A 57,671-nucleotide genomic window follows, 5' to 3' on the forward strand; every position below is an offset into this window, starting at 1 on the left:
CAGGCGATGAAAGAGCGGTTGTCGTGTGCCCGTCACCAGCGGGGAGGTCTGCAGCGCATAGACATTGATCGCGCCGGCCGACTGGCCCATCAAGGTGACGTTTCGCGGATTGCCCCCGAAGGCCTCGATGTTGCCGCGAACGAATTCGAGTGCCTTGACGATGTCGAGCAGCGCGAAGTTGCCCGAGTCGCCCACGCCGCCGGAGCCCGACTTGAGTTGCGGCAGATCGAGGAAGCCGAAGATGCCGAGCCGGTAGTTCACCGTCACGACGACGGCGTTCGCGGACTTGGCGAGCGCGGCCCCGTCGTAGACAGGGTCCGCGGTGTAGCCCGACACGTCGCTGCCGCCGTGGACGAAGACGATCACCGGCAGCCCGTCGCCGTTGCCTTCGTCGCGGCCCTGATCGTTCTCCCTGTTGCCGCCCTTGCGGTTGTCCTTCGACGGACGCCAGATGTTGAGGTAGAGGCAGTCCTCGCTGCCCACCGCCTGATTCAGCGTGGTGCCGATCGTCGCGTCGTAGCGGTTGTTGGCGCCGGGGCCGTAGATGCGGCCGTACTGCACGCACGCATTGGCGAACTGCTGGGTGGCCCTGGGCTGGCGCCAGCGATCCGGGTCGACCGGCGCCTTCCAGCGCAGGTCGCCGACCGGCGGCTTCGCGAAGGGCACGCCCTTCCACGCGAGCGTCCCCGAGCGATCCGAGTCGTCGATGCCGACGACTTTCCCGAAGCGTGTTTCGCGCTCGACGTCCGCGTTCCCGTGCGCCCAGCACGGCATCTGAGAAAGAAGCGCAACACACCCCGCCACCAAGCCGGCCTTGAGCATCATGGTCTTGTCCCCTCCAGAGAAGGGCGCAACGGTAAGGGCTCGAGGTCGGCAGCGACTACCCGGGCAAACCCGATTGGCGCCGAACGGCGCCCGACTCAGCCCTCAGCCCTCGGCCCTCAGCCGCGCTTCGTCGCGATCAGCGGCTTCACGTCGGGCGCCTGCACGCGCGGCCGGTTCGCCTCGACCGCGGAGAGCGCCGTGACCTCCTTCATGCTCGCGAGACTGCGCTTCGTGAGGTCCTGGTAGGTCTTCGTACCTTCGAGCTTCCAGGCGACTTCCTGGTCGGTCAGCTCGCGGATCACCTTCGCGGGGATGCCTGCGGCGAGCGATCGCGGCGGGATCTTCTTGCCGGCCGGCACGAAGGCGCAGGCCGCGAGGATGGCCGCTTCGCCGACCTCGGCTTCGTCCATGACGACCGCGTTCATGCCCACCAGCGCATTGCGCCGCACGATGCAGCTGTGCAGCACCGCGCCGTGGCCGATGTGGCCGTTTTCTTCCACCACGGTGTCCTGCTGCGGAAAGCCGTGGATCACGCAGGTGTCCTGCAGGTTGGAGCCGCGCTTGAGCTCGATGCGGCCGAAGTCGCCGCGCAGCACGGCGCATGGACCGACGTAGCAATCGGGCCCCACGATGACGTCGCCGATCAGCACGGCGGTGGGGTGCACGTAGGCGCTCGGGTCGATGACCGGCACCACGCCTTCGATGGAATAGCAGGGCAAGGTTTGTCTCCAGTGTCTGGGCTGTTACGGGCTGTTTCGAGCCAAGGGTTAACCCTGTGCAAGTTTGACTTGCGTCAGGATTGGTGACGATCTTATGATTCACCGACCGGTCGGTCAACAATACTCTTGACGCAGATCAAGACCCCACCGGCGCCCGAATCCCGTTCCCACGACTGGAGACACAGCTTGCCCGATGCACTCGTCCTCGCCTCGCAGGACGGCCCGGTTCTGACGCTCACGCTCAACCGGCCCGCCGCGCTCAACAGTTTCAATGGCGCCATGCATGAGCAGCTTCGCGCCGCGCTCGATGCGGCGGCATCGGATGCCGCGGTGCGCTGCGTGATCCTCACCGGTGCCGGCCGCGGCTTCTGCGCCGGGCAGGACCTGGCCGATCCGATGGTCGCGCCGTCGCCGGCCGGCGAGCCGCCCAAGGACCTGAGCCGCGCGATCGAGCTGCACTACACGCCGCTGGTCAAGCGCCTCAAGTCGATGCCGGTGCCGGTCATCGCCGCGGTCAACGGCGTCGCGGCCGGCGCGGGCGCGAACCTCGCGCTCAACTGCGACCTGGTGCTGGCGGCGCAATCGGCGAGCTTCATCCAGGCCTTCGCGAAGATCGGCCTCGTGCCCGACACCGGCGGCACCTGGCTGCTGCCGCGCATCGTGGGCCGCGCACGCGCGCTGGGCCTGGCGATGCTGGGCGACAAGCTCTCCGCCGCCGAAGCCGAACGCATCGGCCTTATCTGGAAATGCGTCGACGACGCCGCGCTCGCCGACGAGGCCCGCAAGCTCGCCGGGCGCCTCGCCGCCATGCCCGTGAAGGCGCTGGCCGCCACCCGTGCCGCCATCGACGCCGCGCAGCACTTCACGCTCGACCAGGCGCTCGACCACGAAGCCGCGCTGCAGGCCGAGCTGGGCCGCGCCCACGACTACCTCGAAGGCGTGGCCGCGTTCGGCGCGAAGCGCGCCCCCCAGTTCACCGACCGCTGATCCACACGATGACCACAGAACGAACCCCGCAGCAGATCGCCGATCTGGCCCGCGAACACATGTTCGCCAACGACCGCGCGGCCAGAGGCCTCGGCATGGAAGTCACCGAAGTTTCGCCCGGCAAGGCGACCGTGACCATGACCGTGCGCGAGAACATGCTCAACGGCCACGACATCTGCCACGGCGGCCTGATCACCACGCTGGCCGACACCGCCTTCGCCTACGCCTGCAATTCGTACAACGAACTCACCGTGGCCTCGGGCTTCTCGGTGGACCTGATGGCCCCCGGCCGCGAAGGCGACGTGCTCACCGCGCGCAGCTTCGAAGTGTCGAAGGCCGGCCGCACCGGCGTGTACGACTGCGACATCACCAACCAGCGCAACGAGCGCATCGCGGTCTTCCGCGGTCGTTCGTACACCATCAAGGGCAAGCCGGTCTTCACCGCGTGAGCCACCCAGAGGAGACATCCATGCCCGTGAAGCAACCCCGCCCCGGCGAGCTCGAAGCCATCGAAACCGCGAGCCGCGACGAGATCCAGTCGCTCCAGCTCCAGCGCCTGCGCTGGACGCTCCAGCACGCATACGACAACGTGCCGCACTACAAGAAAGCCTTCGACGAGAAGGGTGTGCACCCGAGCGACCTGAAGCAGCTCAGCGACCTGTCGAAGTTCCCCTTCACCACCAAGAAGGACCTGCGCGACAACTATCCCTTCGGCCTCTTCGCGGTGCCGCGCGAGCAGGTCTCGCGCATCCATGCATCGTCGGGCACCACCGGCAAGCCCACCGTCGTGGGCTACACGAAGAACGACATCGACACATGGGCCACGCTGGTCGCGCGCTCCATCCGCGCCGCCGGCGGCCGCGCGGGCGACATCCTGCATGTGGCCTACGGCTACGGCCTTTTCACCGGCGGCCTGGGCGCGCACTACGGCGCGGAAAAACTCGGCTGCACGGTCATCCCGATGTCGGGCGGGCAAACCGAGAAGCAGGTCCAGCTCATCCGCGACTTCAAGCCGGACATCATCATGGTGACGCCGAGCTACATGCAGGTGATCGTCGAGGAGTTCGTTCGCCAGGGACTGGACCCGCGCGAAAGCTCGCTCAAGGTCGGCATCTTCGGCGCCGAACCGTGGACCGAGGCGATGCGCCACGAGATCGAGAACAAGGCCGGCATCGACGCGGTCGACATCTACGGCCTTTCCGAAGTGATGGGTCCGGGCGTCGCCAGCGAATGCATCGAGACCAAGGACGGCCCGGTGATCTGGGAAGACCACTTCTACCCCGAGATCATCGACCCCGAGACCGGCGAAGTGCTGCCCGAGGGCTCTGAAGGCGAACTGGTCTTCACCTCGCTCTCCAAGGAAGCGCTGCCGATCATCCGCTACCGCACGCGCGACCTCACGCGCCTGCTCGCGCCCACCGCGCGCTCGTTCCGCCGCATGGGCAAGATCGTCGGCCGCTCGGACGACATGCTGATCATCCGCGGCGTGAACGTGTTCCCGACGCAGATCGAGGAAATCGTTCTGCAGCACGCCAAGCTGTCCGGCCAGTACCAGATCAACGTGAAGCGCGACGGCCTGCTCGACGAAGTGGAAGTGTGCTGCGAGCTGCAACCGCTCGCCGCGTCGAGCGTCGATGCCGCCGAGCTGCGCGAGATCTCGGGGTGGCTGCAGCACCGCATCAAGACGCTGGTCGGCATCAGCACGCGCGTGCAGGTGCTCAAGCCGGATTCGATCGAACGCACGCTGACCGGCAAGGCCAAGCGCGTGAACGATCAACGCCCCAAGTGACAGCGAACGACTGAACGAACAACCGAAAGGGAAAGGACAGAGCATGTACACGCAAGCCATGGACACGATGGGCAAGGACGAAGGCGGCAAGAAGGCCGTGCGCTCGGCCGAAGAAATGCAGCTCGAAGAGCGCTTCGACGCGCACATCGACGCGGGCGATTTCATCGAGGCCAAGGACTGGATGCCCGACCACTACCGCAAGACGCTGGTGCGGCAGATCAGCCAGCACGCGCACTCGGAAATCGTCGGCATGCTGCCCGAAGGCAACTGGGTCACGCGCGCGCCGACGCTCAAGCGCAAGGCGATCCTGCTCGCCAAGATCCAGGACGAGGCCGGCCACGGGCTCTATCTCTACTCGGCCGCGGAAACGCTCGGCACCTCGCGCGACCAGATGCTCGACGCGCTGCACACCGGCCGCGCCAAGTACAGCTCGATCTTCAACTACCCGACGCTCACCTGGGCCGACATGGGCACCATCGGCTGGCTGGTCGACGGCGCCGCGATCATGAACCAGGTGCCGATCTGCCGCTGCTCCTATGCGCCGTATGCCCGCGCCATGATCCGCATCTGCCGCGAGGAGAGCTTCCACCAGCGCCAGGGCTTCGAGGCGCTGCTCACCATGATGCAGCACGGCACCGATGCGCAGAAGGCGATGGTGCAGGACGCGGTCAACCGCTGGTGGTGGCCGTCGATCATGATGTTCGGCCCGCCGGACGACCAGTCGCCCAACTCCGCGCAGTCGATGCGCTGGGGCATCAAGCGCATCTCGAACGACGACCTGCGCGCCAAGTTCATCGACGCCACCATCGAGCAGGCCAAGGTGCTCGGCGTCACGCTGCCGGACCCCGATCTCAAGTGGAACGAGGAACGCCAGCACTACGACCACGGCACGATCGACTGGAGCGAGTTCTGGCGCGTGGTCGGCGGCGACGGCCCATGCAACCGCGAACGCCTCGGCGCGCGCGTCAAGGCATGGGAAGACGGTGCCTGGGTGCGCGATGCCGCACTCGCCCACGCCGCCAAGCGCGCCACGCCCGAACCCCTCGCTGCCTGATCAAGGCCTTTCAAGGAACCCCACCATGAGCAACCCGAATCCGTCGAACGCCGCCGCCCCCGCCAACGAATGGCCGCTGTGGGAAGTCTTCGTCCGCAGCCGCTCCGGCCTCGACCACAAGCACTGCGGCAGCCTGCACGCCGCCGATCCCAAGATGGCGATCCAGATGGCCCGCGACGTCTACACCCGCCGCCAGGAAGGCACCAGCGTGTGGGTCGTGCGCTCCGACCAGATCGTCGCGAGCGACCCGGGCGATAAGGACATGTACTTCGACCCGATGGAAGACAAGGTCTACCGCCACCCGACCTTCTACCAGCTCCCCGGCTCGGTAGACCACATGTGAGGTGGCCCAGATGCAAGCATCCATCGCCGTCGACCTCCAGCCCGCCGTGCAGTACCTGCTGCGCATCGGCGACACCTGCCTGATCCACGCGCAGCGCATTTCCGAGTGGTCGGGCCACGCACCCATCCTGGAAGAGGACATCGCCATGTCGAACATGGCACTCGACCTGATCGGCCAGTCCCGCGCCGTGCTCACGCTCGCGGGCCAGCTCGAAGGCCGCGGGCATGACGAAGACCAGCTCGCGTTCCTGCGCCAGGAGAAGGACTTCCGCAACTTCACGATGGTCGAGCTGCCGCGCGGCGACTTCGCCTTCACGGTGATGCGCAACGCGATGATGGCGACGCTGATGAAGCTGCTCTGGGAGCGGCTCGCCGATTCGAGCAATGCCGAGCTGTCGGCCATCGCCGGCAAGGCGATCAAGGAAGCGCGCTACCACCAGCAGCACGCCGCCGACTGGGTGGTGCGCTTGGGCGACAGCACCGACGAAGCGCGCCAGCGCATCGAGAAGGCGCTGCGCGATCTGTGGCTCTACGTGCCCGAGCTCTTCGACACCGACGCGATCGACGAGGCCGCGAGCGCCGAAGGCATCGGCCCGCGCTGGTCCGACCTGCAAGCGAAGTGGCTCGAAGAGATGGATGCCATCCTGGCCGAAGCCACGCTCAAGCGCCCAGACGACGCGGCCTTCCGCAGCACCGGCAAGCGCGGCGTGCACAGCGAGCACATGGGCTACATCCTCACCGAGATGCAGTACCTGCAGCGCGCCTACCCCGGGGGCGTGTGGTGAACGCCGGGGCGGCCATGACAACCCGCAGCGAACAGGCCTGGGACGTGCTCTCTACAGTGCTCGACCCCGAAGTGCCGGCACTGTCGGTGCGCGACCTCGGCATCGTGCGCGACGTGGTCGAGCATGACGACCGGCTCGAAGTGGTGCTCACGCCGACCTACTCGGGCTGCCCCGCGACCGAGGTCATCGAGCATGACGTGCTGGCCGCGATCGAGAAAGCCGGCCTCGGCCCCGCCTACGTGACGCTGCAACGCGCACCCGCGTGGACCACCGACTGGATCAGCGCCGAAGGCCGCCGCAAGCTCTTCGAATACGGCATCGCGCCGCCCGGCCCCGCTGCCGATGGCGCCGTGCCGATCCGCATCTTCGGCCGCAAGGCCGACGCCGTGATTTGCCCGCGTTGCGGCAGCAAGAACACGGAGCGTCTCTCCGCGTTCGGATCCACCGCCTGCAAGTCCATGTATCGCTGCATCTCGTGCCGCGAACCTTTCGAACATTTCAAGCCGATCTGAAGCGGCGGAGCACCCCACATGAGCGTCATGTTCCATCCCTTGACCGTGCGCCAGATCGCACCCGACACCGACGAGGCGGTCATCGTCTCCTTCGATGTGCCCACCGACCTGCGCGAAGTCTTCGGCTTCACGCAGGGCCAGTACCTCACCCTGCGCAAGGAGATCGACGGCCAGGACCTGCGCCGCTCCTACTCGATCTGCGCCGGCGTCGATGACGGCGAACTGCGCGTTGGCGTGCGCAAGGTCAAGGGCGGCACCTTCTCCAACTGGATCAACGAGAAGCTCCAGCCCGGCGACACCATCAACGTGATGGCGCCGCAGGGCCGCTTCTTCGTGCCGATCGAGCCCGAGGCGAGGCGCCACCATGTCGGCATCGTCGGCGGCAGCGGCATCACGCCGATCCTGTCGATCATGAAGACGGTGCTTGCGCGCGAGCCGCACTCGCGCTTCACGCTGATCTACGGCAACCGCAAGCTGCAGTCCACGATGTTCAAGGAAGAGCTCGAGGACCTGAAGAACCGCTACATGACGCGCCTCGTGCTTCACCATGTGTTCAGCGGCGAGCCGACCGATGCGCCGCTCAACATGGGCCGCATGAGCCGCGAGAAGCTCGGCGAGTTCCTCGCGAGCGTGGTGCCGGCCGGCAGCATCGACCACGTCTACATCTGCGGCCCGTTCCAGATGAACGACGAGGCGGAGGCCGCCTTGCTCGCGGCCGGCGTGCCGGAAGACCGCATCCACATCGAACGCTTCGGCGTCGCGACGCCCGAGGGCGCGCCGGTGGGCGCGGTGATCCACGAGGCCAAGCCCGGCGATGCCGAAGTCTCGAAGATCGTCATCATCCGCGACGGCCTGCAGCGCGAGATCGAATTCCGCAAGGACCAGCCGAGCATCCTCGACTGCGCGTCGGCCTCGGGGCTCGAAGTGCCGTTCTCGTGCACGTCGGGTGTGTGCGGCACCTGCCGCGCCAAGGTCGTCGAAGGCGAGGTGCGAATGGAGCGAAACTTCGCGCTCGACAAGAACGAGGTCGCGGCCGGCTTCGTTCTGACCTGCCAGGCCCATCCATTGACCGAGAAGGTGGTCCTCTCATTCGACGAACGCTAAGCAAAGGATTTCCATGGCCCGTGGACGCTCACCCGGTTACGACGATCAGCGCGAGATGATCCTGGAGAACGCCGCGCAGCTGTTCGCCAACCGGGGCTATTCCGCCACCTCGATGAACCAGGTGGCGGAAGCGTGCGGGTTTTCGAAGGCCTCGCTCTATCACTACTACCGCGACAAATACAGCCTGCTCGTGAGCATTGCGGAGAACCATGTGTCGCGGCTCGAAGACCTTGTCGCGGACGTCGAGGCCCAGGAGCTCGCGCCCGAGGCGCGCCTGCGCGAGCTCATCCGCCGATTCGTGCAGGAATATGCGGGCGCACGGCACGCGCATCGCGTGCTCACCGAGGACGTGAAGTTCATGGAGGAGGGCGATCGCGAGCGCGTGCTCGGCACGCAGCGCAAGGTGGTGTCAGGCTTCGCGCGCGCGGTGCTCGAACTTCGGCCCGACCTGCGCGATGCCGCGCTCGCCAAGCCGCTGACCATGCTGCTGTTCGGCATGATCAACTGGATGTTCATCTGGATGCGCCCCGACGGCGAACTCGACTACGACGCCATGGCCCCGGTGGTGGCCGATCTCTTCCTCGGGGGGCTTCCCGGCGTGAAGATTCCCCAGCGCATCGCGTTGATATGAAACACCCCCAGCCTCGCCCAATGCGTGTGGCTCTGCACCCCCTCAAGGGGACGCACCCAGCGGCCCGGCCAAGCCGGTTCCGCGGGTGCCTGTGAACATTTTCTTAACCACCAAAACGGAGACATGCTCATGAAACACCTCAAACCCCTCGCGGTGATCGCGGCGCTGCTGGCGTCGGCACTCGCGCATGCGGACATCAACGTCGGCGTGACGGTCTCGGCGACCGGCCCGGCCGCTTCGCTGGGCATTCCCGAGAAGAACACCATCGCGCTGATGCCCAAGACCATCGGGGGCCAGAAGATCAACTACATCGTGCTCGACGACGCCAGCGACACCACGGCGGCGGTCAACAACACGCGCAAGCTGATCTCCGAGAACAAGGTGGACGTGATCCTCGGCTCGACCACCACGCCGAACTCGCTCGCGATGATCGACGTCGCCGCTGAAAGCCAGACGCCGGTGATCTCGATGGCCGCATCGGCGCGCATCGTCGAGCCGGTCGATGCCAAGAAGCGCTGGGTCTTCAAGACGCCGCAGAACGACATCATGATGTCGCTCGCCATTGCCGAGCACATGGCGTCCAACGGCGTGAAGACCGTGGGCTTCATCGGCTTCTCCGACGCGTATGGCGAAGGCTGGTTCCAGGAGTTCTCCAAGGCGGCCGACCTCAAGAAGCTGAAGATCGTCAGCAACGAGCGCTATGCGCGCACCGACACCTCGGTCACCGGCCAGACGCTCAAGCTCATGTCCGCCAAGCCGGACGCGATCCTCGTCGCGGGTTCGGGCACGCCGGCCGCGCTGCCGCAGAAGAGCCTCAAGGAGCGTGGCTATGCCGGCAAGGTCTACCAGACGCACGGCGTCGCCAACGCGGACTTCCTGCGCGTGGGCGGCAAGGATGTCGAAGGCACCTTCCTGCCGGCCGGCCCGGTGCTGGTCGCCGACCAGCTTCCCGCCAGCAACCCGGTGAAGAAGTCCGCGCTGGCCTATGTGTCGGCGTACGAAGCCGCGAACGGCAAGGGCTCGGTCTCGACCTTCGGCGCGCACGCGTGGGACACCGGCCTGCTGATGGCCGCTGCGGTTCCGGTCGCGCTGAAGAAAGCGCAGCCCGGCACGCCCGAGTTCCGCGCTGCACTGCGTGATGCGCTCGAGCAAGTCAAGGAGCTGCCCGGCGCGCATGGCGTGTTCAACATGACTCCCAACGACCATCTGGGTCTGGACCAACGCGCACGCGTGATGGTCAAGATCGAGAACGGCGCCTGGAAATACATCCCCCCATCACCTTGAACCACCCCTAGGCTTCGCGCACTTCGTGTCGCTACGCCAACCCCCTGCGAGGGGGCGATGCCGGCGGCCCGGCGAAGCCGGTTCCGCGGTATCCCTGGCATGGCGGTGCGAGGCATAGGTTGACGGACTGATTGGAGAGGACATGGATTTCGATATTGCCCTTTTGCTGGGGCAGGACGGCATCGTCAATGGCGCCGTCTACGGACTGATGGCGCTGGCGCTGGTGCTGGTGTTTTCCGTCACGCGGGTGATCTTCATCCCGCAGGGCGAGCTGGTGGCTTTCGGCGCGTTGTCGATGGCCGCACTCAACGCCGGCCGCACGCCGGCCACGCTGTGGCTGCTGCTGGCCCTCGCCGTCGCCACGCTGGCCGTCGAAGGCTGGCGCTGGAAGCGCGGCGCGACGGTGGACTGGAAAGCCACGGCCGTCTGGACCATCGCCTTCCCGGTGCTGGCCTGCGTGCTGGTGCTCGGCGTGCGATCCGCGTCGCTCGCGATGCAGGCGGTGACCGCGCTGGTGCTCATCACCCCGCTCGGGCCGCTCTTGTACCGCCTCGCCTATCGGCCGCTGGCGGATGCGACGGTGCTCATCCTTCTCATCGTCTCTGTGGCGCTGCACGGCGTGCTGGTGGGGCTCGGCCTGCTGTTCTTCGGCGCCGAAGGCTCGCGCACGCCGCCTTTCTCCGAGGCGCGGATCGACATCGGCGGGCTGGCGATCACCGGCCAGTCGATGGTGGTGGTCGGCGTGGCGGCTGTTCTCGTCGTCCTCATGTTCCTCTTCTTCGAACGCTCCATCGTCGGCAAGGCGCTGCGCGCCACCGCGATGAACCGCGTCGGTGCACGGCTCATGGGTATCCCGACGGACCTGTCGGGCGACCTGAGCTTTGCGCTCGCGGCGCTGATCGGCGCGGTCTCGGGTCTGCTCATCGCGCCGCTGACCACGGTGTATTACGACACCGGCTTTCTCATCGGGCTCAAGGGCTTCGTCGCGGCGATCGTCGGCGGGCTCGCGAGCTATCCCATCGCGGTGCTCGGCGCGCTGCTGGTGGGGCAGCTCGAAGCCTTCTCCTCGTTCTGGGCCAGCGCATTCAAGGAAGTGCTCGTGTTCACTTTGATCATCCCCGTGCTGTGGTGGCGATCGCTGCGTAGCCGTCACGTGGAGGACGAGGAATGACCCGCCGCCACCTCACCCTCATCTGCATCGCCGCGCTGGCGTTGTGCTGGGCCTGGCTGCCCGAGTTCACCGTCACGATGTTCAGCTACATCGGCCTCTATTCGATGGTCGCCGCGGGCCTCGTGATGCTCACCGGCATCGGCGGCATGACCTCGTTCGGGCAGGCTGCGTTCGTCGCCATCGGGGCCTATGCCACCGCGTGGGTCTGTACCTCGCCTGCGGCTGCCGCTGCGCTGGGCGGCTTCGTGCCGGCGGGCGTGCTGCCGTGGGTCGGGCTGGTGCTCGGCCTCGTGCTGACCTTCGCGGTCGCCTGGGCGCTCGGCGCGATCACGCTCAAGCTGTCGGGCCACTACCTGCCGCTGTGCACCATCGCGTGGGGGCTGAGCCTGTACTTCCTGTTCGGCAACCTCGAATTCCTCGGCGGGCAGACCGGTATCACCGGCCTTCCCGCGCTGACGATCGCGGGCATTTCGCTCGCCTCGCCGCGCGCGCTCGGGCCGCTGATCTGGGCATTGCTGCTGCTCTCGCTCTGGGCACTGCACAACCTGCTCGACTCGCGCGAAGGCCGCGCCATCCGCTCGCTCAAGTCCGGCCGCGTGATGGCCGAGTCGATGGGCGTCGACACCGCGCGCTACCGCGTCAAGGTGTTCGTGCTCGCGGCGCTGCTGGCGGCACTGTCCGGCTGGCTCTACGCGCACATGCAGCGCTTCGTGAACCCGACGCCGTTCAACCTCAATATCGGCATCGAATACCTCTTCATGGCGGTGGTCGGTGGCGCGGGCCACCTGTGGGGCGCGGTGCTCGGCGCGACGCTCATCACGCTAGTCAAGGAGCAGTTGCAGGACATCCTGCCCAAGCTGCTCGGCGCCAGCGGCAACTTCGAGGTGATCGTCTTCGGCCTGCTGATGCTCTTCGTGCTCCAGCGCTTCGCCGATGGCCTGTGGCCGACGCTGGCGCGCTGGTCGGGGCGCTTCCTCAAGACCGAACCGGTTCGCGTACCGAAGACGACCGCATCGCTCGCGAGCCGCACGCTGCCGCCGGCCGGCACGCTGCTGCTCGAATCGGACAAGGTCACCAAGCGCTTCGGCGGGCTGGTGGCCAACAACGCGGTCGCGATGACGCTCAAGGCCGGCGAGGTGCATGCGCTCATCGGCCCGAACGGCGCGGGCAAGAGCACCTTCTTCAACATGATCTCGGGCGTCGACGACCCGACCGAAGGCGAAGTGCGGCTCATCGGCGAGACGATGAACGGCAAGCCTTCGCGCGACTACGCCGCGCGTGGCCTCGGCCGCACCTTCCAGCATGTGCGCCTGCTCGGCACCCGCACCGTGCTGGAGAACGTCGCCGTCGGCGCGCACCGGCGCGGCCGGCACGGCTGGATCGCCTCGATGCTGCGGCTCGACCGCGCCGAAGAGGCGGCGCTGCTCGCCGAGGCGCGGCGCCAGATCGAGCGCTGCGGACTCGGCGCCTATGCCGACGTGCCCGCCGCGTCGCTTGCTCTGGGGCAGCAGCGCGTGGTCGAGATCGCCCGCGCGCTCGCAGGCCAGCCGGCCGCGCTGCTGCTCGACGAGCCTGCCGCCGGTCTTCGCCACCTGGAGAAACAGGCACTCGCGACGCTGCTGTCGCAACTGCGCGCCGAAGGCCTGGGCATCCTCATCGTCGAGCACGACATGGAGTTCGTCATGAACCTCGCCGACCGCATCACGGTGCTCGAATTCGGCACCGTCATCGCCGAAGGCACGCCTGCCGAAGTGCAGGTCAATCCCCGTGTGCTCGACGCCTACCTGGGCGGCAGCGACGAACCGATCCCGATGGCCGCATAGGATGAAGCTCTCCCCCAGCCTCGCCCACTTCGTGTGGCTCTGCACCCCCTCTCCGGGGGCGCACCCGGCGGCCCGGCAAAGCCGGTTCCGCGGGCGCCCGCGAACGATCACGGTGGAACTGACATGAACCCACTTTTTGAACTCCAGGACTTCAGCGTCGCCTACGGCGCGGTCGAGGCGGTGCACAGCGTCGCCCTGCGCGTGGACGAGGGCGAGATCGTCACCGTCATCGGTCCCAACGGCGCGGGCAAGACCACGCTGCTGTGTGCGGCGATGGGGCTCCTTCCTTCCAGCGGCAGCGTGACGCTCGCGGGCGAGCGCATCGCGCGGCCCAGTGTCGAGGCGATGGTCGCGCGCGGCGTCGCTCTGGTGCCCGAGCGGCGCGAGCTGTTCGGCGAAATGCCGGTCGAGGACAACCTGCTGCTCGGCGGCTTCTACCGCTGGCGCACCGGCCGGCGCGACCAGCGCGAGCGCATGGAGGAAGTCTTCGCGATCTTCCCGCGCCTCAAGGAACGCCGCGCGCAGCTCGCGAGCACGCTGTCGGGCGGCGAGCGGCAGATGCTCGCGATCGGCCGTGCGCTGATGGCGCGGCCGAAGCTGCTGATGCTCGACGAACCCTCGCTCGGCCTTGCGCCGCTGATCGTGCGTGAAGTGCTGCACGTCGTCTCGTCGCTGCGCTCGCACGGCGTTTCGGTGCTGCTCGTCGAGCAGAACGCGCGCGCCGCGCTGCAAGTCGCCGATCGCGGCTACGTCCTGGAAACCGGCGCGGTCGCGCTCACCGGCCCCGCGCAGGCGCTCCTGCACGACCGGCGAATCATCGATACCTACCTCGGCCTCGGCAACAAGAACGCTGTTGCGGCCTGACCCCTTCGGAGAACTTCATGACCCAGATCCTTCAAAGCTTCATCGCCGGCCGCTGGCTCGGCCAGCAGGGCGCGCAGGTGCTCCAGAGTGCCGTCAACGGCCGTCCGGTGGCGAGCACGCATGCCGAGTCGATCGACTTCGGCGAGGCGCTGCACCACGCGCGCACCGTGGGCCTCACGAACCTGCTTGCGATGGACTTCCAGCAGCGCGCGCAACGCCTGCGTGCCCTCGCCAAGTACCTGGCCGAGCACAAGGAAGAGCTCTACGCGATCTCGGCCCACACCGGGGCGACGCGCGCCGACAGCTGGATCGACATCGAAGGCGGCGCCGGCACGCTCGCGGCCTATGCGGGCATCGGCGGCAACGAACTGCCCTCGGGCAACCTGGTGCATGAAGGCCCCCCGATCCCGCTCGGCAAGAAGGGCGGCTTCGCCGGCACGCACATCCTGGTGCCGCGCCGGGGCGTCGCGGTGCACATCAACGCCTTCAACTTCCCGATCTGGGGCCTGCTTGAGAAGTGGGCGCCGAGCTTCCTCGCGGGCATGCCGTGCATCGGCAAGCCGGCGACCTCGACCAGCTACCTCACCGAAGCGCTGGTGCGGTTGATGCACCGCTCGGGCCTCTTGCCCGAAGGCAGCCTGCAACTGGTGATCGGCAGCACCGGCGACCTGCTCGACCGGCTCGATGGCGCCGACGTGGTGACCTTCACCGGCTCGGCGGACACCGCCGCCAAGCTGCGCGTGCATCCGAACATCGTGCGCCAGTCGATCCCGTTCAACGCCGAGGCCGATTCGCTCAACTGCGCGATCCTCGCGCCCGACGTGTCGCCGGATGACGAGGAGTTCGATCTCTTCGTCAAGGAAGTGGCGCGCGAGATGACGGTCAAGTCCGGCCAGAAGTGCACCGCGATCCGCCGCGCGATCGTGCCGCGCCAGCATCTGGATGCGGTGGCCGAGAAGCTGCGCGCCCGCCTCGCGAAGACGGTGGTCGGAGACCCCGCGCTCGAGAACGTGCGCATGGGCGCGCTGGCATCGCACGCGCAGCAGGCCGATGTGGCCGAGCGCGTGCGCACGCTGATGCAGGGCGCAGAACTGGTCTACGGCGAGCGCGACGGTTTCGCGCCGCAAGGCGAGGGCGTGGCCGAAGGCGCGTTCTTCTCGCCCACGCTGCTGCTCTCGCGCGACCCGCTGCGGCATGACGCGGTGCACGACGTCGAGGCCTTCGGCCCCGTCAGCACGCTGATGCCCTACGACGGCATCGACGAAGCGCTGGTACTGGCGGCGCGCGGCCGCGGCAGCCTCGTCGGCACGCTGGTCACCAAGGACCCGGCGACTGCCGCGAAGGCGATTCCGATCGCTGCGGCGCACCACGGCCGCATGCTGGTGCTCGACCGCGAGGCGGCGGTCGAATCCACCGGCCACGGCTCGCCGCTGCCTTTCCTGAAGCACGGCGGCCCCGGCCGCGCCGGCGGCGGCGAAGAGCTGGGCGGCCTGCGCGCGGTCAAGCACTACCTGCAGCGCACGGCGGTGCAGGGTTCGCCGACGATGATCGCGGCGGTCACCGGCGAATACATGCGCGGCGCCAAGCTCAACGAGTCGGACGTGCATCCCTTCCGCAAGCACTTCGAGGATCTGGCGATCGGCGATTCGCTGCTCACGCACCGCCGCACGGTCGGCGAAGCCGACATCGTCGCCTTCGGCGGCATCTCGGGCGACTACTTCTACATGCACTTCGACGAGATCGCGGCCAAGGAAAGTTCGTTCGGCAAGCGCATCGCGCACGGCTACTTCGTGCTCTCGGCGGCGGCGGGCCTCTTCGTCTCGCCGGCGCCCGGACCGGTGCTGGCCAACTACGGGCTCGACACGCTGCGCTTCGTCAAGCCGGTGGGCATCGGCGACACCATCCGCGCACGCCTGACCTGCAAGCGCAAGATCGACCGCAACAGGAAGGACGCCAACGGCGTCGGCCAGGGCGTGGTCGCCTGGGACGTGGAAGTGACGAACCAGGATGGCGAGCTGGTCGCCAGCTACGACATCCTGACGCTGGTCGCCAAGCGCAGCTGAAGCCGGGCTTTTCGGCGCATGTTCGCCCGGCTTGCCAAGCGGGCGATCGTGAGCACAATTCCGCCGCATGGATGGACTTGTGCGCGCACGGAGTGGAATCCTGCCGATCCTCCTCGGCATCGCGGCCTGCGTAGCGTGCCTGTCGGGTCCGCGAGCATGGGCCGCGGCCGCTGACGAGCCGGTCGCAGCCGCTCCGGCCGCGCCCGCCGCCACGGCCGAACCCATCCCGGCTGCCGACATCACGGCGCGCGCCGATGCGGACGAGCAGCGCATCCAGCTCGCGGTGCAGCGCGCCAGGCAGGACGAGGAACTCCAGCGGGTCGATGCGAGCCTGGCCCGTCATTCGGCTTCGATCAGCCGGCTCGCGCAGCAATCCGCCGACCGCAAGCTTGCCGAGCTGCCGGTGCGCCGGCTCGAAAGCCTGCACCGCCACTGGCAGCTCTACACGCGCGAGATCGCCGACCTGCGCACCCGCGCCGCGCGCGTCGCGCGGGAGCTGTCCGAGGATGCGGCGGACCTGGCCCGGATGCGGCTCGAGTGGCGCGCGACTGCGAGCGAGGCGCAGTCGGCCGCGCCGGCATTGCGCGAACGCATCGACGAACTCATCGCGAAAGTCGAGGCCGCCGAGAAGATCGTCGCCGACCCGCTCGCCAAGGCGCTTCACCAGGGGCGCATGGCGGGCGAGCTTGGGCGGCAGGTGCGCGAGGAGGAGTCGACGGTCCTGGGCCTGATCGAAGAGAAGGACCGGCGTCTGCTCGCGATGGATTCGCCACCCCTGTGGCAGGCCGCGGGCAGCGCGCGCATCGAGCTCGAACCCTTTCGCATCGGGCTGCGCCAGAGCCTGGCGATCGAATCGGCGCTGGCACGCGACCATGATGCGGCGAACATCAACCTGCTGCGGGTGCTCGTCGCCGTGGCGGTGGCGCTGCTGCCGATCCTGCTGTGGCTGCGCCGAAGGGCGAACCACCTGATGGCCGACGGCCTGGTGTCGCCGGAGTCGGTCAAGCCGCTCGGTCGCCCATGGGCCGCGTGGCTGGTGCTGGTGGCCCTCTTCGCGGTGCTGTTCGACTTCAAGGGGCCGGCCGTGCGCCAGCAGATGTTCATGCTGCTGGCCTGGCCGCCGATGCTGCGGCTGCTTCCTTCGCGGCTGCTGGATGCGGTCGGACCCTGGGCCTACCTGGGCGCAGGGTTCTACCTGCTGAACATGCTGGCTTCGCTGCCGGTGAGCAACGAGTTCCTGTACCGGAGCTTCCTGCTGCTGCTGGACCTCGCGATGCTGGCGACGGTGGTGATGCTCTTCGTGCGCGCGCGCCGCAATGTCCCGATCGGGACGCCGGCGCACCGTCAGCCGGTGATGGTCATCCTGCTCGGCGCGGCCGCGGCGGCACTCGGCGTGGCGGCGGTGTCCAACTTGCTCGGCAATGTCTCGCTCGCCATCACGCTGGCCTCGGCAGTGCTCGACAGCAGCTATCTCGGCCTGGTGATGTACGCCGGCGTCACCATCGTGGTGGCGCTCGCGCAGGTGCTCTTCGTGCGCCATGACGCCTCGCAGGCCGCACACGGCGGCCGGTCGTGGTCGCAGACCGGCGCGCAACTCGGGCGCGCCTTGATGGCGTTGGCCTTCGTGGTGATCCTGTTGCAGTCGTTCCGCATCTACCGGCCGCTGTCGGACATGCTCACGCGCGCGCTCAACCATGTGTTCACGCTCGGCAGCATTTCGCTGAGCCTGGGCAACGTCGTGGCTTTCGTCGGCGCGGTGTTCGTGGCCTTCTGGGTCGCCCGCGTGATCCGGCTGGTCCTGCAGAAGGATGTGCTGCCCGCGATGTCGCTGCCGCGCGGCGTCGGCAACAGCATCTCGTCGCTGACCTATTACTTCGTCATCACCTTCGGCCTGCTGACCGCGCTGGGGGTGCTGGGCTTTCCGGTCGGGCAGCTGGCGATCGTGTTCGGCGCGCTCGGCGTCGGCATCGGCTTCGGCCTGCAGGACGTGGTCAAGAACTTCGTCGCCGGACTGATCCTGATGTTCGAGCGGCCGATCCGCCCGGGCGACGTGGTGGACATCGCGGGCCTGCTGGGCACGGTGAGCCACATCGGCATCCGCGCCACCATCGTCACCACCTTCGAAGGCGCGGACGTCGTGATCCCCAACGGCGTGCTGCTCGCCGACAAGCTGGTGAACTGGACGCTCAGCGGTACCCGCCGCCGCTTCGAACTCGAAGTGAACACGCGGCCGGAAGTGCCCGCGGAGCGGACGATGGCGCTGCTGGAGAGCGTTGCGCGCGAACTCGAGGGTGTGTCGGTGGCGCCCGCGCCGGAAGCCATCCTGATGGGCCTCAACGGCGGCCTGCTGCAGATCAGCCTTCGCGCGTGGACCGTGGAAGGCGCGAACTGGCTGGTGGTACGCAGCAACCTCGCGAAGAACATCCGCACCGCGCTGGCCGACGCCGGCATCGACCTGCCGCGGCCGCAGAGCGAAGTGCACCTGGGCGGCGCGGAGCTGCGGTCGGCAACGCCGGAGCCCTCCCGCGAGGGCGCGGCGCATCAGCCCGCGGATGACGCGCCGGCACCCGCGGCCGGCACGCGCGGCATGCGAATGCCGCAGTAGGCCATCACGATCGCCAAGAGGGGGCTCGCGATGCAGAAGACCGCGAACGGCGCGTAGCTGAACGTCGCCACGCCCAGCGTCGCGGCCATGTAGGCGCCGCAGCTGTTCCAAGGGATCAGCGCCGACGTCGGCGTCGCCACATCACCGATCGTGCGCGACAGCACCACGGGCGCGAGCCCGCGCTGTTCGAAGGCCGTCTTGAACGACCGGCCCGGCAGCATCACCGCCATGTACTGGTCGGCGGTCGCGATGGCGGTGCCGAAGATGGCGGCGGCGAGCGCGGCCACCAGCGCGCCCGCGCTCTTCGCCTTTGCGAGGATCGGCGCCATCAGCCGTTCCAGTACGCCGCAGCGCTCGACGACGCCGCCGAAGCCGAGGGCGGCGATGATGAGCCAGATGGTGTTCATCATGCTCTCCATGCCGCCTCGCGTGACAAGGAGGTCGACGGCGGGCACGCCGGTCGAGCCCCTGTAGCCGCTCGCCAGCGCCAGCCACATGCCCTTGAGCAGCGCGAGCGCCCTCGGAATGCCCTCGCGGGCCTGCGCGAAGGCCACGACGCGCTCCGGCGCCACGACGGCTGCGAGCCCCGCTGCGATGAGTGCGCCCAGAAAGATCGAGGTGAACGCCGGCACCCGGCACAGCGCGAGCACGATGACGCTGGCCAGCGGAAGGAAGAGCAGCAGCGAGATGTTGAAGGCGTTCTTCAGCAGCATCATCTTCTGGCTCGCATCGAATTCGCCGGGACGTCCGAACTGGAGGAAGACCAGGAGCGAGATCGCGAGCGCCACCATCGAGGTCAGCAGGGTCTCGCGGATGTGCTTGTAAAGGTCGACGCCGGCCGCGGCGGCGGCGAGGTTGGCCGAATCCGACAGCGGCGAGGACTTGTCGCCGAAATAGGCGCCCGAGATCACGGCGCCGGCCGTGATGGCCGGGTTCATGTCCATGTTGCTCGAGATGCCCATGAGCCCGATGCCGATGGTGCCCACGGTGGTCCACGAGCTGCCGATGCTGAAGGAAATGACGCCGCAGATCACCAGCGCGGTGGCATAGAAGTAGTGGGGGCTGAGCAGCTGCAGGCCGTAGTACACCATCGCCGCGATGGTGCCGCTCATCGCCCAGGTGCCGACCAGTGCGCCGACCGCCAGCAGGATGAAGATGGCACCGAGGCCGGTGCCGACGCTCGCGACCGCTGCGTCACGCATCTCGTCGAGCGTCAGACCATGCCGGATGCCGATGACGGCGGCGACCATCGTCGCCACCATGAGCGCCACCTGGTTTGGCCCGCCCGCGCCCGCATCGCCGAAGAGGTAGTACGACAGCGCGACCAGCACGATCAGGCTGGCGAGGGGGATGACGGCCTCGGTCATTGAAAGCGGCGGCTTCGTCGGATGCTCTTCGTGCTGCATGTGTCGGCCCTCCTCGCTCCGTCAGTGCGCGCTCGCGCGGCATGTCGGAACGGGAAAACTGTCCGGCAACTTCGGTTGTTTGGCAAGGTGATCGCAGATCGGCGCCGCGCAGGCCGCGTTTCTTCTCGGCGAGCGCGGCCCTGACATCCCGCGCCGCCGGGCTCCTGCAAGGGGGAAAACCACCGCATCGATTTCGACTGGCTCGACAGGCGAGCGCAGCCTGCGCAAGAATCGCGGCAAGTCCAAGGCGGCATGACTCCGGAAGGCACCACAGTGGGCAAGCAAGCGGAAACCGAAGCACTCGCACCCTATCGCCGCAAACGCGACTTCAGGAAGACGCCCGAGCCGCACTCCGGTGGAAGCATGCGCAACGGCGCGCTGTCGTTCGTGGTTCAGAAGCACCACGCGAGCCGCCTGCACTATGACTTCCGGCTCGAGCTCGACGGCACGCTCAAGAGCTGGGCGGTGCCGAAGGGCCCGTGCCTCGATCCCACCGTGAAGCGCATGGCGGTCCACGTCGAAGACCACCCGATCTCGTACGCCGACTTCGAAGGCACCATCCCGCCGAAGCAGTACGGTGCGGGCACGGTGATCGTCTGGGACCGTGGCGACTGGGTGCCGCTGGGCGATGCGCGCCAGCAGATGACCGAAGGCAAGCTCAAGTTCGAGCTGCGCGGCAAGAAACTGCGCGGCCACTGGACGCTGGTGCGCATGCACGGCAAGGCCGGCGAGAAGCAGGAACCCTGGCTGCTCATCAAGGAGCGCGATCCCGAGGCGCGGCCGATCGACGAATATGACGTCGTCGAGGCCGAGCCCGACAGCGTGCTGACCGGGCGCGATGTCGACAGCCCGCCGCCGGTGACCTATCAGCGCGAGGCCGACCCGGAAGTGGACAAGGCATCCGCGAAGCCCTCGAAGCCCGCGCAGCCGCCGGGGCGCGAGGCCAAGTCGTTGCCCGACCTGCTCCCGCCGCAACTCGCGACGTTGGCGACCGCCCCCCCGGCGCGCGCGGATGACTGGCTCTACGAACTGAAGTTCGACGGCTACCGCCTGCTCACGCGCATCGACGAGAAGGGCCGGGTCCAGTGCATCACCCGCAACGGCCACGACTGGACCTCGAAGCTGCCCGCGTTGGCAAAGGCGCTCGCGAAGCTGCCGGTGCGATCGACCTGGCTTGACGGCGAGATCGTGGTCGACGACGAGCACGGCGCACCTGACTTCCAGGCACTGCAGAACGCCTTCGATCGAGGATCGACCTCGTCGATCGTCTACTGGCTCTTCGATGCGCCCTTTCTCGACGGCCGCGATCTGCGCGATGTTCCGGTGGAGCAAAGACGCGACTTGCTCGCCGCCATGCTCGCCCGCGCGCCGGATCCGTCGCTGCGCTTCAGCGAAGCCTTCGAGGCCTCGCCGCGCGACCTGCTCGCGTCATCGGCGCGAATCGGCTTCGAGGGAATCATCGGCAAGCGCTGCGGGTCGGGCTATGTGTCGCGGCGTTCGCCGGACTGGATCAAGCTCAAGAACCAGCGGCGGCAGGAGTTCGTGATCGGAGGCTACACCGCGCCGAAGGGCTCGCGCGCCGGCTTCGGCTCGCTGCTGCTCGGCGTGTACGACGACGCGGGCGCACTGCGGTACTGCGGCAATGTCGGCACCGGATTCGACGCACGTCGGCTCACCGATATCAAGGACAGGCTCGACAAGGTGCAAAGCGACACATGCCCTTTTGCGAAGCAGCCCGTCGGCGTGAAGGCGCAGTGGGTCCTGCCGGTGCTGGTGTGCGAGGTCTCCTTCGGCGAGTGGACGGGCGACGACCGCATCCGCCATTCCGTCTTCCAGGGCCTGCGCGACGACAAGCCCGCCCGGCAGATCCGGCGGGAGGTGGCCTCCGCGCCGGAGGCCGAGCCGGCGAAGCCCACCGGGCAGGGCATCGCCGTGCCGAAGCAGCGTGTGACCCACGCCGACCGCGTGATCGACAAGGACAGTGGCACCACGAAGGGCGAACTGGTCGCCTACTACGAACAGGTGGCCGATCTCATGCTGCCGCACCTCAAGGGTCGCCCGGTCGCGCTGGTGCGGGCGCCTGAAGGCGTGGGCGGGGAACTCTTCTTCCAGAAGCACATGAAAAAGAACTCCGAACTGCCGGGTGTGACGCTCCTCGACCCCTCGCTCGACCCCGACCACGAGCCGCTGCTGCAGATCGACACCGCGCGCGGTCTGCTTTCCGCTGCGCAGATGAACGTGATCGAGCTGCACACCTGGAACGCCACCTCCAACGCCATCGACAAGCCCGACCGCATGACTTTCGACCTCGACCCCGGCGAAGGCGTGCAGTGGGCGCAGATGCAGGAAGCCGCACTGCTGGTGCGCACGATCGTGACCGAACTCGGCCTGGTGCCCTTCCTGAAGACCAGCGGCGGCAAAGGACTGCATGTGATGGTGCCGATCCGCCGGCAGTACGACTGGGACACCGTCAAGGGCTTTTCGCAGGCCGTGGTGCAGCACCTCGCGAGCGTCATTCCGGACCGTTTCGTCGCCAAGAGCGGGCCGCGCAATCGCGTGGGCAGGATCTTCGTGGACTACCTGCGCAACGGCTTCGGCGCGACGACGGTGGCGGCGTGGTCGGCGCGTTCGCGTCCCGGTTTGGGCGTGTCGGTGCCGGTAGCGTGGGACGAATTGCCCGGCCTCACCAGCGCATCGCAATGGACCGTGCGGACCATTGGTCGGCGCCTGCCGGCGGGCAATACGCCGTGGGATGGGATGGCGAAGAGCGCGAAGGCCCTCGGGCCGGCGATGAAGAAGCTGGGCTACGCGCCCTGAACTTCAGCGGGCACCGTTGCCACCTCGGGCACGCGCCCAGTCGCTCTCTGCGGTGCGCGTGACACGGGCGCGCGAATAGTCGAAACACGCCATTTTCGGAAAAGTCTCACGACCCCGAGTGTTCAGGGTGGCGAGAATTCGCCGCCCGGTGTGCCCACGGCGGGTTCTCGCAGCGAGACCGTGGAAAAAGGGCGCTCGGGAGACGAATGGACGGTGGTTGGTCGCAGCTGCGGCGCGGCATCGTCGTGAAAGAACACCCCGGCATGATCAAGGACTTTTCAGATATCGACGTTCTGGCGTTTGCCGGCGGAGGCAATCGCTGCTTCTGGCAAGCGGGGGTGGTGGCCTGCTTCCTCGACAAGGGCTTAAAGCTGCCCGCGACGCTAATCGGTACGAGCGCGGGTGCCGCCATGGCGGCATCGTGCATGACGATCGGGCCTGAAGCCGCGCTGGGCACTTGCGCCCGCCTGTTCGCGGAAAACGAGCGCATGTTCCACTGGCCTGCGATGACCCGCATGAAGCTGCACTTCGCCCACCAGCAGACATATCCGGACTGGATCGCATCGATCGTGAACACCGACACCTTCCCCAGCCTGAAGCAGGCGAAGCAGAAACTGCTGGTCGCTGTGTCGCGGCCGGCCACGCTGCTCGGCAAGCACGGCAGCATCGTCGCCGCCACGCTGGCCTACATCGTGGACAAGAAGATCGCCCACAGCATCCATCCGCGCCTGCCGCGATACCTGGGCCTGCGCCAGCAGCTCTACGACCTCCAGCACTGCGCGTCCGTGCAGGCGGCGCAAGAAGTGCTCAACGCTTCAGCCGCCGCCCCGCCGCTAACGCACCCAGTGCTGCTCGACGGCCAGTGGGCGTTCGATGGCGGCTACGTGGACAATGCGCCACTCCCCCGTCAGAGCGTCGAAGAGCAAGCGCGCACCCTGGTGCTGCTCACCCGCCACTACCTGGATCGTCCCGAATTCTTCCGCCATAGCGGCCGCACTTACTGGCAGCCGAGCCAGCGGATCCCCGTGTCCACCTGGGACTGCACGGGCAAGTCGACGGTGAAGGCCGCGTTCGACCTCGGCTATGCCGATGCGCGCCGGCGTCTCGGCGGCACTGCCTGAAGTGGCTCGATTACGCGCCCTGAACTTCAGCAGGCACCGCCACCACCTCCTCGGTCGTCACCTCGAAGCGCTCCAGCGTGTTCGCGCCGAACACCATCGTGATCGGCACGTCGGCCGCGTCGCGCCCGCGCGCGATCACCACGCGCCCGATACGCGGTACGTTGTGCCGCGCGTCGAAGGTGTACCAGCGGTCGCCGAGATACGCCTCGAACCACGCGCTGAAATCCATGGGGTATGGCGCGACCGGTACGCCGATGTCGCCGAGGTAGCCGGTCGCGTAGCGCGCCGGGATGTTCATGCAGCGGCACAGCGCGATCGCGAGATGCGTGAAGTCGCGGCACACGCCGACCCGCTCGCGGAAGACCTCGAGCGCGGTCCGGGTGGCCCGTGCGCATGCGTAGTCGAAGCGCACCCGCTGGTGCACGAAGTCGCAGATCGCCTGCACCCGCAGCCATCCGGGCGGGACGTTGCCGAACAGGTTCCAGGCCAGCGACAGCAGCTCGCTGTCGACCTCGCAATAGCGGCTCGGCAGCAGGAACTGGAGCGTGGCTGTCGGGAGCCGGGCCGGATCGTGGTTTTCCGCATGCGGGTTCACCGCATCCGGCCAGCCGGTGTCGAACACCACCGCCTCGTTGCGCAGGCGAATTCTTTCCACGCCCTGCGGCACGTCGACACGCGCGCAATGATTGCCGAACACGTCGGTGTAGTGGTCGGCGTGGAGCTGCGGACAGAGCGTGACGCGTTCACCGCCTTCGCCCTGGATGTCGGCGGCGCGCGAAGGGTGAACGTGCAGCATGTAGATGAGCGCGGTGGGCGAACTGACCGCCAGTTCGATGTCGAAGCCGATGTGGATGAGCATGATGCGATGGCCCGGTGGCAGGAGGAAGGGTGCGGCCATGCTAGGGACCGACGCGCGCCGCCATTGAGTGGACGAAGACGCCAAGCGGCGTAGTCCAAAACCAGCGCGTGTCTTCGTCGGCGGAGTCCTACCGGCGACGCCGCGAAGCTCCCACACATCGCGGTGCGCGGCCACTACGGTGGTTGCCGCCAGAGGTGCCTAAGCTGTGGAATCCCATCGCGCCGTCGCGGCCTGTCCCTGTCCGCACGCGATACCCATGTCCGACGAAGGAATCCCCGATGACGCAACAGAACAAGGCTGCGGGCCGCCGACAGAAGGCGACCAACGGCGGCAGCGCGAAACAGGAGCAGCTCGACACCTTCACCAACGAGCACGCGCCACTGATCACCACGAATCAGGGGGTGCAGATTCCCGACAACCACAATTCGTTGCGCGCCGGCGTTCGCGGCCCGACGCTGCTCGAAGACTTCATCCTGCGCGAGAAGATCACGCACTTCGACCACGAGCGCATTCCCGAACGCGTGGTGCATGCGCGCGGCGCGGCGGCGCATGGGTACTTCGAGGTCTACAAGTCGATGTCGCAATTCACCTGCGCCGACTTCCTGCAGGACCCGGCGGTGAAGACGCCGGTGTTCGTGCGCTTCTCGACCGTGGCGGGTTCGCGCGGCTCGGCCGACACGGTGCGCGACGTGCGTGGCTTCGCGGTCAAGTTCTACACCCAGCAGGGCAACTACGACCTCGTGGGCAACAACATTCCGGTGTTCTTCATCCAGGACGCGATGAAGTTCCCCGACCTCATCCATGCGGTCAAGGCCGAGCCGCACAACGAGATCCCGCAGGCCGCGAGCGCGCACGACACCTTCTGGGACTTCGCCTCGCTGATGCCCGAGAGCACGCACATGCTGATGTGGGCCATGTCGGACCGCGCGATCCCGCGCAGCTTACGGATGATGGAGGGCTTCGGCATCCACACCTTCCGCTTCGTCAACGCGCGCGGCGAGAGCCACTTCGTCAAGTTCCACTGGAAGCCCAAGCTCGGCATCCACGGGCTCGCATGGGACGAGGCGCAGAAGATCGCGGGCAAGGACGCCGACTTCCACCGCCGCGACCTGTGGGAAGCGATCGAGAGCGGCGACTTTCCGGAGTGGGAACTCGGCGTGCAGCTCATCCCCAACGACAAGGAACATGCCTTCGGCTTCGACCTGCTCGATCCGACCAAGATCATCCCGGAAGAGATGGTGCCGGTGCAGCGCATCGGCCGCATGGTGCTCAACCGCAACCCCGACAACTTCTTTGCCGAGACCGAGCAGGTGGCCTTCCACCCGGGCCATGTGGTGCCGGGCATCGACTTCACGAATGACCCGCTGCTGCAGGGGCGCCTCTTCTCCTACACCGACACGCAGATCTCGCGGCTCGGTGGCGCGAACTTCCACGAGATCCCGATCAACCGCGGCGTGTGCCCCTTCCACAACTTCCAGCGCGACGGCATGCACCGCATGACCATCGCGCGCGGGCAGGTCGCCTACGAACCGCACTCGCTGGTGGACGGCAAGGACTTCCGCGTCGACGGCGGCAGCGCCGGCTTCCAGTCATTTCCCGAGGACCTGGAGCCGCCGAAGGTGCGACGGCGCAGTCCGTCGTTCGACGACCACTTCACGCAGGCGCGGCTTTTCTTCAACAGCCAGAGCGCGCCCGAGAAGGAACACATCATCGCGGCCTTCCGCTTCGAGCTGTCGAAGTGCGAGGTGCCGGCGGTGCGCCAGCGCATGGTGGACAACCTCGCGCACGTCGACGAGAAGCTCGCGCGCCGCGTGGCCGAGCCGCTTGGCATCAATCCGCCCGACGCGAAGGCGGCGGCGGGGCGCGCCGGCTTCCGCGATCACCGCGTCGCGATGCCGATCGAGGAATCGCCGGCGCTCAGCATGGCGGGCACCGGCGACGGATCGATCAAGACGCGCAAGATCGCGATCCTCGTGGCCGACGGCGTCGATTCCGCATCGCTGCGCCCCATCCGCGAGGCCATCGAGAAGGCTGGCGCGCAATGCAAGGTGGTCGGTCCGCAGCTCGGCACCGTCGCGAGCGCCTCGAAGCGCCAGCTCGATGTGGATGCGACCTATGTGAACATGCCGTCGATCATGTTCGACGCGGTCCTCGTGCCCGCGGGCGCGCAGGGTGCCGAGGCGATGTCACGCAACGGCGACGCGGTGCATTTCGTGCTGGAGGCCTACAAGCACTGCAAGGCGATCTGCGCGGTGGGCGAAGGTATGCAATTGCTTTCCACGCTCGGCATCGATGCGGAGACGAAGCCGCTGCCCGCGGGTGTGATCGTGGCGCCGACACCGGTCACCAACCTCGGCGACATCAGCGCCGCGACGCAGATCGCCCAGGACTTCATTGCTGCGATCGCGAAGCATCGGCACTGGGACCGCGCGAACGTCGAATCGGTCCCGGCTTGAGCGGCCGGACGGGCGCTAGCGCCCGCCGTGCCGCACGGACCAGCGCGAGCGCGCCAGCGCGGCGAGTTCGAGGGCGCCCGAGAGCAGGGCGATGGCGTGGCGGGAGATGCGGATCATGGTCCGCCACGCTAGCGCGCATCTGTGACGCTTTCATGTCCGCGCGCCTCGCTATCCTGCGCGCGTGACATCGCCCGACCTGCCCGAATTGCTGGAGCTCCAGGCGCTTGCCAGACTGGCAGGCGCGAGCATGACGCGCCGCGTGCTGGGCGAGGTCGAGGCCGGCGCGCAGCGCTTCCCGCTCGAGGCCTTCATCCTCGGCAGCAGCGCGCCCGAAGCGCCGGCGGTCGGCTTCTTCGGCGGCGTGCACGGACTGGAGCGCATCGGTGCGGAAGTCACCATCGCCTACCTGCGCAGCCTCGTGATGCGGCTGCAGTGGGACTCCACCGTGCAGCGTCTGCTGGAAGACGTGCGGCTGGTGTTCATGCCGGTGGTCAATCCGGGCGGGCTGTGGCTCGGCACGCGCGCGAATCCGAACGGCGTGGACCTGATGCGCAATGCGCCGGTCGAGTCGGTCGAGCGCGTTCCCTTCCTCATCGGCGGCCAGCGCATGAGCGCCACCCTGCCGTGGTTCCGCGGCGCGTCGGGCGCACCGATGGAGCGCGAGAGCGCGGCGCTGTGCGAGCTGGTCGACACCGAACTGCTGAATCGCCCCTTCAGCATCGCGATCGACTGCCACTCGGGCTTCGGCCTCGCCGACCGCATCTGGTTCCCGTTCGCGCATGCGTCGCGGCCGATCGCGCATCTGGCCGAGATGCACGCGCTGTGCGGGATCGTGGACGACACGCTGCTGCATCACCGCTACGTGCTGGAGCCGCAGAGCCGCCAGTACCTCGCGCACGGCGACCTGTGGGATCACCTCTACCTGCGCGCCTGCGAGCGCGGGCGGGTGTTCCTTCCGCTCACGCTGGAGATGGGCTCGTGGCTCTGGGTGAAGAAGAACCCGCGGCAGCTCTTCTCGCGGCACGGCATCTTCAATCCGATGATCGAGCACCGGCAGCAGCGCGTGCTGCGCCGTCATGTGGGCTGGCTGGACTTCCTCACGCGTGCCGCATGCAGCCACGAGCGCTGGCTGCCCACGGGTGCGGCCCGGGAGGAACACACGCGCCGCGCGCTCGCGCGCTGGTACGCCGGCGATCGCCAACGGGGAAAGGGCGGGCGGTGACCACCTGGGTGCTGCTGCGCGGGCTGACGCGCGAGGCCGGCCACTGGGGCGCGTTCCCGGCGCTGCTGCAGGCGCGTCTGCCCGCGGGCAACCGCGTCATCGCGATCGACCTGCCTGGCAACGGCCATCTGAACGATGAACGCAGTCCGGCCCGGATCGAGGCTTATGTCGACCACTGCCGCCGGCAGCTGCATGCGCTTGGCGTGGCGACGCCGGTGCATGTGGTGGCGATGTCGCTCGGCGCGATGGTCGCGGCCGACTGGGCCTCGCGGCATCCCGGGGAGCTGGCGGGCTGCGTGCTGATCAACACCAGCCTGCGGCCCTTCAGCCCGTGGTATCGCCGACTGCGGCCCGCGAACTACGGTCCCCTGCTGGGCGTCGTGTGGCCCGGGAGCGATTCCCGCGCGCGCGAGCAGACGATTCTCCGGCTGACCACGCGGCATCCGGCGGACGCGGCCGGCACTGTCGACGCATGGACCGCGCTGCGCGAAGCGCGGCCCGTGAGCGGTGCGAACGCGCTGCGCCAACTGTGGGCCGCGATGCGCTACCGCGCTTCCGCAGAGGCGCCGGCCGTGCCGCTGCTCGTGCTCTCGAGCCGGCGCGACGGGCTGGTGGACGTGCGCTGCTCGCAGCGCCTCGCGCGGGCGTGGCGGGCGCCGATCGCCCAACACGCCACGGCGGGCCACGATCTGCCGCTCGACGACGGGCCGTGGGTGGCCGACCAGGTCGCGCGATGGGCGGCCGCGCTCACTGGTGGCCGTCCGCCGGACGCAGCACGTTGTCCTTCAGCGTGACCGCCTTGCCGACCGGCGGGGCGGTAGCGGTCTCCACGGTGCGCAGCGTGCCGTTGTCCATGCGGACGCTGACCTTGTAGACCGTCTCCATGTGCGTGCGCTTCTCGACTTCGTTGCCCGCGAAGCCACCGCCCACTGCACCGGCCACGGTTGCCAGCGTGCGGCCCCGGCCACTGCCGATCTGGTTGCCGAGCACGCCGCCCACCACGCCGCCCGCGACCGCCCCGACGCCGGTGGTGGGCTTCTGCCGCTTGATCGTCTGGACCGATTCGACATGTCCGCACACCGAGCACACCTTGTGCGTGGGCGGCGGCGGTGCCGCGGCCTCACCCGCAGCCATGACCGGTGCGGCGCTGCCCGCCGGGGTGTTCGGCGGAATGACGGCCGGTGCCCGTACCGGCGGCGGTGGCGGGGTCACGGCAGCGACCGCCTGAGGCGGCGGGTCGGAGGGCGCCTGCACTGCGGGCGGCTTGAAATCGTCCGGCGCGCGCACCAGCGGCGCTGCGGCGAGCGAGGTCGCCTGCGGCTGCGTCGCGCTGTCGAGCTGCTTGTGGACCAGTGCGCCGCCGAGCGCCGCCACCGCGATTGACAGCACGCCGATGGCGATCCAGAGCACGCGGGACGACCGGACCGCAGGTGGGGTGACGATGGAATTCGAGTCCATGGGGATTCCCTTCACTTTCATGGTCCGGCTGCGGGACACCGGCCCCCTGTGAGCATCGCCGATGCAACGCGTCTGTCAATTCACCGGGGTCCTACACGCCCCGGGTGCAGTAGGGCGCGGGGCGCACGTCGTCGCGCGGTGTTATCCGACACAGCAATGGGCCGGACTCCGGCACGCTCAAAAGGTTTTTTGCTGCCCTTTGCAACCGCCCTTCATGAAGACCCAGGCAACGATCGACACCGAAGACTTCCAGCGCCTTCTGAATCGCAACCTCAAGCTGCCGTTGATCGGCGGCGTCGTCGGCGCCGTGGCGTTCGTGCTGCTCATCGCGTACCTGCTCTCGACGATCTCGCTGGTGGAGCACACCGACCGCGTGACTCGCTCCGCGGCCGAGGCGCAGCGCCGCAGCATCGACATGGAAACAGGGATGCGCGGCTACCTCATCACGGGCGATGCCAGCTTTCTCGAGCCCTACGACAGCGCGCTCGCGCGCTTGAAGGACGACCTCGGCGCGCTGAAGTCGCTGGTGTCCGACAACCGCGCCCAGACGGAGCGGCTGGACCGCATCGCCTCGCTGCAGAACGCATGGAACGCGTTCGCGAGCGACCTGATCGAGCGGCGGCGCAACGGGGGCGAGGTCAGCGAGACCGTGCGGCTCGGCCGCGGCAAGCGCATCACTGACGAGATGCGCGCCGAATACGCCGCCTTCATGGACGCCGAGCAGAACCTGCGATTCCAGCGCAACAACGATGCCAATCGCACTGCGATCATGGTGGTCGCCTTCTTCGTGCTCTTCACGCTCGTCGCGACCGGGCTCATGACCTTCTTCGGCCGCCGGCAGTTGCAGCGGCTGTCGGCCCACTACGACGAGGTGCTCCGGGACCAGGCTGCGAATGCCTCGGTGGTGGAGGCGCAGTCGCGCCTGCGCGGCGCGCAGACCGATCTGAGCGGCGAGCTCGTCGGCGAGCTCAGTGCGCAGGAGATGGGGCGCAAGGTGCTCACCTTCTTCTCGCGCCAGGTCGGCAGCCCGGTCGGCGCGTTCTACCTGCGCGAGCGCCAGGGCACGCTGCGCCGCGTCGCGAGCTACGGCTTTTCGGCCGCGGCCGATGCGTCGCCGCAGGTGTTCGCGCCGAATGAAAGCCTCGTCGGGCAGGCGGCGACCGAGCGGCGGCGCATGCTGATCGAGCCGGTCGAGGCCGCCTACCTGAAGGTCAATTCCGGGCTGGGCGACATGCCGGCGGTGGCGGCGGTGCTGTTGCCGGTGTCGAGCGACGGCTTCATCAACGGCGTGGTGGAACTCGGCTTCCTGCGTACGCCCGGCGCCGAGGTCCATCAGTTGCTCGACATGGTGGCCGGCAACATCGGCAGCGCCGTGGCCGCGGTGCGCTACCGCGAGCAGTTGCAGGATGCGCTGGCCGAAACCCAGCAGCTCAACGAAGAGCTGCAGGTGCAGCAGGAAGAGCTGCGCACGGCCAACGAGGAACTGGAAGAGCAGTCGCGCGCGCTGCGCGTTTCGCAGACCGCGATGGAGAACCAGCAGGCCGAGCTGGAGCAGACCAACAGCCAGCTCTCCGAGCGCACCGAGGCGCTGGACCTGCGCAACGCCGCCCTGCGCCGCGCGCAGCGCGAGCTGGAGGACCGCGCCGACGAACTCCAGCAGGCGAGTCGCTACAAGTCCGAGTTCCTCGCGAACATGTCGCACGAGCTGCGCACGCCGCTCAACAGCGCGCTGATCCTCGCCAAGCTGCTGCGCGACAACCCGCAGGGCAACCTGAGCGAGGAGCAGGTGAAGTTCGCGGACTCGATCTACGGCTCGGGCAACGACCTGCTGGTGCTGATCAACGACATCCTCGACATCGCGAAGGTCGAGGCCGGCAAGCTCGAGGTCGTCGCGGAGCCGGTCGGCGTCGCGAAGATCGCCTCGGGCCTCGAGGATCTGTTCAGGCCGCAGGCCGACGACAAGCGGCTGGCTCTGCGCGTGGAGGTGCGCCCGGACGCGCCAGCCACGCTGGTCACCGACCGGCAGCGGGTCGAGCAGATCCTCAAGAACCTGCTCGCGAACGCGCTGAAGTTCACCGACCACGGCGAACTGGCGCTGACCGTGCGCGGTGCGCCGGAAGGCGGCGCGCTGTTCGAGGTGGCCGACACCGGCATCGGCATCGCGGCCGACCAGCAGGGCGTGATCTTCGAGGCCTTCCGCCAGGCCGACGGGACCACCAGCCGGCGCTATGGCGGCACCGGCCTCGGGCTTTCGATCTCGCGCGACCTGGCGCAGCTGCTGGGCGGCACGATCTCGGTGCGCAGCACGCCGGGCGCCGGCAGCACCTTCACGCTGGCGCTGCCCGCGCAGGCGCCGCAGGCGCGCGCGCCCCGGGTCGAGATAATGCCCGCCGCGCACGTTCGCGGCGGCCTGCAGGCGCCGGCTTCGGCGCCGGCCAAGCCGACGGAGCCCGTCGTGCCGCAGTTCCCCGACGATCGCGAATTGCCACCCGACCAGACGCGGCGCCTGCTCGTCATCGAGGACGAGCCGCAGTTCGCGCACATCCTCTACGACCTCGCGCACGAGCTCGGCTACCGCTGCCTCGTCGCGCACGGCGCGGCGGACGGCTACGGCCTGGCGGCCCGGTTCCGGCCCGACGCGATCCTGCTCGACATGCGGCTGCCGGACGGCCCTGGGCTTTCGGTGCTGCAGCGGTTGAAGGACGATCCGCTGACGCGCCACATCCCGGTGCACGTGGTCTCGGCGATGGAGAGCCCCGAGGCGGCGATGCACATGGGCGCGATCGGCTATGCCCGCAAGCCCGCGTCGCGCGAGCAGCTCATGGACGTGTTCCGCCGCATCGAGGAAAAGCTCGCGCAGAAGGTCAAGGCGGTGCTGCTGGTGGAGGACGACGCGGTGCAGCGCGAAAGCGTGGTCAAGCTGATCGGCGACGAGGACGTGGTGATCACCGCGGTCGAGTCGGGCGAAGAGGCGCTGGAGCTGCTGCGCACGCGCGTGTTCGACTGCATGATCACCGACCTCCGGCTTCCGGACATGCAGGGCAGCGAGCTGCTCAAGCGCATGGCGACCGAGGAGATCGTGTCCTTCCCGCCGGTCATCGTCTACACCGGCCGCAACCTCACGCGCGACGAGGAGGCCGAGCTGCTTCGCTACTCGCGCTCGATCATCATCAAGGGGGCGCGCTCGCCGGAACGGCTGCTCGACGAGGTGACGCTGTTCCTGCACAAGGTGGAAGCCGATCTGTCGACGGAGCGGCGCAACATGCTCAAGACGGTGCGCGGCCGCGACCGCGTCTTCGAGGGCCGCCGCATCCTGCTGGTGGATGACGACGTGCGCAACATCTTCGCGTTGACCAGCGCGCTGGAACAGCGCGGCGCGGCGGTCGAGGCGGCGCGCAACGGGCGCGAGGCGCTGGAGAAGCTCGACCAGGTGAGCGACATCGACCTCGTGCTGATGGACGTGATGATGCCGGAGATGGACGGCCTGGAGGCCACGCGGCGGCTGCGCCAGGACCCGCGCTTCGACAAGCTCCCGGTCATCGCGGTCACCGCCAAGGCCATGAAGGACGACCAGGAGCAGTGCCTCGCCGCCGGTGCCAGCGACTACCTCGCCAAGCCGGTGGACCTCGATCGGCTCTTCTCCCTGCTGCGCGTGTGGATGCCGAAGATGGAGCGCCTGTGACCCAGGGAATGCCGTCCGCGCCGCTGCGCCCGCCGAGCGACACCGACATCGAGCTGCGGCTGCTGATGGAGGCCATCTTCCTCAAGTACAGCTACGACTTCCGCAACTACACCGGCGCCTCGCAGAAGCGGCGCGTGCTTTATGCGCTCGACCAACTCGACCTGCCGAGCATCTCCGCGCTGCAGGACAAGGTGCTGCGCGAGCCGGCGACCTTCGCGCGGCTGCTGCAGTACCTGACGATTCCGGTGAGCGAGATGTTCCGCGACCCCGACTACTTCCTGGCGCTGCGGCGCCAGGTGGTGCCGCATCTGCACACCTATGCGTCGCTCAAGGTGTGGGTGGCCGGGTGCAGCACCGGCGAGGAGGTGTTCTCGCTCGCCATCCTGCTGCGCGAGGAGGGGCTGCTGGAGCGCACGCTGATCTATGCGACGGATATCAACCCGGCCTCGCTGGAGAAGGCGCGCAAGGGCATCTTTCCGCTCGAATCGATCCAGGGCTATACCGGCAACTACCAGCGCGGCGGCGGGCTTCGCTCTTTTTCCGACTACTACACCGCGGCCTACGACGCCGCGCGCTTCGACCCGTCGCTCTGCGCAAACGTGATCTTCGCGGACCACAGCCTGGCGACCGACAGCGTCTTCGCGGAGACGCACCTTGTCTCGTGCCGCAACGTCCTCATCTATTTCAACCGGCCGTTGCAGGACCGCGCGCTCGGGCTGTTCCACGAGTCCCTGTGCCACCGCGGCTTCCTCGGGCTGGGGGCCAAGGAGAGCATCGATTTCTCCGCCTACGCGAGCCGCTTCGAGGTGCTGTCCCGCGGCGAGCGCATCTACAGGAAGGCCACATGACAGGTTCGTCCGACGCATCGAACGCGGTGACCGACACCGGCGATGTGCGCGCGGTGCGCATTGTGGTGATCGGCGCCTCCGCGGGCGGCGTGGATGCATTGCTCACGCTGCTGTCGGGACTTCCGGCCGGCTGGCGCCTGCCGATCGTGGTGGTGCTCCATCTTCCGGAGCAGTATCAAAGCCGCCTCCCGGAGGTCTTCTCGCAGCGTTTGCCGTTCACGGCCCGCGAGGCGGAAGACAAACTGCCGGTGGCCGACGGGACGCTCTATTTCGCGCCTCCGGGCTACCACCTGTCGATCGAATCGGACCTCTGCTTCTCGCTGAGCTGTGAGCCGCCGGTGCTGTTCTCGCGCCCTGCGATCGACGTCCTCATGAGCTCCGCGGCCGACGCCTGCGGACCTGCGCTTGTCGGCATTCTCCTGACCGGCGCGAACGAGGATGGCGCGCAGGGACTGCTGCGCATCCGCGAGGCGGGCGGGCTGACGGTCGTGCAGGACCCGGCCGAGGCGTCCGCGCCGACGATGCCGCTCGCCGCGCTGGCGCTTCACGAACCCGATCATGTCCTGCCCCTGCGCGAGATTCGCGCGCTGCTGATGCAGCTGGATGCCGCCCATGCCCATTGATGTCGAAAGCAAGCTGCTGATCGTCGACGACCTGCCGGAGAACCTGCTGGCGCTCGACGCCCTGATCCGCGGCCCGTCGCGCCACGTGTTCCGCGCGATGTCGGGCGAAGAGGCACTCGCGCTGCTGCTGGAGCACGAGTTCGCGCTCGCGATCATCGACGTGCAGATGCCGGACCTGAACGGCTTCGAGCTGGCGGAGATGATGCGCAGCACCGAACGCACGCGGCACATCCCGATCATCTTCGTGAGCGCCGCAGGCCGCGAGATGAACTACGCCTTCAAGGGCTATGAGAGCGGCGCGGTCGACTTCCTGCAGAAGCCGCTCGACGCGCATGCGGTGAACGGCAAGGTGAGCGTCTTCGTGGACCTCCATCGCCATCGCAAGGCGCTGCGGCACGAGATGGATGCACTGGCCGCGTCGCACCGCCAGCAGGAGGAACTCGTACAGCAGCTGCAGAGCGCGCAGCGCGAGCTGGAGCGTGCGGTGCGCATGCGCGACGACTTCATGTCGATGGTGTCGCACGAGCTGCGCACGCCGCTCAATACGCTGTACCTGGAGACGCAGGTGCGCAAGCTGCATCTCGGCAAGGGCAACACCGCAGCCTTCGCGCCGGACCGCCTGCCGGCGATGATCGAGCGCGACCAGCGGCAGATCCAGAACATGGTTCGCCTGATCGACGACATGCTCGACGTGACGCGCATGCGCAGCGGCTCGCTGTCGATCCGGCCCAAGCCGACCGACCTCGCGGCGCTCGCGCGTGGCGTGGTGGAAGGGCTTGCGCAGCAGGCCGAGGCCGCGGGGTCGCGCATCGAGCTGCATGCACCCGGGCGTGTCGACGGCGTGTGGGACGAGTTCCGCATCGAGCAGGTGCTGACCAACCTGCTGACCAACGCGCTGCGCTATGGGGACGCGAAGCCGGTCCGCGTGGCGGTGGAGCAGGCTGGCGGAGTGGCCCGCATGACGGTGCGCGACCAGGGCATCGGCGTCGCGCCGGAGGATCAGGAGCGCATCTTCGAGCAATTCGAGCGCACCGACGACAGCCGCAGGCACGCGGCCGGGCTCGGGCTGGGGCTCTACATCACACGGGAAATCGTCCGCCTGCACGGCGGCGACATCGCACTGGAAAGCCGCCTGGGCGAAGGCTCGGAATTCCGCGTCACGCTGCCCCTGGAGGCCCCGGCGCAGGACGCCTGAGGAGGGTGCAGGCGGGGATGTGTCCTACACGCCCTGGCCCGTTGCCGGTTCCATACTGTGAAGCTGCCTTCCCGGAGATTCCTGAAGTGAACGTATTGATCGTCGACGACAACGAGGCCGCGGCGGACCTGCTGCAGGAGCTGCTCGTCCTGCAGGATCACACGGCGCGTTGCACCTACACCGGCCGGCAGGCGCTGGAGGCGGCCGCGGGCGAGGCTTTCGATGCCGCCCTCGTCGATCTCACGCTGCCCGATTTCCCGGGGACCGAAGTGGCCCGGCAACTGCGCGCCGCCGCACGGGGCGCGCCGCCGTTGATCGTGGCGATTTCCGGTTACGCGGCCGACGAAACCACCAGCGGAACCGGCCTGTTCGATCACCATCTGCAAAAGCCCATCGACTTCGACGCGCTCGACCAGATCCTGTCGCGGGCCGCAGGCCGATGAAGGCTTCCCCCGGCGCGCGAAGCTGGATGGCGGCAGGTGTGCGCCATGAGCTGCTCACGCGCGCGCTTCCCGCACTGCGGCACGACATGGCCGCACCGGTGTCGGTGATCCGCATGGGCCTGCTGGTGCTCAAGCGCCAAGCTGCCTCGGCGCCCGACTCGGCGGGCTGGATGGAACGGCTCTCGCTCATCGAGGACCAGGTGGGGCTGCTCGCCAGCGGCGTGCACTCGCTGCGCGCGTGGGAGCTCTCGACGATCGACGAGGGGATCACGCGCAGCGAGCTGGTGGCGCAATGCACCGCGCTCATGCGCGTGGCCTTCGAGCTGCGTGGCATCGGCCTGCTGGTGGCCGAGGAGCTCTCGCCGGACAAGGACGAGATGCGCTTCCCATCCGGCGCCGCGCTGCGCTACATGCTGCTGGGCGCGCTGGGCTACCTGCACGACACCGCGCCGCACCTGGGCGAGATCTGCATCGAGGCAGACGGCGACGAGGCCCTGCGCCTGCTGGCGCGCCGTGGCGAATCCGAGCCGGCCGATCCGCTCGCGGGCGCGCACCGCGCGCCAAGGGCACTGGCCATCGATGCGGTCGCGCTGCAATCGCTGGCAGAAGGGTTGGGGTACCCGGTCTCGGTCGAGCCCGAGTCGGTGCGCTTCGGCTTGCGGACCGCGCCGGCCGAGATCTGAAGCCCGGCGCGCGGCTCAGCAGGCCGCGAGGATCGGCGCGCGCTTCGTCGAAAGCAGTGCGCGGAGCTTCGCCGGAGCGACGGGCTTCGTCAGCAGCATCACGCCGCCCTTGCGCAGCCGCTGCAGCGCCTCGGGGCCGGTGGCGCCCGAGACCAGCACCGCCAGCGCGTCGGGCTGCAGTCGGCGCGTGTCCTCGATGACTTCCATGCCGTCTTCCTCGCCGTCGAGCTGGAGGTCGCAGAGCACCACGTCGAAGTGCGCGTTGGTCTTGTCGAGCCGGGTCAGCGCCTCCTTGCGGGTGGAGGCGCAGTCCACCTGGCAGCCCCAGAGTTCGAGCAGCGTGCGGCTGCCGTCGAGGATGGCCGGGTCGTCGTCCACCACCAGGCAGTGCAGGCCGGCGAGTGGCGCCGCGGCGGCGGCTTCCTTCGCCGGTGCGGCGACCAGACGCGGGTGGGCGATCGGCAAGTCGAGCGAGAAGGTGCTGCCTGCCTGCAGTGCCGAGCGCAGCTTGATGCGCGTGCCCAGCAGCAGCGCGATGCGTGCGCAGATCGCGAGGCCGAGGCCGAAGCCCTGGCGGCGGTCGCGCTCGGTGTTCGCGACCTGGTAGAACTCTTCGAAGATGCGCGTCTGGTGGATCGGCGCGATGCCGACGCCGTTGTCGCGCACCTCGATGCGCACCGCGCCGCCGCGCCGGCGCGCGACCACGAGCACCGTGCCGTCGGTCGGCGTGTGGCGGATCGCATTGCTGACCAGGTTGCCGACGATGCGCAGCAGCAGGGCCGGATCGGTGTTGACGGCAAGCCCCCGGTCCTTCCAGACCACTCGCACGCGCGCGGCGGCGGCCGCGGCGGCATGCTGCGCCTCGAGCTGGTCGAACAGGCTCGCGAGCGACACGCCGGCGATTGCGGGCGTCAGCACCTGCGCATCGAGCCGCGAGATCTCCAGCAGATCGTCGAGCAGCACGCCCATGAAGTCGGTCGCTTCCTGAAGGCGAAGCACCGCGGGGCGCTGCGTCGGGCTGGCAGTGGGAAGCAGCCCGTCGATGAAGAGGCCCATCGCATGCAGCGGCTGCCGCAGGTCGTGGCTCGCGGCGGCCAGGAAGCGTGCGCGGGAGAGCGCGGCCTGCTCGGCCTCGGCCATGCGCTGAAGGGCCACCGCGGTGGCCTCGCGCACCTGCTCGTCGCTGATCTGCTGGTTGCGCTGAAGCCGTTCGGCGAGGCGATTGATGTCGTGGGCCAGGTTGGCGAACTCGTGCCGTGTCCGCCGGCGGATGCCGGCATCGTCGTCGTCCTCGTCCGAGCCGGAGGTCACCACGTTGCAGCGCGCGTCGAACAGGCCGGCTTCGAGCGCGGCGACGGTGCGCGAGATGCGCCGCAGCGGCTGCGCGACCGCGCGCGCGGTGTGCCGCACCCAGGCCCACGCGGCCAGCAGCGCGAGCAACGCGATGCCGATGCCGGCCATCAGCAGGCGCGTGCGCTCATGCGCGTAGGCGGTGGTGTCGCGGAAGGTCTGCACGAGCCCGATCGACGCGTCGCCCGCGGTGGTCGAGCCGGCCGGTGCGAAGGCGGTGGCGCGCGAGGCTTCCCGCAGCGTGACCGGCGCGGTGAACATCCGAAGCTCGCCCATGGGGGCGGTCTTCGGTCCGGCGGAGACGAACACGCCCGCGCTGTTGCTGATCTCGACGCGCGTGACCTGTCCGCCGCGCAGCGCGGCGTTGGCGACGTTCTGCAGTGCCGGCACGTCGCCCGCATAGAGACTCAGGTCCGACATCGCCGCCACCTGGCGCGCGACGGCCTGCCCCTCGGCGTCGAAAGCCGATTCGAGCGCATCGAGGCGGCTGTGGGTGAACCAGCCGGTGAGTGCCAGCGCCACGATGACGCACGGCACCACGCCGAGGCGGAACAGGTCGCGCTGCAGGTTGCCGGCCACGACGACATCGCGGCTCACCGGGGTGGCCGCCGCATCGTCCGGCTGCACGTCGGACGACGGCGCGATCAGGGGTGGGGTGGTGGAGGTCATCTGATCGCGGTGACCCGCTCCGTGAGCTCACGTTCTTCGGGCATCCGCAGGCCGAGTCCGCGTGCCACCGTGGTGTTGACGCGCACCGTTGCCGGGGCCGCGGCCTCGATCACCACGGCGTTCGGTCCAGTGCTGGCGGCCAGCTTCTGGCCGAGCGCGCGCGCCTGCTGCGCCAGTTGTGCCGGGGTGGAGACCGCCGCCGCAAGTCCACCGGAGCGCACCAGCCCGTCGCTGGCGCCGAAGACCGGCAACCCCGCGCCCGCGCCGGCACGCAGCACCGCGAGGGTGGCCGCCTGGTTGTCGCCGATCATGTCGGGCAGCACGAGCAGCGCATCGCTGCGCGGCACCAGCACGCGCAACGCCGCCGCCAGCGATTTCGCATCGGGCGCGAATTCCACCTGCAGGTCCCAGCCGTGCGCGGCGCTTTGCAGCTCGCGCACGAGGGGCGCGGATTCGCTGGTCGCCACCACGCCGAGGCGCCGCTTGCGGGGCATGACTGCATCGATCAGCGCGAGCTGGTCGGCCATGGCCGGGTCACGCAGCAGCACGCCGATCTGGCGCTCCGGGTGCCGCATCGCGGGGCTGGTCTTCAGGCTTTCGTAGTCGAGGCGGGTCAGCATCGCGAGCACCAGCGGGTCTTGCCCGGGGCGCTCGATCGCCGATCGCGCCGCGGCCATGCCAACGGCCATGGTGACCGGTGCGTCTGCCGGGCGCGCGCCGCGGGCCCGCGCCGTGGCCGGGTCGCCGCCGGCGGACGCTGCTTCCGCAGCGGGCTGTCCTGCGATCAGACGGATCAGGTCCAGGCGGCTTCCCGCCTCCTGCGTGTCGCGCAACTGGCGCACGAATTCCGCATAGGGTTCGCTCTCGTCCGCCATCAGCACGGTCAATCCCGCTGAGCTCGCGCCGCTCCACACCGTCAGGGCGCACGCGAATGCGGCGACCGCGATGGCGCGCTTCCTTCGAAGCAGAGTGGGGGAAAGCGTGGGGAACATCGGACCGCATCCGAAATGGGTGATGGAGCCCAATGTACGGACGCGGCTGTTTGCGCGCGATAAGGCAGAGGGCTTATGTCCCCCCGGCGCGTGGTCGGATTGTGAGTGGGTCGGCGTCCCGGTTCGCGGCCTGAAGGCCTATGCCTGACGGCGTATGGACTGACCAGGCCCTCTCACACGAACTCGCGCACGGCGGCCAACTGAGCCGCGATCGCCTGCCGCAGCACCTTCGGCGAGACCGGCTTGTAGAGCACCGCGACGCCCGCGCTCGCGACTTCGCGCAAGCGGTCGGGCTTGGTTTCGCCGGTGACCAGCAGGCGGGCGGTCGCGGGTCCGATGCCGTTGGGATGCCGCTCCAGCGCGGCCAGCACGTCGAGTCCGTTGTCGCCGCCCTGCAGGAGCAGGTCGCTGAGCACGACGTCGGGTGGCCTGTCCCAGGCACTCGCGAGGGCGAGCGCTTCACTGCGGCTCTGCGCGGCCATCACTTCCGCGCCCCAGTTGGAGAGCACGACCTGCAGGCCTTCGAGGATGGTGCGCTCGTCGTCGATCACCAGCACGCGGATGTTGCGCAGCCCGCCGTCATCCTCCGCCGCCAGGCCCATGGGCAGCAGGGCCGGTGCCGGCATCGGGATCATCGGCTCGGTCGCGCGCACCACCACGCGCACGCAGGTGCCCTTGTTCGGCCGCGAGCTGAGCTCGACGCGCGTGTTCAGCAGCGCCGCGAGACGCTGCACCGTCGCGAGGCCGAGGCCCATCCCGCGCGAATCGCGGCCACCGTGCCGGCCGCCCTGCGGCTCGACCTGGTAGAACTCCTCGAACACCCGCGCCTGGTGGTGCGCCGCAATGCCGACCCCGGTGTCCCAGACGTCGATGCGGATGCCCTTGCGGCGCCGCCTTGCGCCGATCAGCACGCCGCCTTCGACGGTGTGGCGCAGCGAGTTCGACACGAGGTTGTTGAGGATGCGCGACAGCATCACGTAGTCGCAGCGCACCCAGGCATCGGTCTTGCGCACCACCAGCCGCAGGTTCTGCTGCTCGGCCACCGCGCGGAAGTTGCGGCTGATTTCGTCGAAGAGGGTGTCGAGCGGGAAGTCCGTCCATTGCGGCTGCAGCACGCCGGCATCGAGCTGCGAGAGGTTGAGCAGCTCGGTGAACAGCCGGTCGAGCGATTCCACGCATTCGCGGATGTGGCCGATGCGCTGCAGGCGCGCCGGGTCGGTCTCGCCGTTGGCAAGGCCGTCGGAAAAGAGCGTGAGCGCATGCAGCGGCTGGCGCAGGTCATGGCTCGCGGCGGCGAGCAGCCGGGTCTTGGCCTGGCTGGCGACTTCGAGCTGCTGGTTCTTGCGCGCGAGCTCGGCGGTGGCGTTGATGATGCGGCTTTCGAGCTGGCTGCGGCTTTCGGACAACGCGCGCGCCGCCTGGTTGAAGCCGTCCTGCAGGCGCCGCACCTCGGCCGTGCCCTCGATGGTCACCTGCGCATCCTCGCCCGCGCCGAGACGTTCCACCGCTTCGCCGAGCTCGCGGATGGGGGAGCTGATCCGCCGCGCCGCCCACCAGCCCGCAAGGCCGACGCCCACGAGGCTCGCGGCGAGCACAAGCACCACGTTGAGCCACACCGCCTGCTTGGCGCTGCCGACCGCGTCGAGGCTCATCTCGACCATCACCTTGCCCGCGTTCTTGCCGTCGTCGCCGATGATCGGCGCGACCACCTGCAGCCCTTCGCCGCGCGCGCGGTCGGTGGTTTCCGAGTTGGCGACGATCTCGCCGTCCTCCGACCAGATCTGCACCTGCTGCACATGCGGCTGGTAGCTGCCGGATTGCGCCGTGCGTTGCAGCGCGCGGCGATCCATGTGCTGGATCTGCGATTGCGCCACCGTGGCGACCTGCAACGCCACCGTCTGCGCGTTGGCGCGGACCAGCTCGGTCACGTTCGACAGGTGCTGTCGCGTCAACACCGCGATGACGCCCAGCGTGGCGACTGTGGCCGGCAGCAGGGCAAGCAGCACGAGCTGCTGGGCCAGCGTCAGACGCAGGAGATGGAAGGCACGGAAGGACCAGTTCATGAACGGATGTCGAGCGGCGCGCGGGTCCCGTTATACGTTACCGATCGAAGAACATGGATGGAGAAAAACGACACGGGATTTGTTCAAGTTAGTTTCTAATTGTGAATTCAACCGTCCGCGTTCTTTTCCAGCCCGATGCAGGCCCCGGTTCACAGCACTTACAGCGCATCGCATGCCCTGCCGGATCGGTTCCGGGTCGCGGTGCGTCGCGCGTGCGGGTGGCTGCTGCGTTGTGCGGCGATGCTGATGCTGGGGGCGATGGGTCTTCAGGCGGCTTCGGCGCAAACCCCATCGAACGCGCCGGTGCGCTTCGGCATCCTGCCTCTGGGCGGCGCCTTCGAGTCGCGCAACGACTGGGAGCCGCTGCTCGCGGACCTGAGCCGCGCCATCGGCCGCCCGGTGAGCATGCTGTCGGTGACTTCGTACGAGGCGCTCGAACAGGCGATCCAGCGCGACCAGGTCGACATGGCTTTCCTGTCCGGCAAGATGGCGCTCGACGCCGTGACCCTGCGCCGCATGAACGTGGTCGCGCAGGTCACGCGGCACGACGGGCTGCCCGGCTACCGCGCGCTGCTGCTCACCCGCAAGAGCGGCGACTACACCAGTCTCAAGAGCCTCCTGGCGGAGCCTCAGAAGTGGCGCATCGCGCGCGGCGAGAGCCGCTCGGTGTCCGGTTTCATCGTCCCGCAGCTGCAGCTCTTCCTGCCCAATCACATTGCGATGGAGACGCGCTTTCGCAGCGAAGTCGTGGGCACCCACCAGGTGACCGCGCTCGCGGTGGCCAACGGCGAGGCCGACGTGGCGACGAACAACACCGCGGACTTCGAGCGCTTCAAGCTCCAGTTTCCTGCCGAGGCCGACCGGCTGCAGGTGATCTGGGAGTCCGAGCTGATCCCGCACGCGCAGATCGTCATGCGGCGCGAGTACGACGACGCGTTCCGCCGGAAGGTACAGGGCTTCCTCGTCGACTACGCGAGGGGCAAGGGTCCGCGCGGCGATGCGGAGCGCGCCGTGCTGAAGTCGCTGCACGACCTCGCGGGCTTCGTCGCGGCGGACAACACCTCGCTGATGCCCGCCGCCAAGCTGGCCTACCAGCTCGCGCGGCAGAGTGCGATGAACTCGCAGTGGGTCAACGAGGCCGCGCGGCAGGCGCGGCTGCAGCGCATCGAGTTCACCTATGCCGAGCAGATGGCCGCACTTGGTGGGGACGCGCCGCGTTGATCGCATCGTGAGACCCGCCTGGTTCGTGTTCGTGGGCCGCTGGGTGCTGCTGGCGGCGCTGGGCTGGCATGTCCTTGCCGGGGCGCGCGAGCCGGCCGACGCGCTGCGCTTCGGCGTGCTGCCCATCGGCGGCGCTGTCGAGTCGAAGGACGGCTGGGCGCCGCTCTTGGCCGATCTGGCGCGCGTCATCGGCAGGCCGGTGACCGTGCTGTCGGTGACGAGCTACGAATCGCTCGACCAGGCGATCGATCGCGACGAGGTCGACCTTGCGTTGCTGTCCTCGAAATTGGCGCTCGATGCGGTGACGCAGCGGCGCATGAACGTGCTGGCGCTGGTCAAGCGGCATCCCGGCGATGCCGACCATCGCGCGATCCTGCTGGCGCGCAAGGACGGACCGCGCAACAGCCTCGACGACCTGCTGGCACATCCTGACCGGTGGCGCCTCGCGCGCGGCGACAGTCGCTCGGTGTCCGGCTTCATCCTGCCGCAGGTGCAGCTCTTTCTGCCGCACCGCATCGAGATGGAGACGCGCTTCAAGAGCGAAGTGGTCGGCACGCACCAGGCCACGGCGCTCGCGGTGGCGAACGGCGATGCCGACGTCGCGACCAACAACACCACCGACTTCGACCGGTTCCGGCGGCAGTTCCCGGTGGAGGCCGGGCGGCTGCAGATCATCTGGCGCTCGGACCCGACGCCACAGGCGCCGATCGTGGTGCGGCGCGACCTGCCGCCGGAACTCCAGAAGAGGCTGCGCGCCTTCTTCGTCGGCTACGGGCGCGAGCCGGGGGTGCGCGGCAGCGCGCAGCGCGAGACATTGAAAGACCTGCATGCGAGCCTCGGCTACATCGCCGCCGACAACAAGGCGCTGCTGCCGGCCGCACGGCTCGAATACCAGCTCGCGCGGCAGAGCGCCCTCAACGCCCGCTGGGTCAGCGAGGAGGCGCGGCAGGCGAAGCTCGATCGCATCGAGCAGGCCTATGTTCAGCAGCAGTCGGTGCTGCGCGCGGACAGCCGCTGAGCGGCGGCGGCGCTTCAGCCCAGACCCGCGTAGAGCGCATCGATCACCGCCGGATCGACGTTGAGGTCGAACTTGCGTGCGAAGAGCGCGGGCGATTGCCGCATCTTGTCGAGGTCGGATCCGCGCATCACCCGGGGGATTTCCGGGCCCGAGTGCCAGTCGATGTATCTCAGGTGGTCGTTGCGGACTTCCACGTCCTGCACGAAGTTGAAGATCAGGGTGTGGAAGAAGATCTCGTCCGAGCAGCGGGTCCACCGGAACTTGCGCTCGTACCAGGGATTGGCGTCGAGCCAGGCGAGCATCTGTTCCACGCAGTGGCCCGAGAGGTTCAGCCACTGGCCGCCGCCCCAGTATTCGACCGGCAGCCGCGGCCGTCGCCCGACCTTGCGCATCGCCGGAATCAGTAGCCGCCGGTTGAGCCGCTCCAGCAGGATGTTGAGCTTGTTGGCGAGCGGATGGGCGGGCCCCCGTGACAGCACCTTGGGATAGAAGAAATCGAGTCGGTCGAAGCCGCCGTTGTCGGACCACTGTGCACGCGGCATCGCATGGTGCTCGAAGAACTCCTGGTCGTTGGCCGCGAAGAAGCGGGTGATCTCATGCAGCGGCTTGAGCGGCACGTCCTCGCCGGAAATCAGCAGGTACCGGTCGAAGCCGATCCGCGCGGCCTGCCGGAACAGAAACAGCGTGGCCTCGTTCAGGCTGTGGTGCCCCCAGTAGGCCTTGTACTCGCTGTAGAAGTGGACCCGAGGCGAATCGGGCTGGATCGCGAGCTTCGACCGTTTGTCGGCGTGGATGAACACCTCGTACTCGCGGGAAAGGAACTCGACGAGGCGCTTCTGCTGGTCCGTCCACTTGTGCAAAAGGATGAGCACGGCGATTCGCATGCGGTCGATTCTTTCCTCGCCGGGACTTGCCGGCAGATGGTTTCGTTGCATAACAGACGGAAATTGACCCTTCCATTTGTAATCGAGAAATCGATCGGCGGGCGCTTTCTAGGCCCTTTGCATTACCCTGAGCGTCTTCGGCGCCTTACGCCATCGGCCAGATGTGTTTCTGCGCGCCGTCGCCGGAAACTGCATGTTTCCAATGTCGGAGTGGTTGTGCACGAGCAGACGAGTTCCCTCTTTTCAGGCGCGGCGCCGGGCTGGCTCGGCAGGCTGCCGGGCATGGGCGACTTCTCGCACCGCCGCTTGCCGCAGAGTTTTCGCGAGGCTTGGGGCCGCTGGCTGCGCGCCGGGATGGCGCGGATGCAGCAGAGCCACCCGCACTGGCCCGACCACTACCTGGAGGCGCCGCGGTGGTGCTTCGTGCTCGGCAACGACGTGGTCGATGCGCAAGGCTGGGTCGGCGTGATCGTTCCCTCGGTCGACGAGATGGGGCGCCATTTCCCCTTCACGCTTGCGACCGAGCTGGGGTCGGCCGAGAGCGAACTTCGCGGCGATGCCCTGGCACGCCTGCGCCACTGGTGGGTGCTGGCGAGCCGCGCCGCGCGCGAGGGCACGCGGGAGCACCTCGACGCGGTGCGTTTCGAGGTGTTGCTGCATCAGCTGTTCGCGGCCGGCGGAACCGAGGCCGACGACTCCGGCGCGACGCTGGCGCTGCCGGTGGTCGGCCAGTCGCTCTGGCTGACCGATCCGACCGCCGAGCACGGGCTCGGAATGGCCGGCCAGGAACTGCCGCAGGACGATCAGTTCGACGCACTCTTCGGCTGCGCGGCCGGGGCGGAAGCGCCCGGGCCGAAAGAGCGGTGAGGCCGAAGGTCGGCCGAGATCACCCTGCGCCGAACTGCCCGTGCCGCCCGGCGCCGCGCACGAAGCGCTCGGCGCCGGCTTTGCCCTCGGCAAACACCGCCGGTACGCCGTTCGCGCCTTCCTGCCGCAGTGCGTCGGCAAGCGGCAGGTTCCACTGCGCGTAGGCGGAGCGCCGGTCGGTGAGCATGCACTGCTGCGGAAACGCGGCGATCTCGCGCGCGAGTTCCCGGGCCGCCGCCAATGCGCCACCGGGCGGGGTCACGCGATTGACCAGACCCATGGCGAGCGCCTCGGAGGCGGGCACCGCACGGCCCGTGAGGATCAGGTCGAGCGCGCGTCCCATCCCGACGAGACGCGGCAGGCGCACCGTTCCGCCGTCGATCAGCGGCACGCCCCAGCGCCGGCAGAAGACGCCGAACACCGCGTCCTCGTCGGCGACGCGCAGGTCGGCCAGCAGCGCGAGTTCGAGGCCTCCCGCCACGGCGTAGCCGTTGACCGCAGCGATCAGCGGCTTGGAAAGCGCCATCCGCGTCGGCCCCATCGGTCCGTTGCCGCTGCCGTCCGGCGTCAGTTCGTTGCGCAGCGCCGGATCGGCCACCGCGGCGAGGTCTGCGCCCCCGCAGAAGTGGCCGCCGGCGCCGGTCAGGATCGCGACGCGCAGGGTCTCGTCGGCCTCGAAGCGCCCGAAGGCGGCGCGCAACGCGGCAGCCGTGGGGCCGTCCACCGCATTGCGCTTCGCAGGGCGGGAGAGTGTGATCGTGCAGATCGCTTCGTCCGCGTCGAAAAGAACGGTTGGGGAGGCGGTGTTCATGGCGCTCATCCTAGGCAACATTCGGCGCCGGCGTCGAGCGGAAGCTGCAAGCGGATGCGTCCTCCGCTGTAGATCTTTAGCGTTATTTCCCGCGCGGCGCCAGCGCCGGACACTGGCGCTCCCTGAGTCATCTCCGGAGGCTGCGTGAATCCCCGTGCGTCGGCTCCGGCTCCTCCGGCGGGGAAGGAGGAGCCGGGTGAATCTCCGCGTTCGCTCGCGCCCACCGTGGCACCCGCCGTGCGATCGGCGCCGCGCCGCACCGGCGCGGGCCTTCTTGCGGTCGGCGCGCGGCTGGCCGAGTTCGAGATCACGCGCATCGTCGGGCAAGGTGGCTTCGGCGTGGTCTACGAGGCGTGGGATCCGGTGCTCGAGCGCGTGGTCGCGATCAAGGAATACCTGCCTTCGTCGCTGTCGGCGCGGCGGCCGGACGGCGCGGTGATGCCGCTGTCCGAGCGGCACCGGGAGACCTTCGAGCTGGGGATGCGCGGCTTCATCAACGAGGCGCGGCTGCTGGCGCAGTTCGGCCATCCGTCGCTGCTCAAGGTCTACCGGTTCTGGCAGGAGCGCGGCACGGCGTACATGGTCATGCCCTTCTATCGCGGCGACACGCTGAAGCAGGCGCTGGCGGCCTCGCCGGGTATCGCGCAGGAAGGATGGTTGCTGAAGGTGATGGACGGCGTCACGCAGGCGCTGATGGTCATGCACGCGGCGCACTGCTATCACCGGGACATCGCGCCCGACAACATCCTCCTTCTCGAAGGCTCCGGGCGACCGGTGGTGCTGGACTTCGGCGCGGCGCGGCGCGTGATCAGCGACAAGACGCAGACCATCACCGTGATCCTCAAGCCCGGCTACGCGCCGATCGAGCAGTACGCCGGAATGCCCGACATGGCGCAGGGCGCGTGGACCGATGTGTACGCGCTCGCCGCCGTGCTGCACGTCGCGGTGTGCGGCAGGCCGCCGCCGCCGTCGGTCGCGCGGGTCCTGTCCGACAGCTACATGCCGCTGGCGCGGAACGAGGCGCTGCGGCAGCGCTACAGCGAGCGCCTGCTGAGCGCGATCGATGCGGGGCTCGGCGTGCGGCCCGATTCGCGGCCGCAGTCGATGGCGGCATTCCGCGAGGCTTTGGGGCTCGAACCGGCGCCCGCGCCGATGCGTCTGGCTCCAGGCCGGCGCGCGACCGGTCCTGCGCAGCCGCAGCCAGCGCGCGCGCTGGCGACGAAACGCCAGCGCAAGCTGCTCGCGGTGGCCGCTTCCGTCGCGGCGGGCCTGCCGCTCGCCATCGCCCTCATGGTGTGGTGGGCGTTCGGCGTCCACTGAACCCGAGCGAGGCCAGCCGGTGGACATCGAAATCGTCTCCGTCTCGAAGCAGGGCGGCCGTTCCTACAACGAGGACGTGTTCGGCCAGTGGAGCGACGATCGCTTCGCCGCCTGCATCGTGGCGGACGGGGCGGGCGGACACGGTGGCGGGGATGTCGCGGCCGACGTCACGCGATCGAGCGTGCTCGGTGCCGTCGCCGCATCGCCCGGGCTCGACCGCGGCCGGCTGCGGCGCCTGCTCCAGCAGGCCAACCGCGACGTGGTCGCGCGGCAGGCCGAGGGCGGCAGGCTGGCGGACATGCGTTCGACCGTGGTCCTCGCGATCGTGGACCTTGAAGCCTGCGCGCTTGCCTGGGCGCACGCCGGCGACAGTCGTGCCTACCTGTTCCGCGATGGCGAGCAGGTGGCGCGCACGATCGACCACAGCCTCGTCCAGCAACTGGTCAATGGCGGCATGATCGACGAGGAGCGCGCGCGGCTGCATCCGCAGCGCAACCTGTTGCTGTCGGCGCTCGGCGCGCCCGACGGCGACGTCGAGATCGATGTGTCCGATCCCCTGCCGGTGCGCGTCGGCGACGTGGTGCTGCTGTGCAGCGACGGCGTCTGGGAGGTGCTGGGCGACCAGCGTCTGGGCGAGATCGTGCGGGCGTCGCTCGATCCGCATCAATTGATCGACCGGATCGACGCCGAGATCCGGCTGAGCGCCCCGCCCGGCCACGACAACTACACCGCCGTCGCGATGTGGCTGCACTCGGACGAGGAAACGACGCAGCCGCTGCCGCTCGGTCCCTGACCGGAGGGAGCGCCGGCCTCTATCCCTGCCGGATGCCGTACACGACGGGCTGCGCGAGTCGCCATTCCGGCGGGGCGTAGATGTCCGCCACGCTCGCGCCGTCGCGGCTGTAGTGGATCTCCGTCCCGGCGGGCGCGCCGATGGCCGAGAGGATGACCTGCAGTTCGGCCCGGGCGGCTTCGATCTCCAGCACGTCGAGATCGACGCGCGTGTAGGCGACGCGCCTCGATCCCCCGGCCCGCGCCTCGCCGAGCGAGTCGCCCCAGCCGATCACCGTGCCGAGGCCCTTGGCCTTGAGCGCCTGGTCGATGCGGTCCTCGCGCTGGTGATACAGGTCGTCCGCATCGGGGACGACCGGGATCTTGACGATCATGAATTGCGTGCGGGCGTAGCCCGTCGCGCGGGGTGGGGTGGGGGGCTGTGCCATGCGTTCTGCCGTGAGTGCCGCCATTGTCCGGCAGGCGGGGCCGGCTTGCGTCCGGCCGGTCAATCCCGTACGCTGGGTCGCCCGGGTGTTGAGGAGACCACGCATGCCAAGCCGATCGAACGGCCTCGCGGCCGAAATGGAAGCGGTGCGGACGCTGGCCCTTGTCGGAGCGTCCGCTTCCGGCAAGACCACGCTCGCCGAGGCCCTGTTGCAGCGCACCGGCGCCATCGGCGCGGCGGGCAGCGTCGAACGCGGGAGCACCGTGAGCGACCACGACCCGCTCGAGCGACGAATGCAGCACTCGCTCAACGCGTCGATCATGCACATGACGCATGGCGATACGCGGATCCACTTCATCGACACGCCCGGCGGCGCCGATTTCCTCGGCCAGAGCCTGCCCGCGCTCGAGGCGGTCGAGACCGCAGCGGTCGTCATCAATGCATCGACCGGCATCGAGCAGATGGCGCTGCGGATGATGGAGTACGCCGCCTCGCGCCATCTCACGCGCATGATCATCGTGAACAAGATCGACGCCCAGGGCGCGGACCTGACGGGGCTGCTGGAGCAGATCCAGGCCACCTTCGGGCGCGAATGCCTGCCGCTCAACCTGCCCGGGGACGGCGGCGCACGGGTGGTCGACTGCTTCTTCAATCGCGAGGGTTCGTGCGATGTCGGCTCGGTCGATGCGGCGCACCGCGCGCTCGTGGAGCAGGTGGTCGAGGTCGACGCCGCCTTCGTGGACCGCTATCTCAACGATGGCGACGTGGACCCCGCCGAACTGCATGCGCCGCTGGAACAGGCGCTGCGCGAAGGGCATCTGATCCCGGTGTGCTTCGTCTCCGCGCGCACCGGCGCAGGCATCGCCGAGCTGCTCGACGTGATCGCCCGGCTGCTGCCGGACCCGACCGAAGCCAATCCGCCGGACTTCCTGTTGGGCGAAGGCGCCGCTGCCGAGCCGATGGAAGCGAAGCCGGATCCTTCGCTGCATGTGCTCGCGCACGTGTTCAAGGTCACGGTGGACCCGTACGTCGGCAAGATGGGCATCTTCCGGGTGCACCAGGGCACGGTGACGCGCGACAGCCAGCTCTACGTGGGCGACGGCCGCAAGCCCTTCAAGGTGGGGCATCTCTTCATGCTGCAGGGCAAGGACCACGTCGAGGTCGCGCGCGCGCTGCCCGGCGACATCGTGGCGGTGGCGAAGGTGGACGAGATCAAGTTCGACTCGGTGCTGCACGATGCGGCAGAGGACGACCATGTGCACCTCGCGCCACTCGACTTTCCGGTGCCCGTGCATGGCTTGGCGATCGAGCCCAAGCGACATGGCGACGAGCAGCGCATGTGGGAGATCCTCGGCAAGCTGGTCGGCGAGGACCCCTGCCTGCGCGTCGAGCACGTGGCCGCCACCAACGAGTCGGTGGTGTACGGGCTCGGCGACCTGCATCTGCGCGTGCTGCTCGACCGGCTGCGCGAGGTCTACAAGTTCGAGGTCAACACGCGGCCGCCGCGCATCGCCTACCGCGAGACCGTGACCTCGCCGGCCGAGGGGCACCATCGCCACAAGAAGCAGACCGGCGGTGCCGGCCAATTCGGCGAGGTGTTCCTGCGCATCGAGCCGATGGGCCGTGGAGAAGGCTTCGAGTTCGTCGACCAGGTCAAGGGCGGCACGATTCCGGGTCAGTTCATTCCCGCAGTCGAGAAGGGCGTGCGCGAAGTGCTGCAGACCGGTGCGATCGCCGGCTACCCGGTGGTCGATGTGCGCGTGGTGGTCTACGACGGCAAGCACCACAGCGTGGACAGCAAGGACATTGCCTTCGCCACGGCGGGCCGCAAGGCCTTCATGGCGGCCATCCGCGACGCGCGGCCGATCGTGCTCGAGCCGATCGTGCAGATCGAGATCGCCGCGCCCGACGGGGCCATGGGCGACGTGACAGGCGATCTGTCGTCGAGGCGCGGGCTGGTCACCGGCACTTCGAACCTCGCGGTCGGTACCGTTGTCATCAAGGGGCAGGTGCCGATGTCGGAACTCGCCAGCTACCAATCGCGACTCAACGCGATGACCAGCGGGCAGGGGCGCTACACGATCGTGTTGTCGCACTACGAGGCGGTGCCGCCCGCGATCCAGCAGACCCTCACCAGCCAGCATCGCGTGCGGGACGACGAGTGAGCGCCTCGGGCGCGGCTTACATCCGCGTCGAGGCGAAGTCGCTGTCGTTGGCCGCACCGGGCCGCCGCGAATGCGCCAGCGGCTGGTCGGACGGGAGAAAGCGCGTGAACAGATCCTGCGCGAAGGCGCCCGCCGTGCCGTTGGACGGCGTGGAAGTGAAGTAGAGCCCGCGCCAGCGCGGCGACCTCGGCCCGGCGCCGTAGCCGAAGAGCACATCGGCCGTCGAGCGCAGTCCCGGTTGCAGCGACCGCAAGTGTTCGACGAAGGCATGGATCGCATGCCGTTGGGCGGGACTGCGCTCGGCCCGGAACAGCGCCATTCGAAGCGCGTGCATGCGCTGCATGATCTCGTCGTAGAGCCCGTCCAGCTGCGTGTCGGCAGGTACGCGTGGCGCAGTGCCGTTGTGCAGCCGGTGCCCGAGTGCCTGTTCGAGCACCCCGGCCGGCAGCGCTGCGCGCAGGGCATCGAAGCCGTCGATGCGCTCCAGGCCGGTCACGACGAGGTAGACCGGCAGCTGGATCCGCAGATGTTCCGCCGCTTCGTGGACCAGGGCGCGCAGGCGACGGGCAAGCTCGTCCCTCACGCGGGCGGGTTGGAGCAGCGACGACGCGCTCACGCACACCACGATGCCGTTGAGCGGCAGGCGCTTGCGGCGCTCGGCCAGATCCAGCAGCGCGCGATACCAGAGACTGCGCTCGCGCGCGTCCGGCGGGTCGCCCAGCACGGCCGGGTGCACCTCGATCGCGACCATCGAAGCCAGTCGATGCCAGCACCAGAACGGGCGACCGGCGGCGGGTGCGGCGTCCTGCGTCGATCGACTGCCGGCCGCGAGCGCGAGGAGTTCTGCCACGTTCGCCGATGCGTCGCCGACGAAGAGGAACCACGGCGTCGTGTAGAGCGTGCCGCGCCGGGGTGCTCCTGCCGAAGCCGCCTGCAGCGGCGGGACCTGTTGCGCGATCGATTGCTGGATCGCGGCGTCCTGCGCAGGCGCGAGGGCTGCCGCGCCGCCCGGCGTGACCGCGACGATCCGTGCGCGCAGCGAGCGGCGGCGCGCCGCCCGGCCCGAGCCGAGGAGCACCCACCAGAGGCTCAGGAGCGCGAGCAGGCAAAGCGCCAGCAGAGACCAGAACTGCATGGGGATCGGCGGCAACTGGGGCATCGGCACCACCTCAGCGGGGAACGGTTTCGAGGAAGAGCGTGTCTGCGATCACCCGCACGCCGAGCTCGCCGGCCGCCAGCGATTCGCGCAGCCGTTGCAGGTAGGCGGACGCCAGCTCGAAGGGCGGCCGCTCCGTGGCTTCGCTGAACGGCACCGGCGAGGACAACGCGGCCAGCAGCACCGTGCCGAAGGGCGGCGCAACCAGCCAGCTGGATGGGATGTCGCGGCCGAGTTCGATGATTTCTCCCGCGCGCACGCGGGCCTGGCCGCGGCCGGCCTTGAGGTGCATCACCGCGCCGTCGGCGGTGTAGTAGTCGACCCAGAGGTAGCCGTCGTAGTTGGGACCGGTGACGCGGAACAGCACCGGATCGCCTTCGCGGAGCTGGCCCTTGTGCGCGCTCGCCGCCTCGACCTTCAGGCCGTGGCCCAGCTCGCGATTGCGTGCCTGGTAGGGCTTGAGGATCTCGACCACTTCGCAATGCGGCCAGATGCGCAGATTCAGGTCGAAGCTGGCCTCGGTCACGCCGGGCAACCCTCGCACCTCGCGCTGGACGCGGATCACATCCTCGGCGGTCGGCACATAGCCGGCGACGCGTATACCCCCTTCCTGCGTCTGCGTCGCGGAAAGATCGGCGCAGGCGTAGGTCTGAACCTGCTGCTCCACGCGTTGGACCAGCGTGAGCGGCGTTTCCCGCGTGTGGGTCAGCAGATGGGTGGCGAGGTAGGCCAGGGGTACCACCGCCGCCAGCGCCGCGACGGTGCGCAGCAGGGCGCGCTTGCCGCCCTGCGGGTCCCGCGGGCCGGGCGGGTCGGGCACGCCGTAGGGCTGCGGCGTGATGCGGTCGTCGACGAGCGTGTCGAGCGACGCGGGGCGGATGGCGAGCTGCTGCGCGTGCAGGTCCTTGAGCTTTCCGAGCTCGCCGTCATCGCTGCTCTCGAAGTAGTACTGCCCCTTGAAGCCCAGCGCCAGCGCATGCCAGTAGACCTCCCGGACCTCCTGCTCGTCGGCCGGCAGCGCCGAGAGGTGATGGAAGAACTCGGTCTGTGCGTTGCTCGAATTGAAGAGCTGCATCTGCAGCGGCGCGACCGCGGCCTCGCAGCCGGGATGGCGGGACAGCACTTCGTCGATCCACGCGACCATCGCGAAGAGGGCCGACTCGATCTGCTCGGTGGGCTTGCCAAGGCGCTGTGCGGCTGCCCGGGCTTCGTCGAGCAACGCCAGGGCCCGGCGCTGCGCATCCTCGCAGGACCCGCCCACCCGGCCGCCCGCGATCGAGGCGTCCAGGGCCAGCCCGAAGGAAAGCAGGGCCGAAAAGCAGTCGAGCAGGCGCGCCATGGCGGCTCGCGGCTAGATGTCGCCGGCGACGGGGAAAGCGCTGCGACCGCGCTTGCATCGATGGCACATGCCCGTGTCCCCTGTCGTTTCTGGATGCGAATCGATTCTTCCACTCGGGCCTGCCCGCGCCATACCGCTTGGGTGCTATGTCGTTCGGAAAGCGATTCCGCCTTGCTGCGCGCGGGTTTCGCCGGTATCTTCAGCGTGCTGAGTTCATCACTGACGCTGGGGTACGCCATGAAAATCCTGATCGCCGACGACCACCGGCTCGTCATCGAAGCGGTCAAGGCCAAACTGTCGGAAATCGAAGCCGACATCGAATTCGTCCTGGCAATGAGCGTCGACGAATTGCTCGCCGGTGCATCCGACGACATCGACCTGGCCATGATCGACCTGAACATGCCGGGCGCCGAGGGACAGGCCCATATCGACGAGATTCGCCGCCGGTATCCGGCGGTGCCGGTCATCGTGCTGTCGGGCTATGAAGACCCGGCTGTCATGCGCAGCGCGCTGGAGCGCGGGGTGCTCGGCTTCATTCCGAAGGCCTATTCGCCCGAAGTCATGCTGTCCGCCGTGCGGCTGGTGCTGGCGGGCGGTGTCTACGTGCCGCCGATGATGCTGTCGTCGGTGCCCCCTGGCGTCATTGCCGGCATACCCGGCTCGGATGCGACGCACCGCGCCGGCGCGGCGGGCGGAGCCCAGACCCTCGAACACCTGCGCAACGTGCTGACGGAGCGACAGGTCGAGGTGCTGCAACTGCTCTCGCAGGGCAAGCCGAACAAGCTGATCGGGCGCGCGCTCGGCATCAGCGAAGGCACGGTCAAGATCCACCTCGCGGCGATCTTCCGCGCGCTCAATGTGCGCAACCGGACCGAGGCGGTGGTGGCTGCGCAGTCATTGACCGAAGCTTGACCCCCAGCCTCGCCCACTGCGTGTGGCTCTGACACCCCCTTACAGGGGGCAATCCCGGCGGCCCGGCGGAGCCGGTTCCGCGGGATTCCTGGGCTTATCCTCTTGGGATGTCTTTGGAACTCTCGAACTTCGACGCGGCGATCGTCGATCTCGACGGCACGCTGGTCGACACGATCGGCGACTTCGTCGTCTCGCTCAACCGCATGCTCGACGAGCTCGCGCTGCCGCACATCGACGGGCCGACGGTCGAGCGGATGGTCGGCAAGGGCTCGGAGCACCTGATCCATTCCGTGCTGCGGCATGTGCGCGGCACCTCGGACGACGGCGACGCATGGTTCGAGCGGGCCTGGCCGCGCTACCAGCACCACTACCTGGCCATCAACGGGCAGCACGCGGACGTCTACGCCGGCGTGGTCGAAGGCCTGACGGCCTTGCGGGCCCGGGGATTGCGCCTCGCGTGCCTGACCAACAAGCCGACCGCCTTCGCGCGGCCGCTGCTGGCGACCAAGGGGCTCGACGGATTCTTCGAGGTGATGTTCGGCGGCGACGCCTTCGAGCGGAAGAAGCCTGATCCGCTCCCGCTGCTCAAGGCCTGCGAAGCGCTGGCAACGCTGCCGGCGCGCACGCTGATGGTTGGCGACTCCAGCAACGACGCGAAGGCCGCGCGCGCAGCAGGCTGTCCTGTCGTGCTCGTGAGCTATGGCTACAACCACGGCGAGCCCGTCCGGGATGTGGACGCGGATGCCTTTGTCGACTCCCTGGCCGAACTGGCGCAACTGCGCTGAAGGAAGATCAGCCCTTTCCGAGCAGGGCGTCCTTGAGCTTCCAGTCCGCGGGACTCGGACCGAGCCAGATTCGCACGAGCGCGTTGAAGAAGGCCTGCTCCTTGATCGGCTCGCCTTGCGGCACGCCCTTCACCGAAATGACGGTCCCACTGCCGGGCACCCAGTCGATGGTGAAGTTCTCGCCGGTCTTGAGCTGCTTCTGCTCGGAAAAAATGCCGCTCATGCGGAGCAACCCGGGGATCAGCTGCGACATCTCGTTCTTGGGTGAGTTGTCCTCCACGCCGCGCGTGAAGAGCTTGCCAAGCTCGTTCGCATCGATGTCGCGCAACATGGTGATGGTCACGCGCTTGGCGCCCGGCGCCGCCAGCACCTCTTCAGGGGTGCCCGCCTTCTTGCCCAGGTAGAGCCCGGCGGTGTAGACCTTGAACACGGCCTTGTACCGGACCCCCGCGCCGTTGAGCTGCAGCTTGCTGCCATGGACGTCGATGGCATCGTCGAGCTTCACGCCAGCCACGTCGACCTGCGCAGCGAGGGCAGCGAAAGTTGCGAAGGTGAAGGCGGTCAGCGCGACCGCGCGGCGGAGGGTGGACTTGCGCATTGAAGAAGCTCCCGTGGATGACGACATGCAAATTAATAAACTCAATGTATCTTTTTGTATACCCGTTGTCCCTCGGCTAAACTCCCGATTCCATGTTCATTCATCACGTCATCCAGACAGGTCAAGGCAGCCGGGGAGCCTGGCCTTGGCGTTGGCCATCGACGTTGCTTGCTTGATAGCACGGCGCACGCCGTGCGCCCGCGGCCCTCGTTCCTGAGCGGCCAACCTGGATGAACCGCCAGCGACCGAGGAGCGTCCGCTGGCAGACGGAGACCCCACCCGTGATCACCGAACTCGAATTCAAGAGCCTCAGCGCGCAGGGCTACAACCGCATTCCGCTGATGGTCGAGGCCTTTGCCGACCTCGAGACACCTCTCTCCCTTTATCTCAAGCTCGCCTACACCAAGGACAGCGGCCGCAACAGCTTCCTGCTCGAGTCGGTCGTGGGCGGCGAACGCTTCGGCCGCTACAGCTTCATCGGGCTGCCGGCGCGCACCTTCCTCCGGGCCTCCGGCTTCGGCGCGGAGGCCGTGACCGAGGTCGTGACGGACGGCAAAGTCGTGGAAAAAGTCTCAGGCAATCCGCTCGACTTCGTTGCGGCTTACCAACAGCGCTTCAAGGTCGCCCTGAGGCCGGGGCTGCCGCGGTTCTGTGGCGGACTGGCCGGCTACTTCGGCTACGACGCGGTCCGGCACATCGAGAAGAAGCTCGAGAAAACGTGCCCGCCGGATGCCCTGGGCTGCCCCGACATCCTGCTCCTGCAGTGCGAGGAGCTGGCGGTCATCGACAACCTGTCGGGCAAGCTCTATCTGATCGTCTACGCGGATCCGGCCCAGCCCGAGGCTTACGCCAACGCCAAGCGGCGGTTGCGTGAGCTGCGCGAGCAGCTCAAGTACTCGGTGAGCGCGCCGCAGGTGCGGCCGAGCCAGGC

At 68.5% G+C, this 57,671-nt stretch carries 49 protein-coding genes (2 of these 49 cut by a window edge); 35 read left to right on the forward strand and 14 right to left on the reverse strand.

Going from position 1 to position 57,671, the window contains the following annotated elements; translation table 11 throughout:
- Positions 1–825 carry the 5' end (the start) of a carboxylesterase/lipase family protein gene (locus BLW05_RS26505; RefSeq protein ID WP_093166567.1) on the reverse strand. The gene continues 963 nt to the left of window position 1, outside the view, so 825 of the gene's 1,788 nt are visible here — the first part of the coding sequence; the start codon lies at positions 823–825; the stop codon falls past the left edge of the window.
- A 116-nt stretch (positions 826–941) separates the two neighbouring features.
- Positions 942–1,544 carry a phenylacetic acid degradation protein PaaY gene (locus BLW05_RS26510; protein WP_093166568.1) on the reverse strand — a complete coding sequence of 201 codons (603 nt, stop codon included), beginning with the start codon at positions 1,542–1,544 and terminating at the stop codon, positions 942–944.
- Positions 1,545–1,730: 186 nt separating this feature from the next.
- Between BLW05_RS26510 and paaG the strand changes: the two genes are divergently transcribed.
- The 15 genes from paaG to BLW05_RS26585 all read left to right on the forward strand — a co-directional run bounded on the left by paaG (position 1,731) and on the right by BLW05_RS26585 (position 18,558).
- Positions 1,731–2,531, forward strand: a complete 801-nt coding sequence (gene paaG / locus BLW05_RS26515; RefSeq protein ID WP_093166569.1) for a 2-(1,2-epoxy-1,2-dihydrophenyl)acetyl-CoA isomerase PaaG — start codon at positions 1,731–1,733, stop codon at positions 2,529–2,531.
- Positions 2,532–2,539: 8 nt separating this feature from the next.
- The gene (paaI, locus tag BLW05_RS26520) at positions 2,540–2,980 is read left to right on the forward strand and encodes a hydroxyphenylacetyl-CoA thioesterase PaaI (protein WP_093166570.1); all 441 of its coding nucleotides are present in this window, start codon (positions 2,540–2,542) and stop codon (positions 2,978–2,980) included.
- A gap of 20 nt (positions 2,981–3,000) precedes the next feature.
- Positions 3,001–4,320 carry a phenylacetate--CoA ligase PaaK gene (gene paaK / locus BLW05_RS26525; RefSeq protein ID WP_093166571.1) on the forward strand — a complete coding sequence of 440 codons (1,320 nt, stop codon included), beginning with the start codon at positions 3,001–3,003 and terminating at the stop codon, positions 4,318–4,320.
- 43 nt (positions 4,321–4,363) lie between these two features.
- Positions 4,364–5,374: a 1,2-phenylacetyl-CoA epoxidase subunit PaaA gene (gene paaA / locus BLW05_RS26530; protein WP_093166572.1), complete on the forward strand. Its 1,011-nt coding sequence runs from the start codon at positions 4,364–4,366 to the stop codon at positions 5,372–5,374.
- Positions 5,375–5,399: 25 nt separating this feature from the next.
- Positions 5,400–5,717 (forward strand): 1,2-phenylacetyl-CoA epoxidase subunit PaaB, encoded by a 318-nt coding sequence (gene paaB, locus BLW05_RS26535; RefSeq protein ID WP_093166573.1) that lies wholly within the window; start codon positions 5,400–5,402, stop codon positions 5,715–5,717.
- A 10-nt stretch (positions 5,718–5,727) separates the two neighbouring features.
- A complete protein-coding gene (paaC, locus tag BLW05_RS26540) occupies positions 5,728–6,501 on the forward strand; it encodes a 1,2-phenylacetyl-CoA epoxidase subunit PaaC (protein ID WP_093166574.1) in 774 nt (257 codons plus the stop codon).
- 14 nt (positions 6,502–6,515) lie between these two features.
- Positions 6,516–7,013, forward strand: a complete 498-nt coding sequence (paaD, locus tag BLW05_RS26545; RefSeq protein WP_093166616.1) for a 1,2-phenylacetyl-CoA epoxidase subunit PaaD — start codon at positions 6,516–6,518, stop codon at positions 7,011–7,013.
- An 18-nt stretch (positions 7,014–7,031) separates the two neighbouring features.
- Positions 7,032–8,117 (forward strand): 1,2-phenylacetyl-CoA epoxidase subunit PaaE, encoded by a 1,086-nt coding sequence (gene paaE, locus BLW05_RS26550; RefSeq protein WP_093166575.1) that lies wholly within the window; start codon positions 7,032–7,034, stop codon positions 8,115–8,117.
- Between the two features lie 13 nt (positions 8,118–8,130).
- Entirely contained in the window at positions 8,131–8,748 is a 618-nt protein-coding gene (locus BLW05_RS26555; protein ID WP_093166576.1) for a TetR/AcrR family transcriptional regulator, read from the forward strand.
- A 129-nt stretch (positions 8,749–8,877) separates the two neighbouring features.
- Complete coding sequence (locus BLW05_RS26560; RefSeq protein WP_093166617.1) at positions 8,878–10,032, forward strand: ABC transporter substrate-binding protein; 1,155 nt, start codon at positions 8,878–8,880, stop codon at positions 10,030–10,032.
- Between the two features lie 142 nt (positions 10,033–10,174).
- Positions 10,175–11,203, forward strand: a complete 1,029-nt coding sequence (locus BLW05_RS26565) for a branched-chain amino acid ABC transporter permease (RefSeq protein ID WP_093166577.1) — start codon at positions 10,175–10,177, stop codon at positions 11,201–11,203.
- Positions 11,200–13,026, forward strand: coding sequence for a branched-chain amino acid ABC transporter ATP-binding protein/permease (locus BLW05_RS26570; protein WP_093166578.1), 1,827 nt, complete (start codon positions 11,200–11,202; stop codon positions 13,024–13,026). Before BLW05_RS26565 ends, BLW05_RS26570 begins: the two co-directional genes overlap by 4 nt.
- Before the next feature lie 123 nt (positions 13,027–13,149).
- Entirely contained in the window at positions 13,150–13,890 is a 741-nt protein-coding gene (locus tag BLW05_RS26575) for an ABC transporter ATP-binding protein (protein WP_093166579.1), read from the forward strand.
- Positions 13,891–13,907: 17 nt separating this feature from the next.
- Entirely contained in the window at positions 13,908–15,953 is a 2,046-nt protein-coding gene (gene paaZ, locus BLW05_RS26580; protein WP_093166580.1) for a phenylacetic acid degradation bifunctional protein PaaZ, read from the forward strand.
- A 67-nt stretch (positions 15,954–16,020) separates the two neighbouring features.
- On the forward strand, positions 16,021–18,558 hold the full coding sequence (locus BLW05_RS26585; RefSeq protein WP_093166581.1) for a mechanosensitive ion channel family protein: 2,538 nt from the start codon (positions 16,021–16,023) through the stop codon (positions 18,556–18,558).
- Here BLW05_RS26585 and nhaC read toward each other — a convergent pair.
- Positions 18,495–19,964, reverse strand: coding sequence for a Na+/H+ antiporter NhaC (nhaC, locus tag BLW05_RS26590; RefSeq protein WP_093166582.1), 1,470 nt, complete (start codon positions 19,962–19,964; stop codon positions 18,495–18,497). The two genes, BLW05_RS26585 and nhaC, sit on opposite strands and share 64 nt — an antisense overlap.
- A 252-nt stretch (positions 19,965–20,216) precedes the next feature.
- Here nhaC and ligD point away from each other — a divergent pair, with 252 nt between their 5' ends.
- Positions 20,217–22,781, forward strand: a complete 2,565-nt coding sequence (gene ligD, locus BLW05_RS26595) for a DNA ligase D (RefSeq protein ID WP_093166583.1) — start codon at positions 20,217–20,219, stop codon at positions 22,779–22,781.
- A 206-nt stretch (positions 22,782–22,987) separates the two neighbouring features.
- Positions 22,988–23,902 (forward strand): patatin-like phospholipase family protein, encoded by a 915-nt coding sequence (locus tag BLW05_RS26600; protein WP_256330503.1) that lies wholly within the window; start codon positions 22,988–22,990, stop codon positions 23,900–23,902.
- Positions 23,903–23,912: 10 nt separating this feature from the next.
- Here the strand turns inward: BLW05_RS26600 and BLW05_RS26605 are convergent, their stop codons facing one another.
- Complete coding sequence (locus tag BLW05_RS26605) at positions 23,913–24,761, reverse strand: transglutaminase-like domain-containing protein (protein WP_093166619.1); 849 nt, start codon at positions 24,759–24,761, stop codon at positions 23,913–23,915.
- Between the two features lie 278 nt (positions 24,762–25,039).
- On the opposite strand from BLW05_RS26605, the gene katE reads away from it, so the two are divergent.
- From katE to BLW05_RS26620, 3 genes are all read left to right on the forward strand, one after another.
- On the forward strand, positions 25,040–27,217 hold the full coding sequence (katE, locus tag BLW05_RS26610) for a catalase HPII (protein ID WP_093166584.1): 2,178 nt from the start codon (positions 25,040–25,042) through the stop codon (positions 27,215–27,217).
- A 181-nt stretch (positions 27,218–27,398) separates the two neighbouring features.
- A complete protein-coding gene (locus BLW05_RS26615; RefSeq protein WP_371126975.1) occupies positions 27,399–28,439 on the forward strand; it encodes a M14 family zinc carboxypeptidase in 1,041 nt (346 codons plus the stop codon).
- On the forward strand, positions 28,436–29,233 hold the full coding sequence (locus BLW05_RS26620; RefSeq protein ID WP_093166585.1) for an alpha/beta fold hydrolase: 798 nt from the start codon (positions 28,436–28,438) through the stop codon (positions 29,231–29,233). Before BLW05_RS26615 ends, BLW05_RS26620 begins: the two co-directional genes overlap by 4 nt.
- Here BLW05_RS26620 and BLW05_RS26625 read toward each other — a convergent pair.
- The gene (locus BLW05_RS26625; RefSeq protein ID WP_093166586.1) at positions 29,187–29,897 is read right to left on the reverse strand and encodes a glycine zipper 2TM domain-containing protein; all 711 of its coding nucleotides are present in this window, start codon (positions 29,895–29,897) and stop codon (positions 29,187–29,189) included. The two genes, BLW05_RS26620 and BLW05_RS26625, sit on opposite strands and share 47 nt — an antisense overlap.
- Before the next feature lie 214 nt (positions 29,898–30,111).
- Between BLW05_RS26625 and BLW05_RS26630 the strand changes: the two genes are divergently transcribed.
- The 6 genes from BLW05_RS26630 to BLW05_RS26655 all read left to right on the forward strand — a co-directional run bounded on the left by BLW05_RS26630 (position 30,112) and on the right by BLW05_RS26655 (position 37,371).
- Positions 30,112–33,579, forward strand: coding sequence for a response regulator (locus BLW05_RS26630; protein WP_093166587.1), 3,468 nt, complete (start codon positions 30,112–30,114; stop codon positions 33,577–33,579).
- Between the two features lie 8 nt (positions 33,580–33,587).
- Entirely contained in the window at positions 33,588–34,427 is an 840-nt protein-coding gene (locus BLW05_RS26635; RefSeq protein ID WP_093166588.1) for a CheR family methyltransferase, read from the forward strand.
- Positions 34,424–35,050 carry a chemotaxis protein CheB gene (locus BLW05_RS26640; protein WP_093166589.1) on the forward strand — a complete coding sequence of 209 codons (627 nt, stop codon included), beginning with the start codon at positions 34,424–34,426 and terminating at the stop codon, positions 35,048–35,050. Before BLW05_RS26635 ends, BLW05_RS26640 begins: the two co-directional genes overlap by 4 nt.
- Entirely contained in the window at positions 35,040–36,245 is a 1,206-nt protein-coding gene (locus tag BLW05_RS26645) for a hybrid sensor histidine kinase/response regulator (RefSeq protein ID WP_093166590.1), read from the forward strand. The genes BLW05_RS26640 and BLW05_RS26645 overlap by 11 nt, the downstream gene beginning before the upstream one ends.
- A gap of 86 nt (positions 36,246–36,331) precedes the next feature.
- Positions 36,332–36,688 (forward strand): response regulator, encoded by a 357-nt coding sequence (locus tag BLW05_RS26650; protein ID WP_177142824.1) that lies wholly within the window; start codon positions 36,332–36,334, stop codon positions 36,686–36,688.
- Complete coding sequence (locus tag BLW05_RS26655; protein WP_093166592.1) at positions 36,685–37,371, forward strand: hypothetical protein; 687 nt, start codon at positions 36,685–36,687, stop codon at positions 37,369–37,371. The genes BLW05_RS26650 and BLW05_RS26655 overlap by 4 nt, the downstream gene beginning before the upstream one ends.
- 15 nt (positions 37,372–37,386) lie before the next feature.
- On the opposite strand, the gene BLW05_RS26660 is transcribed toward BLW05_RS26655, so the two are convergent.
- The 3 genes from BLW05_RS26660 to BLW05_RS26670 all read right to left on the reverse strand — a co-directional run bounded on the left by BLW05_RS26660 (position 37,387) and on the right by BLW05_RS26670 (position 42,445).
- Positions 37,387–39,390, reverse strand: a complete 2,004-nt coding sequence (locus BLW05_RS26660; RefSeq protein ID WP_093166593.1) for a hybrid sensor histidine kinase/response regulator — start codon at positions 39,388–39,390, stop codon at positions 37,387–37,389.
- Entirely contained in the window at positions 39,387–40,382 is a 996-nt protein-coding gene (locus BLW05_RS26665) for an ABC transporter substrate-binding protein (protein WP_093166594.1), read from the reverse strand. Before BLW05_RS26665 ends, BLW05_RS26660 begins: the two co-directional genes overlap by 4 nt.
- Before the next feature lie 173 nt (positions 40,383–40,555).
- Positions 40,556–42,445, reverse strand: coding sequence for an ATP-binding response regulator (locus BLW05_RS26670; RefSeq protein WP_093166595.1), 1,890 nt, complete (start codon positions 42,443–42,445; stop codon positions 40,556–40,558).
- A gap of 240 nt (positions 42,446–42,685) precedes the next feature.
- Here BLW05_RS26670 and phnD point away from each other — a divergent pair, with 240 nt between their 5' ends.
- Both phnD and BLW05_RS26680 read left to right on the forward strand, forming a co-directional pair.
- Positions 42,686–43,666, forward strand: coding sequence for a phosphate/phosphite/phosphonate ABC transporter substrate-binding protein (gene phnD / locus BLW05_RS26675; protein ID WP_093166621.1), 981 nt, complete (start codon positions 42,686–42,688; stop codon positions 43,664–43,666).
- Between the two features lie 43 nt (positions 43,667–43,709).
- A complete protein-coding gene (locus tag BLW05_RS26680) occupies positions 43,710–44,684 on the forward strand; it encodes a phosphate/phosphite/phosphonate ABC transporter substrate-binding protein (RefSeq protein ID WP_256330508.1) in 975 nt (324 codons plus the stop codon).
- Between the two features lie 14 nt (positions 44,685–44,698).
- Here the strand turns inward: BLW05_RS26680 and BLW05_RS26685 are convergent, their stop codons facing one another.
- Positions 44,699–45,568, reverse strand: a complete 870-nt coding sequence (locus tag BLW05_RS26685; RefSeq protein ID WP_177142825.1) for a beta-1,6-N-acetylglucosaminyltransferase — start codon at positions 45,566–45,568, stop codon at positions 44,699–44,701.
- A 216-nt stretch (positions 45,569–45,784) separates the two neighbouring features.
- Here BLW05_RS26685 and tagF point away from each other — a divergent pair, with 216 nt between their 5' ends.
- Entirely contained in the window at positions 45,785–46,435 is a 651-nt protein-coding gene (gene tagF, locus BLW05_RS26690) for a type VI secretion system-associated protein TagF (RefSeq protein WP_256330504.1), read from the forward strand.
- Between the two features lie 19 nt (positions 46,436–46,454).
- On the opposite strand, the gene BLW05_RS26695 is transcribed toward tagF, so the two are convergent.
- Positions 46,455–47,246, reverse strand: coding sequence for a crotonase/enoyl-CoA hydratase family protein (locus BLW05_RS26695; RefSeq protein ID WP_093166598.1), 792 nt, complete (start codon positions 47,244–47,246; stop codon positions 46,455–46,457).
- Between the two features lie 225 nt (positions 47,247–47,471).
- Here BLW05_RS26695 and BLW05_RS26700 point away from each other — a divergent pair, with 225 nt between their 5' ends.
- Together BLW05_RS26700 and BLW05_RS26705 are read left to right on the forward strand one after the other, a co-directional pair.
- Entirely contained in the window at positions 47,472–48,566 is a 1,095-nt protein-coding gene (locus BLW05_RS26700; RefSeq protein WP_256330505.1) for a serine/threonine-protein kinase, read from the forward strand.
- A gap of 19 nt (positions 48,567–48,585) precedes the next feature.
- Complete coding sequence (locus tag BLW05_RS26705) at positions 48,586–49,359, forward strand: PP2C family protein-serine/threonine phosphatase (RefSeq protein WP_093166599.1); 774 nt, start codon at positions 48,586–48,588, stop codon at positions 49,357–49,359.
- A 19-nt stretch (positions 49,360–49,378) separates the two neighbouring features.
- Here BLW05_RS26705 and BLW05_RS26710 read toward each other — a convergent pair whose 3' ends face one another.
- Positions 49,379–49,786, reverse strand: coding sequence for a hypothetical protein (locus BLW05_RS26710; protein WP_143044931.1), 408 nt, complete (start codon positions 49,784–49,786; stop codon positions 49,379–49,381).
- Positions 49,787–49,889: 103 nt separating this feature from the next.
- Here BLW05_RS26710 and fusA point away from each other — a divergent pair, with 103 nt between their 5' ends.
- Positions 49,890–51,950, forward strand: coding sequence for an elongation factor G (gene fusA / locus BLW05_RS26715; RefSeq protein ID WP_093166601.1), 2,061 nt, complete (start codon positions 49,890–49,892; stop codon positions 51,948–51,950).
- A 16-nt stretch (positions 51,951–51,966) separates the two neighbouring features.
- On the opposite strand, the gene BLW05_RS26720 is transcribed toward fusA, so the two are convergent.
- Positions 51,967–53,109 (reverse strand): type VI secretion system protein, encoded by a 1,143-nt coding sequence (locus BLW05_RS26720; protein WP_093166623.1) that lies wholly within the window; start codon positions 53,107–53,109, stop codon positions 51,967–51,969.
- A 10-nt stretch (positions 53,110–53,119) separates the two neighbouring features.
- Positions 53,120–54,445, reverse strand: coding sequence for a DotU family type IV/VI secretion system protein (locus BLW05_RS26725; protein ID WP_093166602.1), 1,326 nt, complete (start codon positions 54,443–54,445; stop codon positions 53,120–53,122).
- Between the two features lie 237 nt (positions 54,446–54,682).
- On the opposite strand from BLW05_RS26725, the gene BLW05_RS26730 reads away from it, so the two are divergent.
- Positions 54,683–55,357, forward strand: coding sequence for a LuxR C-terminal-related transcriptional regulator (locus BLW05_RS26730; protein ID WP_093166624.1), 675 nt, complete (start codon positions 54,683–54,685; stop codon positions 55,355–55,357).
- 107 nt (positions 55,358–55,464) lie between these two features.
- Positions 55,465–56,142: a phosphoglycolate phosphatase gene (locus BLW05_RS26735; RefSeq protein WP_093166603.1), complete on the forward strand. Its 678-nt coding sequence runs from the start codon at positions 55,465–55,467 to the stop codon at positions 56,140–56,142.
- Positions 56,143–56,149: 7 nt separating this feature from the next.
- On the opposite strand, the gene BLW05_RS26740 is transcribed toward BLW05_RS26735, so the two are convergent.
- The gene (locus tag BLW05_RS26740; protein ID WP_093166604.1) at positions 56,150–56,740 is read right to left on the reverse strand and encodes a chalcone isomerase family protein; all 591 of its coding nucleotides are present in this window, start codon (positions 56,738–56,740) and stop codon (positions 56,150–56,152) included.
- A gap of 281 nt (positions 56,741–57,021) precedes the next feature.
- Here BLW05_RS26740 and trpE point away from each other — a divergent pair, with 281 nt between their 5' ends.
- On the forward strand, positions 57,022–57,671 hold the 5' portion of the coding sequence (gene trpE, locus BLW05_RS26745) for an anthranilate synthase component I (protein ID WP_093166605.1). The gene runs 853 nt beyond the window's last position; only the first 650 of its 1,503 coding nucleotides appear in the window; its start codon is at positions 57,022–57,024; its stop codon lies off the right edge, out of view.

It is taken from the genome of Variovorax sp. YR216 (assembly GCF_900107745.1).
Classification (GTDB): domain Bacteria; phylum Pseudomonadota; class Gammaproteobacteria; order Burkholderiales; family Burkholderiaceae_C; genus Variovorax.

Bases quoted from the DNA above. Each gene is read 5' to 3' on its own strand.
- paaI (WP_093166570.1), top strand. From the start codon at position 2,540: ATGACCACAGAACGAACCCCGCAGCAGATCGCCGATCTGGCCCGCGAA.
- paaK (WP_093166571.1), top strand. From the start codon at position 3,001: ATGCCCGTGAAGCAACCCCGCCCCGGCGAGCTCGAAGCCATCGAAACC.
- paaA (WP_093166572.1), top strand. From the start codon at position 4,364: ATGTACACGCAAGCCATGGACACGATGGGCAAGGACGAAGGCGGCAAG.
- paaB (WP_093166573.1), top strand. From the start codon at position 5,400: ATGAGCAACCCGAATCCGTCGAACGCCGCCGCCCCCGCCAACGAATGG.
- paaC (WP_093166574.1), top strand. From the start codon at position 5,728: ATGCAAGCATCCATCGCCGTCGACCTCCAGCCCGCCGTGCAGTACCTG.
- paaD (WP_093166616.1), top strand. From the start codon at position 6,516: ATGACAACCCGCAGCGAACAGGCCTGGGACGTGCTCTCTACAGTGCTC.
- paaE (WP_093166575.1), top strand. From the start codon at position 7,032: ATGAGCGTCATGTTCCATCCCTTGACCGTGCGCCAGATCGCACCCGAC.
- BLW05_RS26555 (WP_093166576.1), top strand. From the start codon at position 8,131: ATGGCCCGTGGACGCTCACCCGGTTACGACGATCAGCGCGAGATGATC.
- BLW05_RS26560 (WP_093166617.1), top strand. From the start codon at position 8,878: ATGAAACACCTCAAACCCCTCGCGGTGATCGCGGCGCTGCTGGCGTCG.
- BLW05_RS26565 (WP_093166577.1), top strand. From the start codon at position 10,175: ATGGATTTCGATATTGCCCTTTTGCTGGGGCAGGACGGCATCGTCAAT.
- BLW05_RS26570 (WP_093166578.1), top strand. From the start codon at position 11,200: ATGACCCGCCGCCACCTCACCCTCATCTGCATCGCCGCGCTGGCGTTG.
- BLW05_RS26575 (WP_093166579.1), top strand. From the start codon at position 13,150: ATGAACCCACTTTTTGAACTCCAGGACTTCAGCGTCGCCTACGGCGCG.
- paaZ (WP_093166580.1), top strand. From the start codon at position 13,908: ATGACCCAGATCCTTCAAAGCTTCATCGCCGGCCGCTGGCTCGGCCAG.
- BLW05_RS26585 (WP_093166581.1), top strand. From the start codon at position 16,021: ATGGATGGACTTGTGCGCGCACGGAGTGGAATCCTGCCGATCCTCCTC.
- nhaC (WP_093166582.1), bottom strand. From the start codon at position 19,964: ATGCAGCACGAAGAGCATCCGACGAAGCCGCCGCTTTCAATGACCGAG.
- ligD (WP_093166583.1), top strand. From the start codon at position 20,217: ATGACTCCGGAAGGCACCACAGTGGGCAAGCAAGCGGAAACCGAAGCA.
- BLW05_RS26600 (WP_256330503.1), top strand. From the start codon at position 22,988: ATGGACGGTGGTTGGTCGCAGCTGCGGCGCGGCATCGTCGTGAAAGAA.
- BLW05_RS26605 (WP_093166619.1), bottom strand. From the start codon at position 24,761: ATGCTCATCCACATCGGCTTCGACATCGAACTGGCGGTCAGTTCGCCC.
- katE (WP_093166584.1), top strand. From the start codon at position 25,040: ATGACGCAACAGAACAAGGCTGCGGGCCGCCGACAGAAGGCGACCAAC.
- BLW05_RS26625 (WP_093166586.1), bottom strand. From the start codon at position 29,897: ATGGACTCGAATTCCATCGTCACCCCACCTGCGGTCCGGTCGTCCCGC.
- BLW05_RS26630 (WP_093166587.1), top strand. From the start codon at position 30,112: ATGAAGACCCAGGCAACGATCGACACCGAAGACTTCCAGCGCCTTCTG.
- BLW05_RS26635 (WP_093166588.1), top strand. From the start codon at position 33,588: ATGCCGTCCGCGCCGCTGCGCCCGCCGAGCGACACCGACATCGAGCTG.
- BLW05_RS26640 (WP_093166589.1), top strand. From the start codon at position 34,424: ATGACAGGTTCGTCCGACGCATCGAACGCGGTGACCGACACCGGCGAT.
- BLW05_RS26645 (WP_093166590.1), top strand. From the start codon at position 35,040: ATGCCCATTGATGTCGAAAGCAAGCTGCTGATCGTCGACGACCTGCCG.
- BLW05_RS26655 (WP_093166592.1), top strand. From the start codon at position 36,685: ATGAAGGCTTCCCCCGGCGCGCGAAGCTGGATGGCGGCAGGTGTGCGC.
- BLW05_RS26660 (WP_093166593.1), bottom strand. From the start codon at position 39,390: ATGACCTCCACCACCCCACCCCTGATCGCGCCGTCGTCCGACGTGCAG.
- BLW05_RS26665 (WP_093166594.1), bottom strand. From the start codon at position 40,382: ATGTTCCCCACGCTTTCCCCCACTCTGCTTCGAAGGAAGCGCGCCATC.
- BLW05_RS26670 (WP_093166595.1), bottom strand. From the start codon at position 42,445: ATGAACTGGTCCTTCCGTGCCTTCCATCTCCTGCGTCTGACGCTGGCC.
- phnD (WP_093166621.1), top strand. From the start codon at position 42,686: ATGCTGATGCTGGGGGCGATGGGTCTTCAGGCGGCTTCGGCGCAAACC.
- BLW05_RS26685 (WP_177142825.1), bottom strand. From the start codon at position 45,568: ATGCGAATCGCCGTGCTCATCCTTTTGCACAAGTGGACGGACCAGCAG.
- BLW05_RS26695 (WP_093166598.1), bottom strand. From the start codon at position 47,246: ATGAACACCGCCTCCCCAACCGTTCTTTTCGACGCGGACGAAGCGATC.
- BLW05_RS26710 (WP_143044931.1), bottom strand. From the start codon at position 49,786: ATGGCACAGCCCCCCACCCCACCCCGCGCGACGGGCTACGCCCGCACG.
- fusA (WP_093166601.1), top strand. From the start codon at position 49,890: ATGCCAAGCCGATCGAACGGCCTCGCGGCCGAAATGGAAGCGGTGCGG.
- BLW05_RS26720 (WP_093166623.1), bottom strand. From the start codon at position 53,109: ATGCCCCAGTTGCCGCCGATCCCCATGCAGTTCTGGTCTCTGCTGGCG.
- BLW05_RS26725 (WP_093166602.1), bottom strand. From the start codon at position 54,445: ATGGCGCGCCTGCTCGACTGCTTTTCGGCCCTGCTTTCCTTCGGGCTG.
- BLW05_RS26730 (WP_093166624.1), top strand. From the start codon at position 54,683: ATGAAAATCCTGATCGCCGACGACCACCGGCTCGTCATCGAAGCGGTC.
- BLW05_RS26735 (WP_093166603.1), top strand. From the start codon at position 55,465: ATGTCTTTGGAACTCTCGAACTTCGACGCGGCGATCGTCGATCTCGAC.
- BLW05_RS26740 (WP_093166604.1), bottom strand. From the start codon at position 56,740: ATGCGCAAGTCCACCCTCCGCCGCGCGGTCGCGCTGACCGCCTTCACC.